Genomic DNA, 57671 nt, shown 5'->3' with positions numbered 1-57671 from the left:
AATTCAAACATGAATTAATTTTTGGACTTTCGTGCTGTTATAGAAATCACATCACAAAACAAAGGCTCAGACTCATCAAATCTGAACCTGAAAACCTGTCAGGACATTTCCTGCTCAACAATGACGGCCAATGATTCCGCATGCTTACGCACTTCCTCAGCATGTTCACCTTCGACCATAACCCGAATCACCGGCTCGGTACCGGACGGACGCAACAACACACGACCACGACCAGCCAACTCTTCTTCCGATTGTTTAACCGCAGAAACAATACCTTCAACCTTGTCGGTATCCTTCTTTTCCTGAACACGAACGTTGATCATGGTCTGAGGGTATTTGGTCATGCCGCCACGAAGTTCTGACAACTTCTTACCGGAACGAACCATCGCCTTGATCACCTGGAGACCCGCTACGATACCGTCGCCTGTTGTCGAAACATCCCGACAGATGATGTGACCGGAAGACTCACCACCGATGACCCAGTCTTTGGCTGTCATCACTTCATTAACGTAACGATCACCCACTTTGGCTCGGGAAAATGGAATGCCAGCGTCTTCCAATGCCTTTTCCATACCCAGGTTTGTCATCAAGGTACCAACGATACCGCCTTTCAGTTCACCATGAAGCTTTCGATCCATGGCAATGATAAACAGCAACTCGTCACCATCAACGATCTCACCCTTGTCATCCACCATGATGACGCGGTCACCGTCGCCATCGAAGGCAATACCGAAATCAGCACCGCGCTCTTTTACCACTTCAGCCATAAAATCAGGCTTGGTAGAGCCACAATCCTTGTTGATATTGACACCGTTCGGCTCAATACCAATCGCATGCACATTAGCCCCTAACTCACGGAACACAGCAGGACCAACCTGATAAGTTGCACCGTGACCGGCATCAACGACAATATTCATACCACGCAGATCGAGCGGGTAAGCGGTACTCGCTTTACAGTATTCGATGTAACGACCTGCAGCATCATTCAGACGCTTAACCTTGCCAAGCTCTGATGATTCCACCACCTCAATCTCGCCCTCCATCAGGGCTTCGATTTTAGCCTCCACGTCGTCGGACAGCTTGGTACCGGCACCGGAAAAAAACTTAATACCGTTGTCGTAGAAAGGGTTATGGGACGCACTGATAACAATACCGGCCTGACCATTAAAAGTTCGGGTCAGATAAGCAATAGCCGGTGTAGGCATTGGGCCTGTAAGGCAAACATCAATACCCGCTGCAGACAGACCTGCCTCCAGGGCAGATTCAAACATGTAACCCGAGATACGGGTATCCTTACCGATCACAACCTTGCCTTCGCCTTCTGCAGCTAGCACCTTACCGGCCGCCCAACCCAGCTTCAGAACAAAATCAGGGGTAATTGGGAATTCGCCGACTTTGCCACGAATACCGTCTGTGCCAAAAAATTTTCGGCTCATAGTATTATCCTTAAAAACTATTGAATCAGGCTCGCCCTGAAATAAAGCATCTAGACGCAAATGAAATACCGACTCTCAAAACAAAGAGCCGAAAGCGAACCTGTAAAAACTGCAATCAAACATTGTCACATGACTTGCCACAGGGTTTAAGCCTGTTAATTGTCTTATTTATGACAAAAACGTGACAAAAAAAGGACCTTTAATCTGCCATGCAAACCGCATTAACCATTCTGATAGCATCTACCGTTTCAGCCACATCATGCACTCGGATAATCGCTACACCGGACTGCGCAGCCATAACCGCTACAGCAAGACTGGCACTCAATCGCTCGGCATCAGGCTTATCCAGCACAGCACCTATGAAGGATTTTCGAGACATTCCAGCCAATACAGGATAGCCAAGATCACAGAGTCGCTTGAGATGCTTGAGCAGACTCAGGTCATAAGCAGGTGTTTTACCAAACATACCGCCACCAAACCCCGGATCCAGCACGATTCGATCCTGATCAATACCATTAAGCTCGCAGGTTTGAATACGGCTCAGCAGATAATCACTGACATCACGAGTCACGTCATCATAGTGCGGCACAAAACCAGGTTCCGGCTGATCAACCAGAGAATGCATCAGAACCACCGGTAGGTCCGTAGCAGCCATTGCTGCCATCGCACCTTCTCGCTGCAGAGCACGAACATCATTAATCAGACCAGCACCCGCTTTTGCCGTTTCAGTAATAACCAATGCTGAACTGGTATCCACGGAAATGATGTTGTCGAAGTTCTTTTTCAGCGCCTCTACCACCGGAAGCACTCTTTCCAGCTCCTGGTCACAGCTGACCGCACCATTGGCACCAGGACGAGTGGACTCACCGCCCACATCGAGAATATCAACACCTGCGGCAATCATTTCTTCCGCTTTCGCCAGAACCGCATCCAGATTCTGATAGCGACTGCCTGAATAAAAGGAGTCCGGCGTAATATTAAGAATACCCATCACTTTGGGCTGATCAAAAGTCAGAATCGTTCCAGCGCAGTCCAGCTTTTTCATGGTTATACAGCCAAGCTATTGGTTATTAATTGTGCAAACACACGTAATAGAATAAATAAGTCGCTGCATCTCCGTCGATGGAGGGGATGCAGCTTTTACGTTCATATATTCGGGGATTTATGAACGAGAGAAGAGTGTAGCTATAAAAATTAAGATATAAAAAAGGCAGGATATAAATCCTGCCTTTTTGTTTGCTAGATCGACGAATCAGACTTCGCTGGCTGGACCGCCAACAGAACCTTCATCCTTTTTCTCTTCCGGCTTTTCGTCAGACTTCTCTTCAGATTTCTCTTCAGAAGAGCTATCAGCCTTGATTCCGGCATCGCCGTCACCTTTTGAAGAAGAGTCAGAAGACTCTTTCGGAGGACGCGGAGCCTTGCCTTCCATGATGTCATCAATCTGATCAGCATCGATGGTTTCGTACTGAATCAGTGCATCAGCCATCACGTCCAGCTTGGTGCGATTCTCTTCCAGAATACGCTCTGCAGTGCCGTAGCATTCATCAATGATGGCACGAACTTCCTGATCAATCAGTTTGGCAGTTTCACCGGAAACACTCATGCTTCCGCCACCATTACCGTAGTTCTTGCCGAGGAATACTTCACCCTCTTCATCATCGTACTGCAGCGGACCCAGCTTCTCGGAAAGACCCCACTTGGTCACCATACTACGAGCAATCTGGGTTGCACGTTGAATGTCGTTGGAAGCACCAGTGGTTACACCTGCTTTACCCAACGTCATTTCTTCCGCGATACGACCACCGAACAGAGAACAGATCTGGCTCATCAAAGCTTCTTTACTCTGACTGTAGCGATCTTCTTCCGGCAGGAACATGGTGACACCCAGGGCACGTCCGCGAGGAATAATACTCACTTTGTAGACCGGGTCGTGATCGGGAACCATACGACCCACGATAGCGTGACCTGCTTCATGGTAAGCCGTGTTGCTCTTTTCCTTATCACTCATCACCATGGACTTACGCTCGGCGCCCATCATGATTTTATCTTTCGCAAGGTCAAACTCATGCATACCTACGGTACGCTTGCCTGCACGAGCACAGAACAATGCCGCTTCGTTGACCAGATTGGACAAGTCCGCACCAGAGAAGCCTGGAGTACCACGAGCAATTACTTCCGGCTCAACGTCGTCTGCTATTGGCACCTTACGCATATGCACTTTCAGTATCTGTGCACGACCACGGATATCGGGTAAGCCGACAACAACCTGACGGTCAAAACGACCAGGGCGCAGTAGTGCAGGATCAAGAACGTCCGGACGGTTGGTTGCCGCAATTACAATAACGCCGTCGTTTCCTTCAAAGCCATCCATTTCAACCAGCAACTGGTTAAGTGTCTGCTCACGCTCATCGTGACCACCACCCATACCCGCACCACGATGGCGACCTACTGCATCGATCTCATCGATAAAGATAATGCAGGGAGCCTGTTTCTTGGCTTGTTCAAACATATCGCGAACACGGGACGCACCCACACCCACAAACATTTCCACAAAGTCGGAACCGGAGATAGTAAAGAACGGCACCTTAGCTTCACCAGCAATGGCTTTCGCAATCAGTGTTTTACCCGTACCCGGAGGACCTACCATCAGTACGCCACGTGGAATACGACCACCGAGACGCTGAAACTTACCCGGATCTTTCAGGAAGTCTACGAGTTCCTGAACGTCTTCTTTGGCTTCTTCTACACCAGCAACATCAGCAAAGGTGGTTTTGATCTGATCTTCAGACAGTAGTCGTGCTTTCGACTTGCCGAAGCTCATTGGACCACCACGGCCACCGCCGCCGCCCTGCATCTGACGCATAAAGAACATGAAGACAGCAAGAATTACCAGAATCGGGAAACTGGCAACCAGCAACTGTGTCCAGATGCTTTGCTTTTCGATTGGTTTGGACTCGACCTGTACGTTGGCACGCAACAGCTCATCCATCAGTTGATTATCGGGCACAGCCGGCGGCAGGTTGGTTTCAAAGCGTTCGTTGTTACTCATGTAACCATTGATAGTGAAACCATCAATAACGACTTTACTCACCTGACGATTTTCCACACTGCTAACAAACTCGGAATAACTGAGTCTTTGTGTGGATGACTGCATGCCATCGAAGTTTTTAAATACGGTCAGCAGCACAAGGGCAATGATGACCCACAAAATCAAATTTTTCGCCATATCATTCATAGGGCCACCCTCACGTGAGCGTACTCAAGCCTGTAGCGAACATTGGTAAAGGGCATAATTACCGGCTCTGCTCTCTCTTTTATGGTTAATCCGCATCTTCTACCATACACGATTGAAGATACAGGTGACAGTCGTCGATGGTTGTATGGAGTCGCAGGAAATCCCTATTACTCCATGCTTACATTACGTCGGAAAGACTGAATCAGATTCCAGCGTAAAGTTTGTTTTTTTAAATCACAATGTCATTCAGCCGGTAAAATTTCTGGCCAGCAGAAAAACCTCACGGGAACGTGCTCTGGAAGAATCCGGTTTGCGGGTAATCACTTTCTGAAACGATGTTTTCATATCCTTGTGATACTCCTGATAACCTTCCCCCTGAAACGTCTTGGTCAGAAAACTGCCGTTTTTCTTTAGCACTTGTCTTGCCAGATCCAGAGCCAGCTCAGCCAGATACATCGCATTGGGCTGATCTACTGCCAGTGATCCACTCATATTGGGGGCCATATCGGAAATTACAAGGTCTACCTTGTCACTACCGATGGTTTCGAGGATTTTTTCCAGCACAGCGTCTTCCGTGAAGTCACCCTGAACAAAATCAACACCCGCTAACGGATCCATTGGAAGAATATCGGACGCGACAAGGCGACCATTATCTCCCACCAGTTCTGCAGCAATCTGAGACCAGCCGCCAGGAGCTGCACCAAGGTCCACAACCCTCATGCCCGGCTTGATCAGCTTGTCCTTTTCCTGAATCTCTTTCAGCTTGTAGCTGGCCCGGGAACGGTAACCGTCTTCCTGGGACTGTTTGACGTATTTGTCATCAAAATGCTCCTTAAGCCAGGATGCACTGCTTTTGGATCGCGCCATTAAATCTGTTACCTGATATACCTGATATTGCTAGGCATGAAGAATAAAGTAGAATACTGGACTTTTGAGCAGCAGTTTCCAAGACGGTACTAACCAAAAATACGTACCGGCCATCGCGAATCCATAATTACCAGACTGAATAACTGGTAAAATTACACTTCGCTTACATACTGCTACCCGGTTGCCATGGCTGTATGCAACCGGCAGTCATAACTTTCAGCCTCAGGATTTTACATCATGAGCATTAGTTCCGAGAAGAAAAGACACTTTCGTTCCCTGGGTCACAATCTGAAGCCAGTAGTTATGGTAGCCGGAAAAGGCCTGAGCGACAGTGTTGTTGAAGAAGCTCAGCGCGCTCTGCACGACCATGAGCTGATCAAGGTTAAGTTTGCAGTCGGTGATCGCGAAGCGAAGAAAGCGGCCATTGATGAGCTGGTAAAAGAAACAAAGTGCGAGCTGATTCAGACCATTGGCAACATTGCTCTGATTTATAAAGAGAACAAGGAAGCCAAACCAAATCTGTCTAACGTAAAATCGTTCTGACACTTTCTATCTCATAAATCACCGCTCCATAAATCACTGACATATAAAAAAACCGCAACGAGTGCGGTTTTTTTATGACTTATGAACGCCTGAAAATCAGATGTGCTTCACTTCATCAATCTCATATTCAACACTACCGGAAGGCGTGTTAACGACAACAACATCACCTTCTTCCTTACCTACCAAGGCTCGGGCGATTGGAGAATTGACAGAGATCTTGTTGACCTTGATGCTGGCTTCATCATCACCAACAATTTTGTAAGTCACTTCTTCATCACTGTCCAGATTGATCAGAACAACAGTCACACCAAAGATCACTTTTCCGCTTTTAGCAATGCTATTGATGTCAATCACCATAGCATTAGATAGCTTACCTTCGATGTCGTTAACACGACCCTCAGTAAAGCTCTGCTGTTCACGGGCTGCATGGTATTCAGCGTTTTCTTTCAGATCACCCAGCTCTCGCGCTTCAGCGATAGCCTGAGAAATCTGTGGGCGAACCACAGACTTCAAATGGGTCAATTCATCACGGAGGGCTTTTTCGCCCTCCACAGTCATTGGATATCGAGTCATCCAGTTCTACCTTCGTGTAAATCCTGAAGCCGTCTGACTACTTTTTCCGAGCCAAAGGCAATGGCCCGGGCAATAGCTTCAGCACCCGCCATGGTGGTGGTGTAAAGCACTTTATTGGTCAGAGAAGAACGGCGAATTGTGTAGGAGTCGGCTATGGCCTGACGACCTTCGGTCGTGTTAACCACGAAGGCTATATCACCATTGACGATGCTGTCCACCAAATTCGGTCTTCCTTCCTTCACCTTCCTGACCCGGGTCACAGGTAAGCCTGCGTCTTCGATCACCTGAGCCGAACCTGCTGTGGCCACCAGTTCAAAACCGGTATCCATCAACAACTGGGCTATTCCCGGCAGCTGCGGTTTATCCTGCTCACGAACACTCAGGATCACCTTGCCACCTTTCGGCAGTGTCAGGTTTTCAGCCAACTGGGCTTTATAGTATGCCTCAGGGAAGGACTCACCTACCCCCATAACTTCACCGGTGGACTTCATCTCTGGGCCGAGAATCGGATCAACACCCGGGAATTTGTTGAATGGGAATATAGCCTCTTTTACGCAGTAGTAGGGAGGAATTATCTCTTTAGTGAATTCCAGTTCTTCCAGAGTCTTGCCCATCATCACGCGTGCAGCGATCTTTGCCAGTGAATGACCAATGCATTTGGAGACGAATGGAACCGTACGGGAAGCACGAGGGTTCACCTCGATAACGTAGAGTTCACCGTCCTGCAGTGCCAGCTGAACGTTCATCAAACCAACAACACCCAGTTCCATGGCCATGGCTTTCACCTGCTCACGAATCTGGTCCTGAATGCGCGGACTCAGGCTGTACGGAGGCAGTGAGCAACCGGAGTCACCGGAGTGAATACCGGCTTGCTCGATATGCTGCATGATGGCGCCAATCACCACCTGCTTACCGTCGCAGACTGCATCAACGTCCACTTCAATAGCACGGTTCAGGAAGTGATCCAGCAATACAGGACTATCGTTAGACACCTGTACCGCTTCTTTCATGTACTTCTGCAGCTCGGATTCGGCTGCAACAATTTCCATCGCACGACCACCCAGAACATAGGACGGACGAACCACCAGCGGATAACCAATCTCACTGGCCTTTTCTACAGCGGCTTCAGCACTCCGAACTGTCGCATTAGGTGGCTGCAGCAGACCCAGTTTCTGGATCATGCCCTGAAAACGTTCACGGTCTTCTGCCAGATCGATCGCGTCTGGTGAAGTACCAATGATGGAAACGCCTTCTGCTTCCAGATCACGAGCCAGCTTCAGAGGTGTCTGACCACCGTACTGTACGATGACGCCTTTAGGGTTCTCAACATCAATGATCGCCAGAACATCTTCCAGTGTTACCGGCTCAAAGTAGAGACGGTCGGAAGTGTCATAATCGGTTGAAACCGTCTCGGGGTTACAGTTAACCATGATGGTTTCGTAACCGTCTTCACGGGCTGCCATGGCTGCGTGTACGCAGCAGTAATCAAACTCGATACCCTGACCGATACGGTTCGGGCCACCACCAATAACCATGATTTTTTCGTTATTGGTTGGCAGTGCTTCACACTCTTCCTCGTAAGTAGAGTAGAGGTAAGCGGTGTCAGACGAAAATTCTGCCGCACAAGTGTCCACACGTTTAAAGACTGGCTTGATACCCAGTCCACGACGATGGTCACGCAATGCTTTTTCTTCAATACCCATAACTTCAGACATACGGGCATCACTGAAGCCTTTGCGCTTCAGGCGGAACAGACGATCAGCATCCAGATCAACGAGAGACTGGCCTACCAGCTTTTGTTCTTCCTTAACAATATCTTCAATCTGAACCAGGAACCACGGGTCGATCATGCAGCTGTCGAAAACGTCCTCAATAGTCAGTCCGGCACGGAAAGCGTCAGCCACATAATAAGGACGATCGGTCTTGGGTGTCGCCAGCTCAGCCCTGATCTTATCGATGGCATTCTCTTCAGCCACATCAATCACAGGATTGAAACCGGTAGCGCCGGTTTCCAGACCACGCAGTGCTTTCTGCATGGACTCCTGGAAAGTACGACCAATGGCCATTACCTCACCGACAGATTTCATCTGGGTGGTCAGTCGGTCGTCAGCCTGAGGGAATTTCTCAAAGGCAAAACGTGGGATCTTGGTAACGACGTAATCGATGGTTGGTTCAAACGACGCCGGAACGATACCACCGGTAATTTCGTTACGCAGTTCGTCCAGCGTGTAACCCACAGCCAGCTTGGCAGCGACCTTGGCAATCGGGAAACCGGTTGCTTTAGAGGCCAGAGCAGAGGAACGGGAAACCCGAGGATTCATCTCGATCACCACCATACGACCGGTATCCGGACAGATACCGAACTGTACGTTGGAACCGCCTGTCTCTACGCCAATTTCACGCAGTACCGCCACCGAGGCGTTACGCATGATCTGATATTCTTTATCGGTCAGCGTCTGGGCTGGTGCAACGGTGATGGAGTCACCGGTGTGAACACCCATTGGGTCGAAATTTTCAATGGAGCAGACGATGATGCAGTTGTCGTTACGGTCACGAACTACCTCCATCTCGTACTCTTTCCAGCCGATCAGAGATTCGTCGATCAACAGCTCACTGGTAGGCGACAGATCGATACCACGCTTACAGATCTCTTCAAACTCATCCTTATTGTAAGCAATACCACCACCGGAACCGCCCATGGTAAACGACGGACGGATAATACAAGGGAAACCAACTTCAGCCTGCACGCCCCATGCTTCATCCAGGGTATGCGCAATACCGGAACGCGGTGTTTCCAGACCTATATTCTTCATCGCTGTATCAAACAGCTGACGGTCTTCTGCTTTATCAATCGCTGTACGACTGGCACCAATCATCTGAACATTATGTTTCGCCAGCACGCCTTTATGGAACAGATCCAGTGCACAGTTCAGAGCTGTCTGACCACCCATGGTTGGCAGAACCGCATCCGGCTTTTCTTTTTCAATGATCTTTTCAACGGTTTCCCAGCGAATTGGCTCGATGTAGGTCGCATCCGCCATGGTCGGGTCAGTCATGATAGTGGCTGGATTCGAGTTCACCAGAACTACACGGTAACCTTCTTCGCGCAAAGCCTTGCAAGCCTGGGCACCGGAGTAGTCAAACTCACAAGCCTGACCGATGATGATTGGGCCCGCCCCAATGATCAGAATTGTTTCGATATCAGTACGTTTTGGCATCTTTATTCTCTAAAACTGTTCGCAAAGATTCAGGCAGCATCAAACCACCCAAACCTTATTATTCAACTGATGGTCGAATCAGGCTGCTGTATGTGTTTCAAGCAGACTGATAAAGCGGTCAAACAGTCCGGCCACATCGTGTGGACCAGGGCTTGCTTCCGGGTGTCCCTGGAAGCTGAATGCTGGTCGGTCGGTCAGTTCAATACCCTGTAAACTGCCATCGAACAGCGACTTGTGAGTCACTTTAATATTGGCTGGCAAGCCTTCTTCAGACACTGCGAAACCGTGGTTCTGGCTGGTAATCATGACATTACCGACATCCAGATCCTGAACCGGGTGATTGGCACCATGATGACCAAACTTCATCTTGATGGTGCTGGCACCACTGGCCAGACCCAGCAACTGATGACCCAGGCAGATACCGAAGACAGGAATCCTTGTTTCCAGGATCTCCTGAATCGCTTCAATGGCATACGTACATGGCTCTGGATCGCCAGGACCATTGGACAGGAAGATACCGTCCGGATTCATGGCCAGCACATCCTTTGCAGGCGTTTCTGCAGGAACAACGGTCAGGCGGCAACCGCGTTGAACCAACATCCGGAGGATGTTGCGTTTAACACCGAAATCATAGGCCACAACGTGGAAAGGCTGATCTTCAAGCGTCTGATGATCGTCAGTTTCCAATGCCCAGACACTTTCTTTCCACTCATAGGCATCAGCTGTCGTAACTTCTTTCGCCAGATCCATTCCTTTCAGACCGGGAAAAGCTTTGGCCTTTTCCAGCGCTGCGGATTCATCAATCTTGCCGTTCTCATCGGCCACCATAATGCAGCCGTTCTGAGCACCTTTGTCACGAAGGATGCGGGTCAGACGACGAGTATCGATCTCGGCAATGGCGATGATGTTGTTCTCTCTCAGGTACTCATCCAGTGGCATCTTATTCCGCCAGTTGCTGCTCAGCAGCGGCAGATCACGAATCACCAGGCCGGCAGCATGTACTTCGGAGGATTCTTCATCCATCGGAGTAATGCCGGTGTTACCAATATGGGGATAAGTAAGAGTGACGATTTGTCGTGAATAGGATGGATCGGTGAGTATTTCCTGATAGCCGGTCATCGCGGTATTGAAAACGACTTCACCACTAGTTTCACCATCTGCTCCAATGGCAATGCCCCGAAAGATGCTTCCGTCTTCCAGAGCCAATACGGCTGACTTACTCAATGATTCCTCCCACATATAACCTATAAAAATGCAGCCATCATTTACTGTGTAAACCAAGCTGCATTTTCAGTCCTTACCGGCGTTCTGCTTATTATCACCGGTTAAGACAACTTAATTACTGAACATTCTGTGCAAAAAAACGCCAAAAAAAAGCGAGAAAGTGGAAATTCCACCATCTCGCTTTTTAAAATACTGTCTTAGTCGGTATATCAGGCACTTCTGTTCGCCTCAGAAATATCATGCAAATTTTTCGCATTTAAACACAAAATTTTTGAACCGTCCAGATAAATACCTACACGAACACAAGATTACGAAAGCCTGAAGAGTTAACTACCTATCAGTGGATGGTGTCCACAAATCGATAATACCCTCTCCCCATAATAAATAAAACACCAATAAATACGAATAAATATTCACATAGCTTCAAGCTCGAGCAAGCCCTGAAATATTGTCATAAAACCTTAACCAACCTTTTCCCGATCTAGGTATACACTTTTTCCCCTTAACCTGTTCATCAACAGCCCTGATCGGGAATACCAAACTTATGACTACCGATCCATACCTGCTCACACCAGGTCCGATTACGACCTCTATGTCAGTCAAGAAAGCCATGCTTCATGACTGGGGTTCCTGGGATGAAGATTTCAAGAGTATTACTCTATCGGTTCGCCAGCGTCTGCTGAGTATCGCCAATGCTGAAAACAGCCATACCTGCATTCCCATTCAGGGCAGTGGTACCTTTGCTGTAGAAGCAACGATTGCAACCGTTGTTCCACCCAGCGGCAAAATCCTGATTCTCATGAATGGCGCTTATGGCCAGCGCATGGCAAAGATCTGCCAGTACATGGGAAGAAGCCATGCATCTCTTGATAAAGGAGATTATGCCCCGCCAAGAGCAGAAGAACTCACTTCACTGTTGCAGGCCGATCCTGAGATCACTCATGTGGCTGTCGTTCACTGTGAAACCAGCTCCGGTATTCTCAACCCTGTTGAAGAGATCGCCGAAGCCGTTGCTCAAGCTGGTCGCGGGCTGATTATTGATTCAATGAGTGCCTTTGGCGCTCTGCCTGTCGACGCACAACAACTGCCTTTTGATGCCCTTATTTCATCGGCTAACAAGTGCTTCGAAGGTGTTCCCGGCTTTGGCTACGCACTGATTCGAAAGAGTGTGATCGAACAAAGTAGCGGTAATGCTCATTCACTGAGTCTCGACTTGTACGACCAGTGGCAATACATGGAGAAAACCGGTCAGTGGCGCTATACACCGCCTACTCACACGGTTGTCGCCTTTCTAAATGCGCTCGACGAACATCAGGCAGAAGGCGGCGTTGAAGGCAGACTGGCTCGATACAGTCGCAACCGTGACCGACTGGTCAGTGGGATGAGGGACATGGGCTTCCGCACCCTGCTCGAAGATCAGTGGCTATCACCTATTATCGTTACCTTCTTCTCACCGACGCACCCTTCATTCAGTTTCAATCATTTTTATGCATTGCTGAAACAGCGCGGTTTTATCATTTATCCGGGCAAGCTGACCGAAGCAGAAAGTTTCCGTGTTGGCTGTATTGGCCGCTTGTTTGACGAACAAATCGATGAACTTTTGCACGTCATTGCCAACGTAATGCAGGAAATGGGCATAGAGCAAATTTCCGTCCCAGCCTGACATATCTACAAACAAAAGAGACTTGTCTAAAAAATGAACTTCAGATTCAAGCGCAGCTACTCCGGCCCAGTACAAGCCGTTATTTTTGATTGGGCTGGCACTGTCGTGGATTATGGGTCACTGGCTCCCATTGATGGTTTTTGTATGCTGTTTGAACAGAACAGCGTACCTATCAGCCATGCAGAAGCCAGAGTTCCCATGGGGACCGAGAAATACGAGCACATCTGCCAGCTATTAGCCATGCCAAGAATACAGCAAGCCTGGATAAACGTTCATGGCAAAGCACCGGAAAAAGCCGATACTGATCGACTTTATAAGCAATTTGTGCCGATCCAGATCGAAGCGATTAATAAAAGAGCAGAATTGATCCCCGGAGCCAAAGAAACCTTTGATTACCTGCAACTGCGAAATATCAGGGTTGGCAGTAATACCGGATACAGTCAGGCCATGATTGAAGGTTTAATTGCCAAAGCTTCAGCGAAAGGCTTCAGTCCTGAAAGCATTGTTGCTGCCACCGATGTTCCAAGAGGTCGACCATACCCTCACATGACATTAAAGAACCTGATTGAGCTGGAAGTTGAAAACCTGCAAGCCTGCATAAAAGTCGATGACACCATTCCGGGTATTTATGAAGGTTTGAACGCAGGGTTATGGACAGTGGGTGTTTCTGTTTCCGGAAATGAAGCGGGTATAGAGCTGTTTGAATGGCAGACACTTTCAACCGACGAACAGAATGCTATTCGACAGAAAGGCGAGGAACGTCTTTATCAGGCCGGCGCCCACTATGTGATCGACTCTGTTGCAGATTTGCCTGATGTGATTGATGACATTGAAAGAAGGTTGCTGGCTGGCGAACAGCCCTAAGTCTTTTTATTGGCAGCTCTACTATAAAGCGGCTGAAATACTGACATCTCATGGTATTCAGCTGCCACAATTTCACGACCGTATTTTAGCTGACAGCTTGATTACTTCAGAGGTACTGCAGCCATGTGGACGTTCTCGAACCCGGTCTCTATTTATTCCGGCTCAGGCTCTCTGTCTGTTTTAAAAGACCTTATTGGCAGAAGACGTTATGGAGTTTTGACCTACCGTTCGGATTACTTTAAGCAACTCACTCTTCGCATTTCCGGAATCATTGGCAGAGAACCTGACTGCATTATTGACGGTGTTGAAGAGAACCCTTCAATCCCTCATTTAAAGCATCTTTGCAGCAGGCTGCAGGCAACAGAGCCTTCCCCCGAGATTATTATTGCCCTTGGCGGCGGTTCAGTCATCGACGCCTGTAAAGCAATAGCCGCCTGCTCGGGAGAAGCCAGAGAGCTGGAAGAGCTTGTTTTGGAAGCAAGCCCGATTATTAATCCCATACCTTTTATCTGCATTCCAACAACAGCAGGCACTGGCAGTGAAGTCACTTGCTGGGCAACGGTATGGAACCCTGAGAACAACAAAAAACACTCTTTATCAGCGCCCTCCCTTTATTCAGAAGCCGCTATTCTTGATCCTGACTTAACCCGAACATTACCCAAACGTGTAGCCATCAGTTCTGCGCTTGATGCTCTGTCACACGCTCTGGAAAGTTTGTGGAATATTCATAGAAACCCAATCAGTACGAACTATGCACTTGAGGCTATAAAAAGGATTTATCAATATCTGCCTCAGCTTAACCTCGAAACCAATGCCGATGTTGCCAGAGAAGAGTTACAACTGGCTTCAACCCTGGCCGGACTGGCTTTTTCCAATACCCGTACTGCTATTGCTCATAATCTGTCGTATGCAATCACTTTGGAAAAAGGTACTGCTCATGGCATTGCCTGCAGCTTTACGCTGCCAACCATTCTCAGGGCAAACTCTGAAGACAGATTTATGCAGAGTTGTACTCAACAGATATTCAACAGCTCCTGCACTGATGCAGCCGACCTGCTTGAGACGTTTCTGACAGAACTGGATGTTTCCTACGACCCTAATCACTATGGCTACAGTGAAACAGAGTGGATGCTCCTCATTGATTCAGCATCAAAGGGACAACGCGGCAGAAATTACAGTGGTGATATTGCCAAGTTAAAGCTGGCTTTTAGACATTTTTATAGCACTCACAACAAAAAGCCCCGGCCGGCAAATCATCATGTCCCAGTAATCTGAAGGCATAGCTCTGTGGGCTTCTTCAGGAACCATCAATGGCGTAAAGGCGACTTCTTGAAAACCATTTTCTTCAAGAATATTTCTAATGGTTGAATAAGAGAAATAGCTCAACTCCAGTTCTACCAGACTCTTATCAACGTCAATATAGAGTTTGAATCGGTCCTCATCCTTCATCCGACCTTCAGGCAGTGAGAATCTATAACCATAAGACGAGTGATCAACACCTTGTAGCCTGTCCGGTATATCCAGAACCAGTGCCAGTTTTCCCTTCACTTTCAAATTTCTGTGAAAAGCTCGAACAAACAATCCAAGCTGCTCCACAGTTTCCGCTTCATTCACTATAAAACTGCTTACAGCAATATCGTGGGGCGACGCCGCCTGATAATCAGAAAAGTCACAATTGATGTAGTTAATCACTGGTGCGGTACTATCCAGCTTTGCCCTGTCGATCATTGCTGAAGAAATATCTACGCCGGTCACTGAACCTGCGCCAAGATCTGCCATCATCAAACTGACAACACCAACACCGCAGGCTGCATCAAGAATATCTTTCCCTGCTATATCACCTAGCACTTGATGATAAGTCCAGGGTTCTGCCCACCGCCTCCAGGGCAACAAACTAACACCTGTCTTATAGGCTGAAGCTACTCTCGCATCATAAAGGGACATGACAAAACTCAACGGCTGAATATTCTGTAGATAGCCTAGTCCATTACTTGAAAGTAAAAATGTGGCGGTGGCTTTTATATTTATGGCAGCTGTTTCTGTCTCTATGACAGCAATAAAAAACAATTGTCATATTTTCGTCTTATTTCAGACATTTTCTATTCATGTTCTCTGTTTAACCTGAACTCCGCATTATTTCTTCAGGTTAAGCAGAGCACTGATGAGCAACAAAGTCATACTGATTATTCTGGACGGACTTAAATATGAGTCTGCCAGAGATTGCATGGGTTATATGCAGGCTCTCTGCCAGGGGCAGCAGGCCACACTGTACCAACTTGAATGTGAACTGCCTTCTCTGTCCCGCCCTCTGTATGAAGCAGTGCTTACCGGTACCCCACCCGTTCAGAGCGGAATTCTGCATAATCATGTATCACGTAACTCTACCCAGACCAGCATCTTCAGTCTGGCACGCGACGCTGGCCTGACAACAGCTGCAGCGGCTTATCACTGGGTCAGTGAACTCTATAACCGAACTCCCTATAACCCTGTTCGGGATCGTCACACCTCTGATAAGGAACAGTTGATTCAACACGGCTGCTTCTACCATCTTGATCACTACCCTGATGACCACCTGTTTCTTGACGCTGAATACCTTCGCCAAACATACGACCCTGACTTTCTGCTAATCCATCCCATGAATATTGACGACGCCGGCCATAAAGCGGGTGGCGACAGTTCACATTACCGCAACAAGGTTCGCCATACAGACGGGATTCTTTCTGACTTTATTCCTCAATGGCTAGAACAGGGATATCAGATTCTGGTTACGGCTGATCATGGAATGAACGGAGATAACAGTCATGGTGGCAACCTGCCAGAAGAGCGACAGATTCCACTGTTTGTTATGGGGCAGCACTTCAGCCACCAGCAACAGTGTCAGCCAAAGCAGACCGAACTTTGCGGAATCGCCTGCGAATTGCTGGGCATTAATAACCACGGAAAACCCGTCAGCGAAAAATTGCTGGCAACAAGTAAAAGCTAAAGCGCAGTTACTACTGGAATTTAATTAAAACAAAAAGGAACGCACCTATGTTTAGGCCTATGTCTTTATCTTCCCTGAAATACCTTGGCGCCATGACGCTGCTGGCAACAGCGGTATCGGCTCAAGCTTCCTGCCCTGCTGTTGCAGGCCCCGAAGCTGGCAGCAGTTTTCCTCACCTGTTTGAAAAAGCAGAACTGGAAGCCACCCATAACTGCTCCATGAAGTTCAGCGAAAACCCTGCTATTCAATCATTGAACAAACGTATTGCCGGCAACCCTGCACTGCCATCACTGAGCCAGCGTCTGCCAAGTGAACCGCTAGTGATTGCACCTTACCAGACCATTGGCCAATACGGCGGTGTACTGGATGGTATCTCCAAAGCAACAGAGTCCGGCACTTCAGACCTGCTATCTGTACGACACGTTAACCTGACTCGTTTCAGCGATGACCTGACCACTGTCGTACCTAACGTCGCCAAGTCCTGGGCATGGAATGAAGACTTTACTCAACTGACTATGACTCTGCGTAAAGGCCACAAGTGGTCCGACGGCGACGACTTCACCGCTGAAGACATTGCCTTCTGGTACAACCACCTGCTGATGGACAAGAACATCATCGAAAAACCAAAGGATCGTTTCCTGTCCGCTGGCAAGCCGATGAAAGTTGAAGCGCTGAATGACACCACTGTTCGCTTCTCTCTTAATGCGCCCATGCCAGCACTGGCGTCAATGTTTGCTCAGGATTACGCTCAGCCATTCCAGCCAAAACACCTGCTGGAGAAGTTCCACCCAAAGCTGAACAAGAACGCTGACAAGCTGGCTCAATCACTGGGCTTTGACAATGGTTATGCGGTTATCAACTTCTATTACGGCCAGTCTGACTGGAAGGACGTTCCTAGCCCTCTGCTGAAAGACAAGGCGGCATCCGACCGTCTGGTTAAGGCTGGATTCACCGCTATTGCTCCAACGCTTGAATCACACATTGTTGTAGAAGAAACACTGGAAGGTCGTCGCCTGGTTGCCAACCCTTACTTCTTCCAGACCGATACCGCGGGTAACCAGCTTCCTTATATCAACGAGATCAGTGAAGTCTTTATCGGCGATGAAGATATTCAGACCGCACGACTGATTTCCGGCGAGATTGATTACAAGACTCAGGCCGTCAACCTGCCTTCAGCGCCAGTACTGCTAGAGAACCGTAAAACAGGTAACTACCAGATCTCCCTGCGCCCAACAGTAGGCATGGCGACTTTTGCATTCAATATGACTGCCAAAGACAAGGAAAAAAGTGCACTGTTCAACAAGCACGACTTCCGTAAGGCCATGTCTGTAGCTATCGATCGTGACCGTATCAACGAAGTTGCTTACTTCAAGCTGGGTAAACCCACTCAATACACCGCATTTGATGGCGACACCACACCCTTTGTTACCAAACAGCAGAAGCAGAGCAACATCTCTTTTGACGCTGGTAAAGCTAAGAAACTGCTGGCACAGGCGGGCCTGAAAGACAGTGATGGTAACGGAACTCTCGAACTACCTTCAGGCAAGGAACTGAAGCTGACCATTCACTACACAACCCAGGGTATTCCTACCGAAGTGGCCGAGATTGTTTCAGCCAACTGGACCGACGTTGGTGTTAAAACCACCATCAAGGAAGTGACCAGTGATGAATACCGTAACGCTCAGTCAGCCAATGAGCTGGAAGTGCATAACTGGACCGCTGGCCGCCCACTGTCGAACATTGCCACCAATACCGAAACCCTGCTGCCACCGTACGACAGTTTCTTCGGCCTGCGTACCGGCCTGCTCTGGGCTCAGTATCGCGATTCCAATGGTGCAGAAGGCGTTAAGCCACCAGCCACCGTTGAAATGATGGAAAAACTGGCCAGCGAGTTTGTTCAGCTGCAGCCAGGCAGTTCCGAGTCCAACAAGGTGGGTCAGAAGATTGCCCAGCGCATGGTCGACGACCTGTTCATGATCGGTACTGTAAAAGCAGTAGCTCCGGTTTATCGCAGTAACAAGCTGGCTAACTTTGAAACACCAAAAACCAATTCCTACGAGTACTACCGTGCCTACCCTTATATGCCGACACAGTGGTTCCTAAAGGAAGACGGAAAACTGGCCAGTAACTGATCGCCAGCCACTCAAGAGCGGAGAGTTGAATGGCTCGCCGCTCTCTCTTTACAAGCTGATAAAGGAATGACTGGCTGACCATGCTGCTCGATACTCTTACTTCATTTTTAACCGATACCTGGCTGTTCTGGGTGCTGTTGAGCGTCGGAGGTCTTTTATTCTGGAAGGCCCGCAGCAGCCAGTATTTCCACTATATTCTTAACCGCTATATTCTTGCCCTGATCACCTTGTTACTGGTCAGTGGTATTGTTTTTTCCTTGATGGAAGTGCTTCCCGGTGATTGTGCCGAGAAGATCATGGCTTATAAAAATACTCAGGGCGAAAGCATCAGTCAGGCAGATATTGATGCCGAACGGGTACGACTTGGCCTTGATCAGCCCATGCCCGTGCGCTGGTTGAGCTGGGTCTCTGAGCTGACACTAAATGGCGATCTGGGCTATTCCTGCGCAAAACGCCAGTCAGTAAACCTGGCACTGGGTGATCGTTTCTGGATGAGTTTCTGGTTTTGTATCGCCGGACTCTTTTTTGCTTATCTGATTGCAGTGCCTTTTGGCATTCTTTCCGCTTTTGTTATCAACCAACCATGGCGTGACCACAATCCTCATAACAGCAAACTTCAGCGTGGTGTTAATACTCTGGGTCTGACCAGCAACAAACTGCTCGATTTATTGCTAAGAATGGTCAGCTATCTTGGTCTGGCTCTGCCCAACTTTCTTTTAGCTCTGACCATCATTCTTCTCTTTGTTTTCGCCGGTGAATCTGCCCCCGTTGGGCTTTTCTCTGACCAGTGGAAAAGCGAACCCTGGTTTGGTGATGCAGGCTTTCAAACAGGAAAGTTGACTGATTTTCTGGCTCACATCTGGCTGCCTATTTTTGTTATTGGCTGGGCTGCGACTGCTCTGCAACAACAAACGGTTCGTGCTCTGGTGGTTGATGAGTCCAACAAGCTTTATGTGGAAGCGGCGAGGGCTCGTGGTGTCTCCGGTGTTGCACTCTGGGTTAAATACCCGGTTCGTCACTCAATCAGCCCGCTCTTTAACAGTGTCGGATTTGATTTTCAGCGAGTCTTCAACGACCTCCCCATTGTCGCTGTTGTTATCGGCTTGACCGATGCCGCAGCACTCCTGATAGAAGCTCTGGCACTGACCAATGATCAGGAGCTTGCGGCTGCCATTCTGTTTCTGGTGGCTCTGGTTGTTATCAGCATGAACTTTATTACCGACAGTGTTCTCGCTGCCATAGATCCAAGAGTACGCAAAAGTGTACTGGCAGGAGGACAATAAGATGACCAGTTTGATTGCACGACTGAGAACGACCAAACAGCCAACAAACGACGATGCTTATTATACTGCTGGGCAGTTTGTTCTTATTAAAAACCGTTTTGCGCGTAAAACCAGTGGTGTTATTGCTGGCTGGCTGCTTTTTTCATTCCTTCTTCTTGGGTTTTTTGCACCTTTCTTTGCGCCCGTTGACCCAAGCATTCGCGGTGCCGATGCGAGCTATCAGCGAGGCGCCCCACAGGCCATAAAGTTCTGGGATGAAAATGGTTTTTCATTGCGACCGTTCGCTTATACCTACAACAAGCCAGAAGCCAAGCTGGATTTCTCGGCATTATTGTCTGCTGGAGGTGGACTGGATGCTCTTGATGCCATGACCGAAAGTGGTGCTCTGGATTCTTCAGAACAGAATCGATATGAAATACGCAGAGACCAGCGCCGCTACTTGCAGTTTCTCGTAAAAGGCTGGGAGTATCAGGTTATTGAAATCGAAGCATTAGGCATTGAGCTGCGCTGGAATCGCCACCTTTTTGGCATCGATAATGGCCAGATACATATCATGGGTACCGATGAAGATGGCAAGGATATCTTCAGCCGAACACTGCATGCTATCTGGGTTACTGTCAGCATTGCCATTGTTGCCCTGATCGTAAAACTGATGGTGTCACTGCTGATCGGTGGTACCAGTGGTTATTTTGGCGGTCGGGTTGATTCGATATTGATGAGCTTTACTGAAGCCGTTCGGGTTATTCCAGCCATTCCGGTCTATCTGGCTTGTGCAGTGATGTTGTCGAGTCTGGAAATTACGCCAACCCAGAGGTACTTCGCCATTGCCGTTATTATTGGCGCCCTTGATTTTGCCGCTCTGGGAAGACGACTAAGAACACATATTCTCACCGAGCGAAACCAGGACTATATACTTGCTGCACAACTCAGTGGCGCCAGCAGCGGTCGTATTATCTGGCGACATCTGGTGCCCAGTTTTTCCAGCTATATCATAGTCGATACCCTGATTAACTTTCCCTACGTCATTCTGGCTGAAACCAGTCTCAGTTTTCTGGGTCTCGGATTGACCGACCCAACCAACAGTCTTGGCGTATTGCTGCAAAAAGCGCAAGACCCCGATATTCAACAGAACATGGTCTGGCAGTTTTTTCCGGTACTGATCTTTGTGGTGTTGATTATGGCCTTTGTTTTTGTCGGTGACGCTCTTCGTGATGCTGCTGACCCTTATTCGGATCAGAAAAAATGACCATTAAAAACAACCAGCCTCTGTTAGCTATCAACAATCTGGGCATCGACTTTCATACCGATGAAGGGCAAGTCAGTGCCGTCAGGAACCTTAGTCTTGAACTTCAGCCCGGTGAGGTAATGGGGTTAGTCGGTGAGAGTGGCTCGGGTAAGTCCCTGACTGCCAAGAGCATTATGCGACTGACACCCGGTAATGCACTGACTCACAAGGACAGCAGCATTATTCTGAACCATGAGCAACATAATCTGGACATCCTGAAACTTCGCAATCGAGACCTTCACCTCGTTCGTGGCGGGCTGGTCTCCATGATATTTCAGGAGCCAATGGCGAGTTTTGCACCCGCTATTCGCCTGGGTGACCAGATCGTAGAAACCATGCAGATCCACCTTGGCTACAGTCGGCAGGAAGCACGAAGAAAAGGCATCGAACTGTTTGAAAGAGTGGGTATTCCTTTCGCAGAACAGCGTTTTGATCAATACGTTTTTGAACTGTCCGGCGGTATGCGACAGAGAGCCATGATTGCCGTAGCTTTGTCGACAAAACCTAAGCTGCTGATTGCTGATGAACCCACCACAGCACTTGATGTCACCATTCAGGCTCAGGTTCTTGATTTAATGCTGGAGTTGCGAGAACAGCTGGGAATGGCGATGATTTTTATCACCCATGACCTGGGCGTTGTTTCGAAGATTGCTGACCGGGTTACGGTTATGAAGCAGGGGGAATCTGTTGAATCCGGCACTGCAGATCGTGTTCTCTTTCAGCCTCAGCACAATTATACAAAGAAGCTGCTTGATGCGCTTCCACACCTTGATCAGTTGCCACCGACGCCTAAAGAAACACCTGAAGCACTTGTTAAAATAGACAAGCTCTCGATTCGCTACCCACTTTCTGGCGGAGGGCTTGGCAAATCAGAACACTTTACCGCTGTGGATAACATTTCCCTGAATCTGCCTGAAGGACAGATCATTGGCCTTGTCGGTGAAAGCGGCTCCGGTAAAACCTCTTTGGGCAAAGCCATTCTTGGAGCAGCTCCTGTCAGCAGTGGTCAGGTCAGTTTTACCGGTGATCAGCCTTTCAGCTTCAGTCACCCGAAACAGATAAAACGGAAAGAGTTTGCCAGGATTGCCCAACTGGTATTTCAGGACCCTTATTCCTCTCTGAACCCTCGTATGACTATCAGGGATATTCTTGCTGAACCCCTTGAAGCTTTGAAGCTAACCAGCAGCAAGGAAGAAACCAATCAAAAGGTTATAGAAATAGCCAAACGCTGCCACATCGAAGTTAATCATCTTCGACGTTTCCCCCATGCATTTTCTGGAGGTCAACGACAGAGAATCAGCATTGCCCGAGCACTGATCAGTAAGCCTAAATTTCTGGTAGCTGATGAGGCGGTGGCTGCACTGGATGTATCAATTCAGGCTGAAATTCTAACTCTATTGAAAGAACTCAGAGATGAGCTAGGCATAACCATACTGTTTATATCCCATGATCTCAGCGTTGTGGCTAATCTTTGTGATCATGTCTGTGTCATGAAACAGGGAAGGTTAATTGAACAGGGAAGCGTTCAGCAGATATTTAATCATCCACAACAGAGTTATACACAGAAGTTGATCAGAGCTATCCCTCTTCTGGAAAAGCCTGTTGATCGTTCAGTGACAACAACGGAAGAAGTTATGATTGCCTGAACCTTGATGAATGCTCAATCAGAGGAATCTGCAATTAAGAGGAGAGACGAACTTGACCAGCAACTGAAAATCAAAGCTCGTCATGAACAGGAGGGAGGTCGTTTGCACCGAAAATCTTACAAGCAAACTCTTTAATTTCACGCTCATTTGACATTTTAGTTGTCACATCCAGAATAACAGGAACCTCTGCATCTGCATGTCTTTGAAGGTTCCTGCCTGAACAAGGCATACTGAGCCCACTAAAGTTGGTTATATCAAATCGGAAAGCTTCACCTGTCCCCCAGTTACTGGTGAGCATCAACAGAGTTCTGCCACTCATTTTCGCTCTTGAATCAAGGTAATAAAGATTGTCTGTTTCAATAACTTTCTCTGATGCAATTTTCTCTGATGAAGCTTTCTCGGCGCCTGCCACTGGTTTTACCTGATTGACCAAGGTTATATTCATAAATTCTTCCCCTCCACATAGATAGGCGAAGTTCAGCAAACCAATTTCATTTTCAATTTTAGACACTGCTGAAGGAGTCTCGACTCTCTTTCTGACACTCACATTCGGAATAAACATGGCACAGTCATGTCTGGATTTTGAACAGGAACCTTTTTTTTCCTGTAAGTTAATAAACCCTATCTCTTTCTCCTTTTGAGACGGATTTGTTATCACTTCATTTCTGACAAAAAATACGGGAAAAGATAACTGTTCCTGTTCATCCAGAAACAGCTGATCAGGCTTAAGCAAGAGTTCAAACGTCCTGATATGCGTATCAACCCAATAGACACAGGTGACATGGTTAACAAGCTTTCCATCCTCCTGCGTTCTTTCCAGTAGTACTTCACGAAAGCTGATCCTCTTTCGTTCTGCTGCTGACCGCAAAACTGCAAAGGCACTGCTGAATGAAGCTGACATGCCTTGCCAGTGCTTAGGCATCCCCGGTAACAATTGAGTGCGGTAGGCTACAGCATCCTTATCAAATCGCAGCATTCCTTCAGGTGGGCATTGAAACTCCATCCCATAAGAAGCAATTGATGTAATGACAAGAGCAGTGAGTAAGCAGATTTTATTTATTAGCTTCACTAGCCAGCAACTCCAGAACAAAGCGAGTTAGGAGTTAGAAAGCTAGATCAGAACCGATAAATAGCAAGTTACTGATCTTCAATGACTGGAGGCACCCGCAGTATAAAAAGCTACGAGTACCCTTTGGTTAATATGATTTAAATCAGGCTTTATGGCGTGGCGGGGATATACAGATCAACCCAGACCAGACGGTGGTCTGAGGAAACACCTTTCCCCTGTCCTAGCTTTGGATCATCTACCAAATCCCGACCAGGCTCTCCTGTTGCTGGCCAGAACACACCACTTCTCATAACTGTTAAATTAGCTGAAGGGATAACATGATCGAGCCTCAAACCACTGGTTGAAGTGATTGTGTCACCATTGTTGCGTTGACAATTACGCTTACATACCGATGAACTTAAATACTCTTGGGCACCCTTGCTGGTTGGAATCAGTGATCCTGTTGTTACAGCTGTATTTACCTGCGGATTTTCAAGTAAGCCGAGAATGGTTTGCCTGTCACCATCTCCTTCATAAGGGTCTGCATTTAAATCACCAGCAACTACAAAATAGTCACCCTGTTTTAAACCTCCCTTCTCATCTGTCGTCGAGCCATTTGTTCCCTTAGGATCAGGAGCAAAGTAGTCTTTTGCCTTAATGTAATCATCCCAGAATTTAATTTCTGCACTGTTCCGTTTGTAGTTTCTCCTTGCACTTTCATCAAATACAGGCGGTGTTGGGTGAGAAACAAGCATGTGAATTTTTTTGAGAGTACTACTGCCCTGAGCTGGCACTTCTATAGCTAGGTCAATATGATTCTTTGACGACACCCTGAACTGCTCCCAGGCGCTATCAGAATACCAGGGGTCTCCACAATTTTTTCCTTCGGGTATTCTTTCAGGGCCATTACATAGGTCAATTACCGGATTTTCTGCACCAGGCATTGCTAGCCACTTAAAGGTCTGAAAGCTTTTGTAATCCGTAAAGGAGTAATTTGATGCGACTGCAAAAGCATATTGCCCATGATAGAAACCAAAGCCCCAACCATCACCTGGCAATGCCGGGGTTCCACCTTTGTTATCAAGATCAAAGGGCGAAAGTAAGCCAGTGTTTGTAGATACATTTTTGATGTGAGTGTAAGAAAAACTACCTACATCACTATTCTGAGTAAGGCTTAGGTAGTTATCTCGAAAATTAGTGAGCGCATCATTGTTACTGCCAGTACCTTTGTTATTAAACTCAGCCATCACCAGTATATCTGGTCTAGTGCGCTGAATAATTTCAGCTACATTCTGTATCTGAACTATGTTTTTTGCTTCCTGAATTTTAGTATCATCTGTCAGTTTGCCGTCTCTCCAGTCTTTAATCTTTCTATCCTGAGTCGTTCTGTTGTAGCCCATTTGCGTATTTAAATCAGAAAAGTTTTTTCTATCAAAGGAAAGATTAAATGTTGCTACTCGTAAAGCGGAAACATAAGGACCATGGAATGTTTCATACAATCCATCCGCCGCTTTGACCGTCACAGAGACCTCACCAAATTGTGTGACAGTCAAAGTTAGATCACAGGTTCCACCTGCAGGGATACTTCCAGTACACCCTGAAGCAGTGGCTCTTTCAGGAGTAATAGTCAGTGTATGTGCAATAGGTGCATTATTTTTTACTTGCAAAGTAATCAGATCTTTTGGCTTAAAACGATCTGGCTGAGTTGCAGGACTCAACGACACTTCCAGAACATCGGCACTCGCACTGAGTGATAGAGCAGCCAGCGAGCCCGTCAGTAATTTTCTTAACAACATGGGTCAGCACCTAAAATCGATAGTTCAGGCTAAACATAAGATTGTGAGCGGTTAAATCATCAGTCTCATACTTCTGCGAAAACGGAGCATTTTCTGCCTTACTTTCAGCCTTACCGTTATTCACGTACAGATAGTAAACAGATGCCGAGAGTTCCGGGGTAAACTCATACTCCACACCCCCACCTAACTGCCAGGCAAACGCCGTTTTGGTTTCATTTTTGAAGTCAGGTTTGGGCGAGCGCTCTGAAGGGCTGATTCGACTGTACTCATAGCTGCTGAATTTATTCCAGGCGGCACCCACACCACCTGTCACGAAGCCTTTAAATTGTTCCTGAATGGGAATCTCAAAGCTGCCTTCCAACATGAGTCGATAGCTCATAATGCTGAATTTATAGTTAAAGTCTCTCAGACTCCCTTTTCCGTACTGGTCTATATAGCCTTTATAGTCATGCTCAGACTGGCCATAAAAACCAATACCGATGCCCAGTGCACCATCCTCCACAGGCAACTTTATTCCGGCACTGACACCATATTGAAAACCATTCTCGTCTCTTGAGCTGGCACTGAACCGGTCAAAGTTTCCATTACCATAACTAAGAGTTTTATCCTTCCCCTCAGAATACCAACCCACGCCTCCATGGAGTTTCAGGTATTTCTCACCGGCCAGAATATCCGACGCCGGAAGCTTACTCGTATAAAAACCAACTACTGACAATAGTGCTGCCGTGTAGACAGCATTCCGCTTGGTTGGGGTGATCAACTTCATGAAACACCTGTAGACTGTCTTGTAATAGAGCTCTGAATTGAGCGAGGGATGTGAGAGTGACTTCTGATCAATCTATTGAAATGTATACCAGCAAATCAAGGTCTGCTGATTTTATTTTTAATAAACGACATCAGGAGTTCTAGTTTTTGAAGCAGAATTCAGGCAGGTATATTTTAAAAATGGAATTCAGGAAAGAAGTGTAAGGCTGGTGAACATATAATCTCTCATGCTCCAAATACGATTGAAGCATGAGAGGAAGAACGATTAGCTGGCCATATCGTCAAAGAACTTCTTTACACCTTCAAAGAAGGAACTCTTCTTTGGAGACTGCTTGTGCTCACCTTCTTCAGCGAAAGTGTCTTTCAGTTCCTGCATCAGCTCTCTCTGACGCTCTGTCAGCTTAACCGGAGTTTCAACAACCACACGACACATCAGGTCACCACGACTGCCGCCACGAACAGGCGTTACACCCTTATCGCGCAGACGGAACAGCTTGCCGGTCTGGGTTTCCTTTGGAATTTTCAGCTTAACGCGGCCGTCCAGAGTCGGAACTTCCAGCTCGCCACCAATAGCCGCATCAACGAAAGTAATCGGAACTTCACAGTACAGGTGCTTGCCGTCACGCTGGAAGATCGGGTGATCCGCAACACTGACCTGAACGTACAGATCGCCAGCTGGGCCACCGTTCACGCCTGCTTCACCTTCGCCACCCAGACGAATGCGATCGCCTGTATCAACTCCAGTCGGAATCTTGACGGACAGCGTCTTATATTCCTGGATACGACCTTCACCGTGACAGTCACGGCAAGGGTCTTTAATCATCTTGCCGGTACCGCGACATTCAGGACAAGCCTGCTGCACAGAGAAGAAGCCCTGCTGCATACGCACCTGACCATGGCCGGCACAGGTTGTACACGTGGTTGCGGAAGTACCTTTCTTGGCACCGGAACCGTCACAAGGCTTACAAGCCACCAGCGTAGGAATCTTGATCTTTTTGGTCGTGCCTTTAACGGCTTCTTCCAGACTCAGTTCCAGCTGATAGCGCAGGTCTGCACCACGCTGAACAGAACTGTGGGAGCGACCACCGCCGCCCTGACCACCAAAAATGTCTCCGAAGACATCACCAAAGATATCGCCAAAACCACCTTGCTGACCACCGAAACCACCGTGTCCGCCGCCCATGTTCGGATCAACACCGGCATGGCCGTATTGGTCATAAGCACCGCGTTTCTGGTCGTCAGACAGGACTTCAAAAGCTTCGTTCACTTCCTTGAACTTTTCTTCGGTGTCCTCACCGTCAGTATTACGATCAGGGTGATACTTCATAGCCATACGACGATAGGCTTTTTTGATTTCCTTGTCCGAGGCGCCTTTGCTGACACCAAGTACTTCGTAATAGTCACGTTTTGACATGAGTAACACCCTGTGAGCCAGCGCACTGCGCCCAACCCAAAAAAATTCTTAACCGCTTTTACACACCGGGAAAACTCCCGAGCAGGTTCTTTTATCTCTTACACGACAACGCGGGACCAATGCCCCGCGCTGTAAGAACTTAAAACTTATCCGCTATGGGGAGCAGTTTTACTTCTTCTCTTCTTTAACTTCTTCGAACTCGGCGTCTACAGCGTCGTCGGCTGCAGAAGAACCTGCGTCCTGAGCCTGAGCACCTTCAGCACCTGGCTGTTGCTGCTGGGCTTCAGCGTACATTTTCTCAACCAGACCCTGAGAAGCTTCGGACAGCGCCTTGGACTTCTCTTCAATAGCGTCCTTGTCGTCGCCCTTCAGAACTTCTTCCAGAGCAGCGATAGCGGCATTGATAGAAGTCTTCTCTTCTTCAGTGGCCTTGTCGCCTGCTTCTTCCAGAGTCTTCTTGGTAGCGTGTACCAGCTGGTCACCGGCGTTACGGGCAGCAGCAAGTTCTTCGAACTTCTTGTCTTCCGCAGCGTTGGCTTCGGCGTCCTGTACCATTTGATCGATTTCGTCGTCAGACAGACCGGAAGAGGCCTTGATCACGATGGACTGTTCTTTGCCGGTTGCCTTGTCTTTAGCAGACACGTTCAGGATACCGTTGGCGTCCAGGTCGAAGGATACTTCGATCTGAGGCATGCCACGTGGTGCAGGAGGAATGTCCGCCAGGTCAAAACGACCCAGAGATTTGTTCGCTGCAGCCTGCTTACGCTCACCCTGACATACGTGGATGGTTACCGCAGTCTGGTTGTCGTCAGCTGTAGAGAAAGTCTGGGACTTCTTGGTTGGGATAGTGGTGTTCTTCTCGATCAGAGAAGTCATCACGCCGCCCATGGTTTCGATACCCAGAGTCAGAGGTGTTACGTCCAGCAGCAGTACGTCTTTAACGTCGCCGGCCAGTACACCACCCTGGATGGAAGCACCCATGGCAACCGCTTCGTCAGGGTTAACGTCCTTACGAGCTTCCTTACCAAAGAATTCAGCAACTTTTTCCTGAACCATTGGCATACGAGTCTGACCACCTACCAGGATGATCTCGTCGATTTCAGACAGGTCCAGATCGGAATCCTTAACCGCCATACGGCAAGGTTCCAGAGAGCGGGCAACCAGGTCTTCAACCAGAGATTCCAGCTTGGCACGGGTTACTTTAACGTTCAGGTGCTTAGGACCGGTCGCATCTGCAGTGATGTACGGCAGGTTAACGTCGGTCTGCTGAGCAGAAGACAGTTCGATCTTGGCTTTTTCAGCAGCTTCTTTCAGACGCTGCATGGCCAGTGCGTCACCTTTAAGGTCGATGCCCTGGTCCTTTTTGAATTCTTCAGCCAGGTAGTCGATCATGCGCATGTCGAAATCTTCACCACCCAGGAAAGTATCACCGTTGGTAGCCAGTACTTCGAACTGGTGCTCGCCGTCTACGTCAGCGATTTCAATGATGGAGATATCGAAAGTACCACCACCCAGGTCATAAACAGCGATGGTCTGGTCGCCCTGCTTCTTGTCCATGCCGTAGGCCAGAGCAGCAGCAGTTGGCTCGTTGATGATACGCTTAACGTCCAGACCGGCAATACGGCCAGCGTCTTTGGTCGCCTGACGCTGAGCGTCGTTGAAGTAAGCCGGAACAGTTACAACTGCTTCGGTTACAGACTCGCCGAGGTAGTCTTCAGCGGTCTTCTTCATCTTCTTCAGGATTTCAGCAGAGATCTGTGGTGGCGCTTTTTTCTCGCCCTTGATCTCAACCCATGCGTCGCCGTTGTCGGCTTCAGCAATCTTGTATGGAACCATCTCAATGTCTTTCTGAACGACATTGTCTTTAAAACGACGACCGATCAGACGCTTGATGGCAAACAGGGTGTTGTCCGGGTTAGTAACTGCCTGACGCTTGGCTGGCTGACCTACCAGAATCTCGCCATCATCAGTAAATGCAACGATGGAAGGAGTTGTACGACCGCCTTCTGCGTTTTCCAGGACCTTGCTTTCTTCGCCGTCCCGAATAGCCACACAGCTGTTGGTTGTACCCAGGTCAATACCGATTACTTTACCCATTTTATGTCTCTCCGTTGCTCTGCCATGCAGAGCGATAATCTTGTTAGCGCGTCCGGAGTCTGTTGTTCTTTCCGGACTTTTTCAGCCTTTGACTGCTATATGGGATCGCCCATTTTTGTTTTCAAGGCTGCTCTGCAAAAAAAATCTTAGTTTCTGATTGATGGTTACTTGGAAACCACAACCATCGCTGGACGTACCAGACGGCCGTTCAGCTTGTAACCTTTCTGGAATACGTTCAGAACGGTGTTTGGCTCTACGTCCGGATTAGGAATCATGGACATGGCCTGATGGAAGTTAGGGTCAAATGGCTGACCTTCAGGGTTTTCCTGCTCCACCTTGAAACGACCCAGAGCATCCAGGAACTGCTTCAAAGTCAGGTTCATGCCTTCAACCAGTGCTTCGTGAGCACCTTCTGCCTGCTCAGCAGATTCGATCCCTTTTTCCAGGCTATCTACGACCGGAACAAGGGCATCAACAAACTTTTCCAGCGCGAACTTGTGGGCTTTTTCCACATCCTGCTCGGCACGGCGTTTGATGTTCTGGGCTTCAGCCACTGCACGCAGAGCCTGGTCCTTCACCTTCGCCATCTCTTCGGTCATGGCTTCCAGCTGTTGGGCCAGATCATCGCCAGTTTCCACCGTACCTTCTAAAGCGTCTACTACTGCTTCTTCTACCTGTTCAGCCTGCTGTTCTTCTGCAACGGCTTCTTGAGCCGCAGTTTCAACAGTCACGTCTTCAACCTGCTCTTCAGGTTTGTTGTTCTCAACGGTCATTCCGGAGTCTCCGTCTGGGAGCAAAAATTCTTTGATGACCGTTATATGGGGATAGTTGACAGGGATTCAAGCCGGAGAAAGCATTTTTCTGGAAGATTTTCGAGATTAGGGAGTAAGTCTGTCAGATTCGATTCGGAAACTTATAAGAAACTTTTTATATGAATGTGTGTCTATGAAGTATTCATCTATCCAGAGGCCTTACCTGATGCTCAGGTTCAAGCACACTCTTCTTATATTGGCACTATCTAGCCAAAACATTGTTCTGGCAGATAGTAGCCTGACTGATACTTCTGACAGTAATACATATGAAGAAAAAAGCTCTTTTTTTAGCGAAATTGAAAGTCGAAAACGGGCTGGTGAGCTCATTAAAGCTTTCGTGGATATCTTGGAGATAACAAGTACTTTTCTCTCCCCATTTAACGAGGATAAGTATAAGGAAGAACCACTTTACTCTGACCAATTTGTCTCTGAACAACCAGAGCTAGCTGAGGAAGAACGTTTATCTCCAGATGCGGATATCGACGAGAAAATGTCACAGTTTTTTGAAACGGCCAGACAAGAGATAGAAAGTGAACGTCATTTATTACTACTGAATTTATGGCCAGCGGCGAAAGGTCTGGCCGAATATTTACCTTCTGAGAGAATACAAACACTATTCCCCTTCAATCATGAATACGATTATTTAAAGCCATATGGTTTTTCATCGATTGTTGGCGAGGTTCCAGTCTTCGCAAAGCGAAGCATAGCTCCATCTTCCCTACGTAAAATCATTCCCCCATTAATTCGACTTAACTTATTTCTGAAAGATCCTTTTATTGCCGTACACCTGAAGAAAGACTACCCGGACCTGCTGCACGAGATATTTGGTGATGAGCAACCAGTTATAATCGATCTATTAGTCTCTGTTCTGCCTGTTATCTTGAGTGGCGATACATACTCTTTTGGTGATACGGAGCTAGAACAAATTGCGACCGTAAATAAGCGTATCCATGAATACCTGCTTCCCAAGGGTTCTGGTATCACGATTATCAAGCCGGATTCTCATATCGATTCTTATATCAAATACAGGGATCTGATTTCTCCCGAGAGAAATGCTCAACTGGTCAGTCGTAAGCTGCCAATCTTCGGTTCAAAAACAACACCACAACTGGAAAATCACCTCATCGTTATCAGTGAGGGAGCCATTGATAGCCAGTATTTCTCATATATTTCCACTGATGCAGGCACCCAAAAAATGCTGCCTCCCGACTTTTTTATAAGCAAAAAGTGAAACAACAATCAGGAAAACCAAACCATCGAAAGGTGAAAAAATGAAAAAGCAAAGTAAGCAAGCTCTGGTCTACGCAATAGTTATCTTATTCCTGCTTCCAGGCTTATCTTTCTCCAGAGTGTACGAAAAAAAATACGGAAGTGACGGTATTAATCTGAAGCAAATGCAGGAGCAGCTCAAAGGTATCGCTGCACAAGCTAAAGATCTGGCAGAACACGCCTCCTCATCTAAAGTCGGGGATACAACTCAATTGTCAAAGTCACTCGCACGTGCAGAAAGGAAGCTTAAACGGGCTGAAGGCATCCCTCCTTCTCCTGAAGAAAAACTGGAAGAGCTGCAATGGAAATACGATATACAGCTGAAACAGTGCAGTCAAAAAGCTATTTTTAATATTTTGCAATTCAACAGTATCGCAATGCTTGAGTCAGGAAAGAACGAAAATCATTCCGAAAACATGCTCAAAAAGCACTGCCCAATGGACCAGTTGCATGACACCCTTGCACTAATTTCTCTCTACCAGGCAAAGGAGGATATGATCGATGGTGTTGATGAAACAGGTAACAACATAGTTCACAACGCTGTTGAGCTCTGTAATTCAAATCTTCTTCGGTTGATTCTAATTGCCCCCCAAAACAGAGCTCTGGCACGTGCGAAGAATCACTATCAAAATACCCCGTACCAGTTAGCAGAAAAGTGCCCTGCTCCTGAAAGACAGTCTATTGAGGATCTGTTCTGGAAACATAACGAGCTGTAGAGTCGAGCTACGATCGAACATTGATCATTCAGGTAACGGAATACCCTTGCTTTTTTTCTTCTTTGAGCTTTTATCTCCAGACTTACCTGAGACCTTTCCTGCCCTCTGAGCGTACTCTTCTATGGTTTCACCAACCTTGTAGCCATCAAGGATAAAAGGTGCGTTGTCGTCACAAACTTCCAGCATTCTGAGTTTGCCCTGAAACATCAGCCGCATCAGTGATTTTTCATCATTAAATTCTTTGGCATGGTCATGGTAGCCACCTCCTAACAGGTGACGAAATTCATGCTGAGCAACGATGGCATCCAGTCCTTTCAGGTCACGAGTGAATTTTTTCCCCTGCGGATCAAGTGCTTCTATAGTAATCGTGTTCCAGCTGGCGACCTTTCCAAATTTCTCACCGTCCGAACTAAGACAACCATGCCAAAAACAGCTTCGACCTTTAGATGCTTTGGTAATTCTGGGGTTAATAAAGACATCCGAAGGCGCTCTGGAGTTGATCATGGGAGGAGGACCAATAAGAAAAATCTGTAATGATTTACCAATCTGATTAGCAGAAATACCACCACCTACATTTGATGCCATGGCTTCGTGCATGGCTTTAAGTAACTCATCAATGTCCTTATTCGGCAGTGTTTTAACCGCTTTGGTTGAGTTGTTCAGCATCGCTTGATGCGCCGGGTTGCTGAACTGGTATATCTCAGGACGTTTTTTATTTATTGCCCCCTGCTTCTTGTTTTTCTCTGCAGGCTTTTCCACAAACTTCAAGCTACTGTTTTTTGCATCGGAAGACTCGGATGCTGTTTTTCCCCAACCTACAGAGAAAAATAAACTGGTAACAAGCAGGGCTACTATTTTTAAATTCACTATCCATCAACCTTCTGGCATTTTTTGTCCCAGAGAATAGACCAGCCAAAACGCTTCCGGTTCCTATAAAATTTACCTGACTTTCCTCTTCTCAGTCTTTTTCATTACTTATGCGACTCAGCATGCAATTTGAAGCAAAGTTGCTTAATTCTTTTATGCCCATTGGTTAAATTACGATCAAATCCAATTGCAGGCTAATTAAGTGAAAGGTCAACTCTTCTTATTACTCTGTGCCATCTGGTTAATGACGTGGTGGCAGAAAGATCAGTTACCAGCCCAGCTTCCTCATATTCCAGAGCTTCGAAATGAGCCTGTTCAGGAAAAAGTAGACCTGGACCCTTTTCTTGCCAGCGTTGCTAATGAAAACTATTCAATCTTCCCTAAATACCATTACGAACTCTGGGGGCTGGTAGTTTCCGTCCATCACAGTGATGTCTGGTGGGACCGAATGCATAAGAGAGCGTCAGACTACCTGAACATCAAGGATATCTGTGTTGTCTGGGGGGACCAGAACACGTTGCCGGAGTTTTATCGTAATGTGGAGTTCTCCAGCGGCCAGTGGACCTGTTATTACTCCACCAGAGATATGCAGGCTCACAACCTGTTTCAGGGGGACAGGTTTGCCAACAACCATATTCTGGCTGACGATCCGTTTATCGCCGAGCAAATCATGGCTTCAGAAATTGGCGATATCATTCATTTCAAAGGTTATCTGTCAGACTACAAAGGCAGACTCACTCAAAGACAAACAAGCACGACCAGAACTGACACGGGTAATGGTGCCTGTGAAACTGTTTATATTACTGACTTTAATTTGCTGCATCGCTCAAACGCGGGCTGGAAAAAAGTTCACCTTCTTTCTGGCTGGATAATATCACTCTGGGTAATGATAGCGCTGACCATCTTCTTCTGGCCTATTGTGCAAGAGTTTGCGGGAGCTCCGTCAAAGAGAGGCAGGTTAAGAGAGTAACTGTCGCTGACATTTCCAGGAAGAAAACAGCAACTATACTGATTGGACGCCTTAACATCAGGGATGACCAATATGTTAAACCGTCTGCTTGCATGCCTATTTGTCTTTACTTCCAATTCTGCCACTGCGCTCTTCTGGAACGAGGACAATTCACCGGATATAGGTCCGTTAATCAAACCAGCCATCGCATATGGCGTCAGTTTCACTGCCTGGAACCGTCATCCGGTTGGCCGTGCTGCTATGGGCTACCGCTATATGGCAAGAGAGTACTTCCTCCAGTGGCTGGCTGAAAAGTCTGGTAATGATACAAGCCAGTACCCAGGACTGAAGAGTGTTGTTGTTCAAGCGGTTACAACTCGTGCGGACACTCAATTAAAAGACTCAACAAGAAACCTGAAGCCAAACCTTGCCAAAGAACTGGAAGGCAAACTAAGTGAGTGGTCTGAGAAAAAGGCCAGTAAAAAGTTTTATGGAAGCCAAAAAACATCTTTTCCCAGTGCTGTTCAGCAATGCTCTAAAAACTCAACACTTTCGGAGAAGTGCCAATCTGCTATTGATCATCTGAGTAAATGGCAGCCGGATTCAGTAGCATCGGAGCCGCTTTTTGAACAGCTGCTGGATTCACTGATTAATTTTCTCAGATTTACCAATAAGAGCGACGCATACCCGATTTATGAGGCATTAGTAGACAGTCGTGATCAATTTCATAAAGAGCTTAATATACTTTTTTATAAGGAAGTCAGCCCTGAAGACATTGCTTCCGAACTACTGAACAGAGGTATTTACTTTGATGTTATCCACAACAAGGTTCGTTACTTCAAAGCTCGGAAGCTAAATAACACTCAGCGTTGAAGCAATATTGTCCGGTTCGACAATGCATTGCCAAACCGGATTCATATTAAAAGCTGTTCACAGTCTTCTAAGGTGAAGCCTTTGTCTTGGCTCTCTGGCAAGCGGGACGAAGATACATACGATCCCGGTAATCCAGATACTGTTGTGGAATATCAAACTGAAAACGATCTGCCCAATTAATGGTCTGAGCCAGAAGAATATCAGCACAGGTAAAGTTATCACCTACTGCAAACTCCCGACCCTCCATAATCTTATCAAGCGCTGAAAGGGAACGCTGCCATTCCCACTTAACAGTAGAAAGCATCTGTTCAATACGATGTTCTTCAGGCAGGACAAATGAATGCTTCCCCTTGCTCCACAGTGACTGTTCAAGATCTGTCAGAATGAAATAGCAGAACTCGTCATATTCAGCCTTTGCTGCAGCAGAGTCAGCTGGCATAAGCTGCTTCCCGGGAGCAAGGGCTGCAATGTAATTCACGATAGCGGCACTTTCAGTAAGTGTAAGATTACCATCTACCAGCGTAGGAACTTTACCCTGCCGGTTAATAGCCTGATAAGACGGATGACGACTGCCGTCTTCTTCAGGACTGCCAATTTTCACATGCTGATATTCGTAATCCAGACCAGCTTCTTCAAGAGCCCAAACCGCTCTGAATGAACGTGACTGACCAGAGCCGTATAGTTTTATCATTGTGATGCCTCTGAATTTGCAGGTACTCAGTCTTGCAAAAATAGGCTTACGGAGCAATAAAACTCATAACCAGCCAAGCCATGCCAGTGTCGCCAGAACACTGCAAATCAACAATACACCCAGTGGACTGATGATTTTAGCCGTACGAATAAAGTCTTTTGTTTCCACCAATCCTGTCGCATGTGCCAAAGCATTAGGCGGTGTACTGATAGGCAAGCCCATACCCAATGAAGAAGACAATGCAACAATAGCAGCTATAACAATCAAGCCTCCCCATTCTGCAATCCCGGCGATGGATACAGACATGGAAACCGCAATAGGCATCAGCAGATTTGCAGTGGCTGTATTGGAGAGAAACGTTGCCATCAGCATGCAAATAAAACCAATCACGAAGAAAACCAGCAACACAGGCAGCTGTTCAAAAGGCAGACAGTTCACGATCAACTCTGCCAAACCGGAACTGCTCATGGCGGCACCGATGGCAATACCACCAGCCAGCAACCAGAGCACATCCCAACTGATCTCTTTCAAATCCTTCTGCCCAATAACTCCGGTCAAACTGAACACGGCTACTGGAATAATGGCTACAGCGTAAGCATTCACACCGTGTAAACCTGAAGTCATCCAGAGCAAAACCGTCAGCAACACGGTGACGTAAACAATGTAAGGCTTACAGCCGTGAGCAAAGGTGGATTCAATATTGAGTTCTACGGTTTTACTTTTGGTCGGATACATTCGCAGTAAAAGCCACCAGCTGAAAGCAATTAAGACGACAGTGATTGGCACAGCAAACATCATCCAGTCGCCAAAGGTGATGCTATTTTCACCAACAAAATAACGAAAAGCTATGGCATTCGGCGGTGTACCAATGGGTGTTCCCATACCACCAAGGTTTGCGGCTACTGGAATGGCCAGCACCATAGCTCTGCCGCCCGGATCATCAGGGTCCATATCAGACAACAGTGGCGTCATAATCGTCAGCATCATGACACTGGTCGTCGTATTACTCATAAACATTGAGAAAACTGCAGTGATTACCATCAGACCAAGCATCACCACTGCATAGCGCTGACCAAAAGGTTTCAGCAGGACCCGGGCAAGATTGAGGTCAAGGCTGTATTTGGCACTGGCTAAAGCGATATAAAAGCCACCAAGGAAAAGAATAATGATTGGTGAAGCAAAGCTGCTGAACACTTCAACATAGCTGAGCGCTGAGTCCCCCAGGCCTTCTTTTAAAAAGTGTGGTGCACTGTCTGATGCAGTCAGTACCAGCAGTGTAATAATCAACAGTGAGGTAGAAAACGCCGGTACAGATTCTGTAACCCATAGAAAGGTCGCCAACAGAAAAATGGACAGTATTCTTTGTTGAACCGGATTCAACATTCCTTCAGGAAAGAAAAGTTCTGGCACAAGGAAAGCGCCTGCCATAGCCAGACAGCAGGGAATCAGTGTTTTGAATTGCATGGTACAGCTCTGCGAAAAGAGGACTTTCTAATCAGAAGAATGCACTTTTTCTGTTTATAAAGTGATGAGCCAAATCATTATTTAACTTATTAATTATTAATCTATATATTTCTCGCTCAATGTCATTATCTGATAGAATTTGTGATTGAACAGACTGCTCATAAATAGCCATTGAAGGCCAATAAGAGAATAAAGTGGAAAGCAGTATTCCCACCCTTAACGTCACTCAAAACCAGAGCATTCGATTCTGGGAAAACAGTATTGTCCGTCGATATTTTTTCCTGTCCCTGCTGGTTACCTTTATTCCACTGGTTCTTACCATCTTTCTCTACGACCGTTTAACCGGTGAGCTGCAACAGAATATTGATCAGCAGCGTAATCAGTTACAGTTGAAGCAAGTGAAATCAGAAATGGACAGTATGTTGCAGCGACATCAGACCGCTTTAAAAGCGATTGCATCGCTGCCAGACATTGAAAAACTGCTGCGGAAAGATACGCACCTCTCCGCCTCTACATTGAACCTGATCTATTTTGATATAGACCGTCCGGAAATATACGGCGCACTTTTCTTCAATCACCAGTGGCAACTCAAAAAAGCTCTACCCGGCCAGAGTGCCAGTGGTTCTCCTTACTGGAAAGGCGACAGTTTCTCCATAGATCATTTACCAAAAACCCAAATCAGCAATGGGTGGCTGATTGGCCCACAAACGCCTGTAAGAGGAAAATCCGGCTGGTATCTGATCGCACGACAGATTGATGATGTTGAACAGGGAGGTGAATCGCCTGGCTATATAGCCTTTCAGGTTCGTCTTGCCAGTCTTACCAAGGCTCTGGCGACACTGGATAGTGATCAGGGCTATGGCTGTCTGAACATAGTATCCAGTATATGTTTTGATGTTCTCGGTCAACTCAATGACTCAACCGAGCCTCCAGTCTCTACGACCGACTTTTTGGCACACTGGCAGATTCAGCTGAACTCAAAGACTACTGACACAGCAAGCAACCTCACCACCCAGCGGGGGCTTTATTTGGCAGTAGCCATTATTACTCTTCTTCTTGTTAGCCTGTTCTTTACTGCATTGGTTGCCCGAACCAGACATCGTATCAAACCATTGATTCATGGCGCTGAAGCGATAGCTGATGGCGACTGGAATCATGTTATCCCATCTTCCGGAAATGATGAGGTGACTCAACTGACCAGCAGTCTGAACAGGATGGCCGAGCAACTGAAAAACCTTATGGCAGTGAGAATACAGATGGAGAAAAAGGCCACACAGGGTGACTTTGCTACCGGTGTTGCCCATGAAATCAGAAATCCACTGGCAACGATAAAAATTTGTCTGCAAAGCCTTCCACTATCGTCTAATAATCCTCAGGCGACAGAACTGAAACAATTGATGCTGGAAGAGATCGACCGGATAAATCAGTTAATCCAGAATCTGCTGGACTATTCCAAACCTCTCAGGCCATCCACTGATCTAATCGATTCCAGCGCTCTGCTGCAGAGAATCATCAACCTTGTTGGCCCAATGGCGAAGGAACAGTCTATCGCTCTGACTCTTGAAATAGAGGATCAGATACAGTTCAAAGCAGATACTGAGCAGCTGCATCAAGTCATTATGAACCTGATTCTGAATGCCATTGAAGCAATTGAGAGTCATAAAGATGGTCAGATACATATTCACTGCTATCAGAAAAGTGGCAAGGCCGTCATCACCGTTACCGATAATGGCCCGGGCATAAGCCTGACTGATCAGAAGAAAGTCATGGAACCTTTCTTTACCACTAAAACTTCCGGAACAGGACTTGGGCTGGCTATTTCAGCCCGACTTGTTGAACTCAATGGCGGACAACTATCACTGTCCAGCAGTGCTGCAAGCCAATCGGGAAGCGGTACCACTGCGACCCTGACCTTTGATGTATGAAACCAAAAAAACAACAACTGACTGTCAAACGCGATAAAAAGAGGCTGGCATGAACAGCAAGCCCACATTACTGATTACCGACGACGAAGTGCGTCTGGCCCGATCTCTTGAAATAGCTCTGTTCAGTAATAGCTATCGAATTATCACGGCTCATACGGCAGCTGACGCTATTGAACTGGCCATCAGTGAGCATCCTGAAGTGGTGCTGCTTGACCTGAAGCTGCCCGACAGTGATCAGCTTGAACCTCTGAATAAGCTCAAGGTGATTCTTCCGGAAAGCAAAATCATCATGATGTCAGCTCACGGCGATATTCAGATTGCTGTCGAAGCGGTAAAACAAGGCGCTTATGACTTTATCACCAAGCCTTTTGACGTTGATGCAATCCGTTCCAGAATAACTCCCTGGCTTGAAAGCTGCAGTGAACAGGTACCGGAACCCAGAAAATTTGTAGGTCAGAGCTTTGTTCTGAAAAGTCTGCTGGAACAAATCAAGCTCATCGCTCAAAGCCCTGCCAGAAACATTCTGCTTAAGGGTGAATCCGGAACTGGCAAAACCGCTATTGCCCATGAAATTCATTGCCAGAGTGATCAGGCAGAAGCGCCCTTTATTGAAGTGAACTGCGCTGCATTACCTGAAACCCTGCTGGAAGCCGAGCTCTTTGGTGCAGAAAAAGGCGCTTACACCGGTGCTCATAAACGACGAAAAGGCCTTATTGAACAGGCTGACGGCGGCACACTGTTTCTGGATGAAATAGGTGAACTCAGCCTGGCGACTCAAGCCAAATTACTGACTTTTCTCGAAAGCTATCGCTACCGCCCTGTAGGCAGTGAAGTGGAGAAAGAAGCCAATATTCGTGTGATCGCTGCAACCAATCGCGATCTTAAGCAGGCATCCGAATCCGGTGAATTCAGGTCTGACCTCTATTTTCGCCTGAATATCATGCCGATTACCCTACCACCACTGAAACAGAGACTTGAGGATGTTCCTGAACTGCTGAAACACTTTGCAGAACTGATGGCCAAGCGCCAGTCAACGACTCCGATTCAGTTTGATAATGAAACACTGAGTGTACTGACCCTGTTTCCATGGCCGGGTAATATTCGAGAGCTTAGGAATATTGTTGAACGTTTGTCAGTACTCTATCCAGGCACTTTGATCACTGAAAGCAGGCTGCCTGCAGAAGTCTTTAATAGCGCACAATCCATAGAAAGCAAAACACCTGTTGTTCAATCAGACACCAACGATGATAGTGAGCTGCCTGAGTCTATGGATGAGTATCTGGCCACGGCCGAACGTGAAATTATTCTAAAAGCACTCAGACAAACCAGTGGTCATAAAACCAAAGCCGCAGAACTGTTGAATATTTCCCGGCATGCTTTTAAACGACGTCTGCAAAAACTGGGCATTAAAGCATGAGCAGACTCTTCCAAGGGATTGTCTGCAGCCTGACATTGCTGCTCAGCAGCGTCAGTTTTGCCGAAGAAGTGATGATTGGTGCTGATCCGGCAGAGGCCGATTTAAAGCTGGGCTGTATGTACCCTCTCTCAGGTTCTTCTGCTCTCTGGGGGCGGGATGCCGTAGCCGGTATGGAACTGGCACTGGCTGATATAGCCATTACCAACGAAAAAGCCCCGAAAATTACCGCCTATATCTCCGACACCATGGGTAAAGCCTACCGCTCTCGGGAAATCACTCAACAGTTGCTGACCAATAAAAAGGTTGACGCTCTTTGCGGTGTCGTTAACTCGGCCATTGCTCTGGAAACCTCCCGGATAGCAAAACAGCAGCAGATTCTCTTTCTTGGTGCAGGTCACAGTACTTCTCGTACGACAGAGGAAGAACTTCATCCCTGGTATTTCCACCTGAATAACGACGCCAGTCAGTCAATGATGGCGGGGGCCCGTTACCTCAAGGAACTACAGCAGTTTGAAGATTGGAAAACCCTGTCGTACATAGGACCCGATTATGAATACGGCCACCAGCTCTGGCAGAAACTGACGGACAGCCTGGATCAACTCGGGGTCAAATACCGGATAAAAAACGAGTTCTACAGTCTGCATAATGAAAACAGCTATGAAACTTACATCAAAGCTATTGCCAGTAACCCGCCGGATATTCTAATCAATGGCCACTGGACACAGGATCTGGTTCGCTTTGTTGAGCAGGCAAATAATGCAGGCTTGCTTGAACAAACCCGCTTTGCCAACTTTGATACTGGCGGTGGATACTTTGCCCTTTCCCGTTTACAGGACAACTTACCTGATGGTTTGATTCTTTCTGCCCGCCATCATATTAACTGGCCTGAAACCGAAGAGAACCAGCAGTTTGTGGATCGTTTTTATCAACAGAACCATCGCCTGCCGACGTTCGTGGCTCAGGATGCCTATACCGTGATTATCGCTTTGGCTGAAGCCTGGCAGCAGACCCCTGACAAAAATATGGCCAGTATTCGCTACACTCTTGAAGGGCTGCAACTTTCACTGCCTGAAGACCCTAAAGGCTTTCAATCATGGATTGACCCTCTGAGCCATAAGATCATGCAGGTTCAGGCAATAGGCGTTACTGCACGTTCCAAGGATCAGGAGTCACTTGCCGTACAACTGAAGAACTGGAAGCTTTATTATCCCGAGCGAAAACCGCTCAACGATCGCTAACCGCTCATTACTGCGAGCGATAGCCGCTCGCAGCACTTCCCTGACAAACCACTCTCCAGCAACGTTTATTGCCCAACCCCTATAACTGCGCCCCTTTTCCTTTCTGGCACACCATTTGCCATATAGATGCTGACTATTGGAAGAAAGAGCCGTCCTTTCCTGACAATAAAAACGACGGTGATTCCATAACAACAAAAATAAAACTTAAGATTCCGGAGAACGCATGTCAGTAATCAAGCGTGCCCATGGTGAAGAACAACCCTACTGGAAAATGGGGCCTTTCCACGTTCGACTGCCTTTTATTCATTATCGCTGGGAATGGGCTGAAGCCATTCAGGGCATGATCATGTTCGTGGTCGGTATGGCCATGATTCCCCTGTTAGAAAAGTATCTCGGCCTTCCTTACGACGTAGCTCTGGCTTATGTCGTGGTCTGCGGCGTTGGCTTTATGTTGCCTAACCTGCTCGGTGTTCCGCTGGTGCCAGGTTGGATAACTCCGGCTATTCCCGTTGTTGTACTTTTCCTAGGCCAGTTTGAAGCCGGTCCTGAAGCCATACGTGCTTTGGTTGGCCTGCAACTGCTGGTTACCTTTATCTTCTTCTTTCTTGGCGTTACCCGCCTCGGCAGCAAGATGGTTGATCTGTTTCCGGACTCCATGAAAGCGGGCATCTTGATTGGTGCCGGTATCGCGGCACTGAGCGGTGAAATCAGCGAAGGTGGTCGTCTGGCGGCTACACCTATTTCTCTGGTAATCGGCTTTCTGGTAACGGCTTACTTCCTCTTTTCACTGTCGTTTAAAGACGTGATCGAAAGAAGCAAAATCCTGAAGATTATCTCTGGTTACGGCATGGTTCCGGGCACGCTGGTTGCCATGGGTATCGGCTGGGCCGTCAGCGAGTATCCACTGCCAGATATTCAGTGGGGCTTCTCTGCTCCGGCTTTCGGCGAAATGATTAACTACCTGCCGTTTACTCTGGGTATGCCTTCCATGGAAATGCTGCTGGCAGCAATTCCTACGGCCATCATCGCCTACATCATTGCCTTTGGTGACATCGTTGTGGGCAAGAGTCTGCTGGATCGTGTTGACCACCTCCGCCCTGACGAGAAGATTGACCTCGACGTTGACCGCCTGCACCTGGTAACCGGTATCCGTAACCTCATTCACTCCTTCCTGGCTCCTTACCCGGGCCTGGCGGGGCCAATGTTTACCGGTGCCATGGCTACTATCGCTGAACGCTACCGTCAGGGCCGTTCCGCCATGGACAGCATCTACAGTGGTGCCGGTATCTTCTGGATTGTTGGCTTTATCGCCCTGTTCATGCTGCCGCTGATCACTCTGTTCAAGCCGGTTCTGCCAATCGCTCTGTCCATCACTCTGCTGATCACCGGCTACCTCTGCATCAGCGTAGGTGTTGAGCAGATTCACAACGCTACCCAGATGGGTGTTGCCGGAACCATGGGCGTTGTTCTGGCTGTATACGGTGCTGGTTACGGTCTCGCGGCAGGCGTCGTGCTTTATCTGCTGATTGAGTATCGTGGAAAGGCGGCAAAGGAAAGCAACTTTGCAGAAGAAGAGCCTATCGAAGTGGTTGAAGACCAGGCCGCTCGAAGCTGACGCTTCTGATTTCAAAGCCTGAAACCTTAACGCACCTGATGTACCTGAAGCTGTGCTGGAGCTGAATAGCCCACCGCTTCAGGTTGCTGACCAAAGGATAAGAATAATGCAGAAACACAATATCTATAACATTGGTCTGGACAAAAACGACGCCAACTTCACCAGCCTGACACCTATCTCTTTTCTTCACCGTGCTGCCCAGGTTTACCCTGATCGCACGGCTACCATTCACGGTAATCTTCACCGAAGCTGGAAAGAGACTCAGACTCGCTGCATCAAGCTGGCTTCAGCCCTGAGAAAACACAGTCTGGGTCAAGGCTGCACAGTTTCTGTAGTAGCACCCAACCTGCCCGAGATGTTTGAGTGTCACTTTGGCGTGCCTATGTCAGGCGCGGTGCTCAATGCCATTAATACCCGTCTGGATGCTGAAGCTATTGCCTTTATTTTTCAGCATGCAGAAAGCAAGGTCGTCATTGTCGACCGAGAGTTTACCGGTCTGGTTAAGAAAGCTCTGAAGATGATTGACCATCGCCCAATGGTTATCGCTATAGACGACCCTTTCTATCAGGAAGGCGAGCTGATCAGTGATCTGACCTTTGAGCAATTTCTGGAACAGGGCGACGAAAACGAACCACTGGCAATGCCCGCTGATGAATGGGACGCCATCTCCCTGAACTACACCTCAGGCACTACCGGTAACCCTAAAGGTGTTGTTTATCATCACCGTGGTGCGCACCTGAACGCCATCAGCAATGTTATGTCCTGGGATATGGGCAAACATCCGGTCTATCTCTGGACACTGCCCATGTTCCACTGCAATGGCTGGTGCTTCCCATGGAGTATTGCTGCCACTGCCGGTGTCAGTGTCAGCCTGCGCCATGTCCGTGCTGATGCCATTTTCTCATCGATCAAGGAGCATAAGGTTGATCACTTCTGTGGTGCGCCTATCGTGCTGAATATGCTGAACAATGCCGACGATTCCATTAAGAGCGGTATTGAACATCAGGTTAAAGCCATGACTGCTGGCGCTGCGCCTCCTGTTTCCGTCATCGAAGGTATGGAAGCTATGGGCTTTGAAGTCACTCATACCTATGGTCTGACCGAAACCTATGGACCTTGTGTCGTCTGTGAACCTCAGGCTTCATGGAAAGAGCTGAAACTGGAAGACAGAGCCCGTTTGAAAGCACGACAGGGCGTTCAGGCTCCGATGCAGGCCGATATGATGGTGGCTGATGCTGAAACTATGGAACCTATGCCACAGGATGGTAAGTCCATGGGCGAGATCTTCCTGCGCGGCAATCTTGTCATGAAGGGTTATCTGAAGAATCCAAGCACCACCGACGACTCTTTGGCAGACGGCTGGTTCCGTACTGGCGATCTGGCTGTATGGCATCCCGACAGCTATGTAGAGATCAAGGATCGTTCCAAAGACATCATTATTTCCGGTGGCGAAAACATCTCCAGTATCGAAGTAGAAGATGTGCTTTACCGTCATCACGATGTTGAAGAAGTGGCTGTTATCGCCATGCCCGATGAGAAATGGGGTGAAGTGCCTTGTGCCTTTATCAAACTGAAAGACTGTGCTGAGGGCGATGAAGCAGCAACCATTGAATTCTGCCGTGATCAGATGGCGCACTTCAAGGCACCGAAGAAGGTGGTGTTTACCGACTTGCCCAAGACTTCAACAGGAAAGATTCAGAAGTATGTGCTGAGAAAGCACTTCGATTAAAAAGCCCCTTTTACCGGTGGGCAGTTCCGGAGCTACGCTGCCCACCGGCTTTTTATTTTTTCCTTTACGATTTTTCGTTTATCGAATATTAAGTTGCTGTTTGCCCGCCTGCGGCGGGCAAACAGTTTATGAATTCGGGTACTTACCCGAGCTACTTCAGAAACTGAATAATCCACTTCCCTAGTAAATCGCTATCAGGTTTCTGAATCAACGACTCCATCCCCATGTTTAACACTTTTTCAGGAATTGAATCACGACGACTGTCCATCAATGCAGCAGAATACTCTTTACTGAATTCAGGATGACCCTGAACGCTCATAAAGTTCTCGCCATACTGCAACATGTAATAAGGGCAGAAATCACTGGCTGCCAGTATTTCGGTAGACTCGGGCAGTTCAACCACCTGATCCTTATGGCTGACCAGCAGATTAAACTCTCCAATACCTTTATCCATCCAGGCTTTATAGCGAAGCAGGCTGTTTTCTGACATACCGACTCCCCAGCCTTTATCCGACTCAACGACTTTTCCGCCCAGAGCCTGAGCCATGACCTGATGACCAAAGCAGATGCCTACCAGTTTTCGGCCTTCTTTATGAAGCTGTCTGATAAAGTCTTCCAGTGCGGATATCCACTCGAAGTCATCATTGGCGCCATGGCGACTGCCTGAAATTAACCAGCCGTCGCATTCATCCGTTTTGGCAGGCAGCTTGTTATCAAGCACGCGATAGATCACCAGTTCGAGATCAGGCTGCTGTTTTTTCAACAGTGCTGCAAACATCTCCGGATAGTTTTTATGCTCTTTCTGAAGTTCCGATCGAACATCGTCACAGAGTAATAATCCAATCTTCATTCAAAGGTTCCCCCTCACCGCATTCGTACAGATCGTCTGATACTCATCGGCGGTGAAAAGAATGGGGTTAGTTCCTGAAGAAGGATCATCAAAGGCCATCTGCCCTATTTTCTGAACCTGACTGTCATCAATGCCTATCTCAGACAGGCTGTGTGGAATACCAAGCTCTGATCTCAGTTTCACTACCCAGTTCAGGAATGAATCAAAACCAGGTTCAGGCAGATCAAGATAGCGACTCAGTTCAGTCACTTTGTTTTCAATGGCGGATTGATTCGCTTTCAGCACATAAGGCATCAGGATTGCATTCAGCAAACCATGGTGAGCATCATATAAAGCACCCAGAGGATGAGCCAACGCATGCATGGCACCAAGCCCTTTCTGGAATGCTGTTGCGCCCATAGTTGAAGCTACCAGCATCTGAGCTCTGGCTTGCAGATTACTGCCATCAGCCACAGCAGCTGGTAACCAGTCTTTCACCAGTTTGATACCTTCAATGGCGATACCATGTGCCATTGGGTGATAGAAAGGTGAGCAGAAAGCTTCCAGATTATGGGACAAGGCATCCATACCAGTAGCTGCAGTTATCTTTGCTGGCAGACCGCAGGTCAGCTCCGGATCAAGAATGACTATTTCCGGCAACATACGAGCATGGAAGATTATTTTTTTAACCTTTTCCTGCTGATGAGTAATAACGGATGCACGGCCTACCTCTGAACCAGTGCCTGAGGTAGTAGGCACAGCCACCACTGGCAGCATGCCTTCAACATTGACTCGAAGATAATTGTCACCAACATCTTCAAAGTCCCAGATAGGGCGATCCTGCCCTACCATCAATGCAATAGCTTTCCCGGCATCCAGTGCAGAACCACCACCAAAGGCAATTACACCATCGTGGTTTCCTGCTTTGCAGGCAGCAACACCTGCTTCGACATTTTCACCGGTAGGGTTGCCTTTGATATCAGCAAAAAGGCCGCAGCCTTTTAATTCTGTCTGACAGTGCTTTAGAGCCTGCAGCACCATTGGCAACTCCGCCAGTCCCGGGTCAGTTACTATCAGAGGATTCTGCATACCCAGCTCTGAACAGGCTGCAGGAAGATCATTAATTCGGCCAATACCGGAGCGAATCGTCGTCGGGTAGTTCCAGTTAGCTGTAAACTGTTCGATATTCATTGAGTTCACCCACCCGACTACTGTTGTTGATGTTTTATATGGAAAGACTTGGGGCGGGTTAGAGCATCAAAGCCCAGTACGGATAGCGTACATCCCTTGCCGGTATTCTTGACGCCAGTCCATGCTAGAGCAGGGTCAAGGTAGTCACAGCGGTTTATAAAGAAGGTGCCGGTTTGAACCTGTTCTCCAAGACTAATGCCTGTTTCGATATCACCGGTAAAAATAGTAGCGGTCAGTCCAAACTCACTGTCGTTCATCAAACCAACCGCTTCTGCATCCGAAGACACTCGCTGCACACCTACGACAGGACCAAAACTTTCTTCTGTCATCACGCGCATACTGTGATCCACATTGGTCAACAGCTGTGGTGCCAGATAAGGCGTTCCTGACTCATTCATAGGAAACAAGGTGGGATCAATATGAGCTTTTGCTCCCTGTAATATGGCTTCATCAATCTGCCCACGAACAAAATCTGCAGCGCCGGCTTTCACCAGAGGTCCCAGTGTGGTTTCCGGATTATCAGATCGTCCCAACTTGTATTGCTTTACCAACTCAACCGCTTTACTCACAAACTGGTCGTAAACCGCTTCATGAACATAAATTCTCTCGATACCACAGCAAGATTGGCCTGAATTAAAGAAAGCACCATCAATGGCTGTTTCAACGGCATAATCAATATCAGCGTCTTCACGAACATAAGCAGGATCTTTCCCACCCAATTCCAGACCCATACCGATAAAACGGCCCGCTGCTGCTTTTTCAACCGTTGCTCCTGCTGGAACAGAACCAGTGAAAGCCACATGTTGAACCGCTTCACGTTGAATCAGGTATTCTGTGTCTTGATGAGACATGTGCAGATACTGAAACAGACCTTTTGGGATGCCTGCTGCTTCAAATGCCTGGACCATTCGCTCAGCACATAAAGGTGTCTGGGCTGAATGCTTAAGGAGTACAGCATTACCCGCCAATAGTGCTGGCATAATACTGTTAATAGCCGTCAGCAACGGGAAGTTCCACGGAGCAATCACGAGAACGACTCCCACAGGTTCTTTGCTGATATAACGAGTGAAACCTTTTTTTTCTGGCACCTTAACCGGAGCAAGAGCCTCTTCAGCGACAGAGAGCATATGTCTCGCACGCTCTTCAAACCCGGCAACTTCACCTGCGGCGTAACGAATAGGCCGCCCCATCTGCCAGGTTATTTCCTGCGCAATGTCGTCTTTCTGAGCAATAAAGTTATCCACAGCTTTGCTGCAGACTGTCTGACGCTCGGTTACTGACACGCCCTGCCATTGACGCTGAGCTGCAAGCGCCATAACCAGAGCCATGTCGATCTGTTCTTTATTCGCCAGTGGTCGTTCAACGTAGACGGAGCCATCTATCGGCGAAATGGTTTGCTGGATTTTATTCATTGTTCTTACCACTCAAACTATGAGATGAGAATTTTTCGCACAATTATCTTATATTCGTATCGCCACTGTAGGTTGGCGCTGAACGCAGTGAAGCCCAACATCTCTGGAATTGTTGGGCTTCGTGCCTTAGCCCAACCTACGCAATCTACCAAGTCATCGATATCAGGCTGTACGTATCAGATAATTTCGAAGTACCGATCCATTTCCCAATCAGTAATATGCTTGCGGAATTCCCGCTCTTCCCACTCTCTTGAAGCCGCATAATGTTCTACAAACTGCTCGCCAAACATGGCTTTTGCCGCATCAGACTGTTTGTATCTTTGCGCCGCATCCCAGAGTGTTGATGGCAGTGCCAGTTCAGGGGAATGGCTTTGGTCATAAGCATTGCCTTTTACCTGATCTTCCGGCTCCCATTCATTGATAATGCCCTGCAGACCTGCGGCCAGTGCAGCTGCCAGAGACAGATAAGGATTAGCGTCTGCAGAGCCCAAGCGATATTCAACCCGTTGTGATTTTTCTGAACCGGGAATGACTCGCAATGCAGTCGTACGGTTTTCAACGCCCCAGGTTGCATCTGTCGGTGCCCAGAAACCAGGAATCAGTCGTGTATAACTGTTCACAGTAGGGGCAATCATTGGCAGGAATTCCGGCATCAGTCGTTGCTGACCAGCAATAAAGTGTCGTTGAATCTTGCTGATATTGTGTTTCTGTTCAGGATCGTGGAAGGCTGATGTGCCATCCTTATTAAACAACGACAGATGAATATGTCCGCTTTGTCCCGGATAATCTCCGGACCACTTGGCCATGAAAGTCGCCATTAACTCATTACGTTGAGCCAACACTTTCATAAAGGTTTTAAACAGAGCTGCTTTGTCAGCAGCGTTCTCTGCAGAATCTACGGCGATAGCCGCTTCCAGTACACCCGGGCCTGTCTCTGTGTGAATACCTTCAATAGGGAAATCCATGGTTTCACTCATTTCCAGAATCTGCTTGTACAGATCAGAGTGAACCGAATTCCTGATCATGGAGTAACCAAACCAGTCAGGTGTGAATGGCTTGAGGTTTCTGTAACCTTTTTCACGAACGGATTCAGGCGTTTCCTGAAACAGAAAGAATTCATATTCCAGTGCCGCTTTCACATCAAAGCCAAGCTCGTCGGCTTTTTCGATAACTCGTCTTAAGGTGCCACGTGGACAAACTGCTTCAGCATGATCTTTGAACTCTCCCATAAACAGCAGCATGCCGTCTTCAAAGGGAATATCACGACAGCTTTCCGGCAGGATTCGAACCGGTGCATCCGGATAGCCAGTATGCCACCCGGTGTATTTAACATTGTCATAAAGCTGGTCTTTACTGTCCCAGCCTAAAACCACATCGCAAAAAGCAAAACCGCCTTCCAGTGAAGAGAAGAACTTGGATTTACTCATGTACTTGCCTAGCATCACACCGTCGTTATCAAACAATCCGACCTTGACGTGTGTCAGCCCCCTCTCCTCCACAATCCTTTTGGCATCGGCAATGGTTTTTACATCTCTGGGGTTCATCATGCTTCGCTTCCGTTATTGTTATCAGGTGGAAGTATTTCATTGAGAGTGAGCCCGAAGGCTCACTAGCACTAATAATTGCAAGCCATCAGCTTAGTTCAGATTCGGCCTGAGCAATCGCTTCAAACTCTTCTTCAGGCGCTCGTGCAACAAGGTGGTGTCTGCTGTAGAGAGCGAAGTAAGCTACCAGAATGGCATAGAATACAGCAGCCCAGAATGCAGCTTCCTTATTTACTACAAAAGTAGAAATAAATGCCACTACGGCCAACACCATTGCAATACCGGAAGTCAGTGTGCCACCTGGAGTTTTGTATGGACGCTCCAGTGAAGGCTCTTTAACGCGCAGAATGATGTGGGACAACATCATCAGAGCATAAGAGATAGTGGCACCAAAGACCGCCATGGTAATCATCAGATCGCCCTCTCCCGTCAGGGATAGCAGGAAGCCGATAATGCCCGGCACAATCAGTGCCAGCGTTGGTACTTTTCTGTCTCCGGTTCTGGAAAGCACTCTTGGCAAATAGCCAGCACGGGACAGAGCAAATACCTGACGTGAGTAGGCATAGATGATAGAAAAGAATGAAGCGATCAGACCCGCAAGTCCCACCAGATTCACAAACGTTGCCATCCATGAATTCTCACCGTAGACATGCTGAAGCGCACCTACCAGAGGAGCGGCATGATCTTTCATGTAATCAGCACCTGCACCACCTGGAGCAAGGAAGAGCACCGCACCACCGAATATAAGCAGTACGATCATCGCGGTGATAATACCTTTAGGCATATCTTTCTTTGGGTCGGTCGCTTCTTCTGCAGCCAGAGGAACACCTTCAACCGCCAGGAACAACCAGATAGCAAAAGGAATCGCTGCCCAGATACCGACATAACCCTCAGGCAGGAAGCTGGATGCTCCGGCTGCTTCTGTATTTACGGCAATATCGAACAGGTTGCTGCTATCAAAGGCTGGAATCATTCCCAGAATGAAAACGACAATGGCTAAAGATGCCAGAGCAGTAATCACCATCATGATTTTCAATGCTTCACCCGCGCCCCATAAATGCAGTCCAACAAAGGCTGCATAAAACACGGCATAAACCAGAGGACCATCCAGTCCCATCAGTTCATTAACATAACCACCGATAAATACGGCAATGGCCGCCGGTGCAATGGCATACTCCAGCAAAATAGCCGTACCGGTCAGATAACCACCCCAGGGGCCCATAGCACGACGGGCATAGGAGTAACCACCACCGGCCGTTGGTAAGGACGAAGACAACTCAGCCAGTGACAAGACCATGAACATATACATGATGGCCATAGCAATAGTGGCCAGCAGCATGCCACCAAACCCGCCATTTTGAAGGCCAAAGTTCCAGCCGGCAAAGTCACCGGAGATTACATAGGAAACCCCCAAACCGGCCAATACCAGCCAACCGGCCGCACCTTTTTTCAACTGTCGCTGTTTTAGATAATCGTCAGAAACCTGTTCGTACTCTACCGAGCCTGTAGAGGGGGGCGTGCTTGTTTCAAGCATATGAGGGTACCTTTTTATTATTGTTGTTATGAGCCAGTTTGCAGCTTGAAGTCAGTCTATAGAGGCAAAAAGAGCTGAACAAATACCTTCATAATTCATGAAACTACAGTATTAGCAGATCTAATAGTAGGGATCACTGATACATGCCTTTCAACCAGGGGAGCCATGTTTCCAGATTGACCAGAGCCTTTTCCCTGATAATTCCTCGACTGTAACCTGCGATTTCTTCCGGCAGGTGCCAGAGGTCTGAACGACGGCTGACAACTGTCAGTTCTCTGTAGTCAGAGTTAGGCAGCGGATGGACAGCCAGTTTTGACCGAACTTCATCACTGCACTGATAAAGACACAGCGGAGTTGTTACTGCCCAAGAGTTCCCGGTCGCTACCATATTGGCAATGGCGTAGGTGTTATCCAGAAATAGTCGTTTATCAGATTCCAGTTGAAGCTTCTTTAACTGTTCTTCAACGGTTTTGCCAATAATAGTGTGAACCGGATATCTGGCCAGTGTCAGTGTTTTTGAAAGGTTATCTAATTGCCCTTGCTGATAGTTATATCCGGCAGGAACAATCAGCACCATGGGTTCCCTGAGAATCGGGAAGCGCACCAGCTCATCACTGCCCAACACAGCATCATCGGAAATAATGATATCCACTTCATTGGTCAGCAGGCTTTTAGCATGGGAGTGAGAGAGGCCACTGAGTATTGCCCAGTCATCAGCCTGTTCCGACAGAATGCCCATCAGAGGGTTACCCAAAGGAACGGCTAGTGAATCAACAAGGGCAACCCGTACATTCTGAAGCTGCTCTACTCTGCCCGACTTAAGATTCTGACTGGTCTGTCTGGCTTCAGTTAGTATTTTTATACTTCGATCATAAAAATAGCGACCATTGGCCGTCACCTGCATGGGTCTGACAGAACGATCGATCAATTGGGTTTCAAGAGATTTCTCAAGGTTGGAAAGGCATTGTGAAATAGACGACTGAGTAACATTCAGTCGCTGAGCGGCAAGGGTCATATTACCGGACTTGATAACCTCTACAAACACTTCCAGTGCTTTCAGGTCAAAGCCAAAGGGAAAGGACATCTCGTAAATCCATCACTGCATTATTTTTATTTAGTGTGTAGACACACGCAATCGAATATTAAAGTGCTGTTTGCCTGAATACTCAGGTTCAATATCACTGTAATAGAGGAATCAGGTCAAGAAGAAAGCGCAGCACCTATTGAAGTACTGCGCAGAGGCTAGTTAGAAAAACAGATAAGCCATTTAGAAAAACAGGTGAGCCATGCCTGCAATCACTGGCAGGGTCACCAGGGTACGCAGAATAAAGATAATAAACAGCTCAATAATAGTGACAGGTACCTTACTTCCTAGCAGCAGAGCTCCCACTTCAGACAAATAGATCAGCTGTGTCAGAGACAGTGCAGCGATAACAAAGCGGGTCATTTCACTTTCAATGGAAGCAGCCAGAATCGATGGCACAAACATATCCGCAAAGCCAACAACCATGGTCGTAGATGCAAGCTCTGCTTCAGGAATTCTCAACAACTCAAGTAAAGGTACAAAAGGTGCACCCAGAATATTAAATATCGGGGTGTATTCAGCAATAATCAGAGCAATGGTTCCGATACCCATGACGACTGGCAGAACACCAAACACCATTTCAATAGCATTCTTAATTCCGTCAACCGCTACCTGCAAAGGAGAGCCTGCTTTTGACGCCTTATGCAGAGCCATTCTCAGTCCCCAGGACAAGGAGCCATGACCTTCCGGAATCACTTCATCATCTTCTGCACGCTTCTCACCCGTAATAAACAGGTCTTTCTTGTTCGACAGCGGAGGCAGCTTCGGCACAATAATCGCCGCGATAATACCGGCGATACACACTGTCAGATAGAAGGGCACAAACATATGCTCCAGACCTACCTGAGCAATAACCACCAGAGAGAAGGTTATGGAAACAGCAGAGAAGGTTGTACCGATAACGGCTGCTTCGCGCTGAGTGTAATGACCTGTTTCGTACTGTTTGCTGGTCAGCAGAATACCGACACTGCCATCACCCAACCATGAAGCGATACAATCGATAGCTCCACGACCAGGAAGACCAAATACCGGACGCATAACTTTGGTTAGCAAAGTGCCAAATAATTCCAGCAGACCAAAGTTCATCAATAGTGGCAGCAATAAGCCAGCAAAAATAAAGACTGCAAACAACGTTGGCATCAAGTCATTCAGAACCAGGCCACCCGTTGCCCCGGAATAAATCATTTCAGGCCCGGCTTTGAAGAAACTAAACAGCACAAACGCCATACCAGCCATTCGAACCATGAACCATACTGGCGTAACGTCAAAAAGCCCGGAGAGAAAAGTATTGTTATAAATAAGTTTTGGTGCAAAGAGCTTGGTAACAATAGTCATCAAACCGGTAAAGACAACAACTGACGTAATAATAGCGGTCATGTCACCCGCTAGAACAGATTTCAGCATGCCCGCAAGAATAGCGACCGGAATGGTTAAACCATCTTCAGAAACAACCGGTGTGACAAAGAGAAGAATGCCTGCCAACGACGGCAAAAGAAACGCAAGCCAGTTTGAAAGGCTTGGCGGTTGATTGGAATTTAAGGCTTCAAACTGCTTCATAATAAGCCTCTTTCTCCCTTGGTAATGTGGAATAAACGAAGGCTAAACAGCTCAAATTGACCGATAGGTTGCCCTCAAGATTGAATCAGGGAGCAGACTCAAGTTTGAGAGTACTCCATCTTTTTTCTTTTGTCGTGACAGTGTGTCATAACAACGATAAAAATTGATGGACTAATTATGCGTTAATTTCGAATAATAACTCAACTTATTATGCTTTGTAGAAATACCTATTAGTTCAATTATTCTTCTTAAGACGTATTTCTTTAAGCATTCCAAATAATAATTTCTTATCCTCTGTCGTTAGATTCTCAACATTCAGTGTCCGTTCAAATACTGGAAATAGAGCATCTGAGAACTCTTTTCCACTCTTAAGATAATCAGCCACTTTTTTGGTTATTTGCGTTCCCAAATTCAGAATGGCTGGTCTAATTTCTGTTTTGAGATCTTTTTCTGGTGATGTTAGAGGCGGCCTGGACATCCACTCAGCCATATAACGATACTGAATGGCTTTAGCGGCATTCATCTGTGCTGCGACAAAACCTTCTATAGAGACAGAGCTAAGACCCTCTTCCCTTGCCCTCATCATGGCTTTTTCCAAAACCACTTTCTCTCTGGTTTCATCTAGCAAAGGCTGCTTTGCATCCAGTTTATAGAGTGCTACGTCCTTCATATACGAGAGACGTTGGTGCATCAAACTGAATATGTCCTCGGCTTCCGTAGCCCAGCAGCCTGCTGAGAATACTAAGGATGCTATCAATAAAAATGCATATTTCACTATATTAAATCCATATTTATTCATAATAAGGATTCATATTAGCTGGTTTTTGGAGGTTTGCTTGAGTGGGGGATTAAAGGGGGAGAACCTGTTCAGCGAGAAGTAGTCAGAATTAATAAAGAAACTTTTATATGAATTCTCACTCTAATGTACTGAAAACATTTATTTTGGCCTCGAAGCACTCATAAATCGAGGGTAACCACTTAAAGGAGAAGTACGATGAAAAGGGGTTTTCCTGAACCCTACTACCGTAGTTTTAAGCGCGCTCTGCAAATTGTAGCGCTACTAACCTTAGCCCTTACGTGTTCAGGACACTCTGCTGCTGACTATTTTGAGGGCACCTCAGCGCCTTCCAGCTGGGATGACTTTCCAACCCCTAATAGCGGCTTTATTCCATCTATAGATCCTGCTTTCAAGAATATTTTTCAAAATGGCCAGAAGGGACTTGATTGGTACGGAGAAAAAAGAGCAGAACGCAAGCGACTGATAGATCTGGGTAAGGGCGAGGAGTTTTCCATACCTGAACTCAGAACCACTTTAATTAATATTGCTAACTTTATTGAAGTTATCCTGAATGATCGGCAGTTCTCTACCCCTTTAAGCTACCAGGAAAAAAAAGCAATTCAACTTTTGAAAAAGGATGTGTATGAACTTATTAAAAGCCCCAAGCCTCCCTACCTGAGAACAATAAGAGTCACGACAACCTTCACGGTAATGTATGACACTCTCGTCTATTCCAAAGTCACTAAAAATTTCTATGCTGAAAAATTCAATCTAAGGGAGCGATTTACCGAATTTAATACTATTTCTCTCAGTACAGCTGACGACAACCATTTCATATTTTACGAGTATGACAGCAGCATAAACTTAGACACTCTCTATCGTCATTTTATGAAACTGGAAGAAGTTGATGGTTATAATAACTCCTCAGGAAGATATTATTCTATACATGCCCTGACGCCTCTTCAGAGCGCTTTTGCCGATGAGAGAGCCATTCTATACCCGAGTTTCAACCCCTTTGATATTGATGACTTCGCAAGACTTGCACCGGTACCGGTTTACCCGCTTGGGTTAATGAGTCAATACGCTCTTAATGCCGATGGTTATCTAATGTCACCACTGAAATTTATGCTTCATGATGCTGCCCACATTGTTCGGCATGCCGGATATAAACACATTGATGGCAATGGGCCACTGGAAAGCATGGCCAGTCGTTTGGCTTTTGTTCAAAGCGCGCTTGACTCAGGCAGTGAACACCTTGATCACCATAATGATGCAAAAAAAGCAGTTGAGCTGGCACTGTTCAATATCTTTCATGAACGTTGTTTTATTTCCGAACACTCACGTAGGGTATGCACAAGAGAACGACTAGAAAGTGAATCATACGATTATCTATACAGCGTTATGGTATACCAACAAACCAAAAATACTTATCATTTTTCATCAACTTACAGGGAGCTGACAAGAGAAGGCATATTAGCTGGCGCTGTCTGGGTACATGAATTATATAAGTTCTGGAAAACAGGAAAAGATAAAGCTGACGAAGTCACAAGCTCGGAAGTAATGCCCAATGCAGTCTGGGCGTATAACCAACGGTATAAACATTCGAACCCCATTGAGGAAGCCCGGAGCCTTGAGGAGAAAGCTCTTAGCCCGGAGGAAATGGCAATCTTTTATGAACAGTATTTCAAACCAGCACTGATTCAGGCTGAAGAGCTTTAAGGAATAGCCAGGTTGAAACCATGGAGAGCGGGTGGGACCGGATGGCTCCAACACTTCATGGGAGCATAAAAAACCAGAGTTATTCTTTGTCAGTCATTTTTCTGCACAAAAAGAAAAAGCCCAGTTGATTTCTCAACTGGGCTTCTCTAATTCAATGCCTGGCGATGACCTACTCTCACATGGGACTCTCTCCTCTGAGCCCACACTACCATCGGCGATGTATCGTTTCACTTTCGTGCGCCGCGGCCATGGAAAGTGGAAGAGGTCGGACGGTTCCTATATCTTATTTTTCTGCACAAAAAGAAAAACCCCAGAAGATTGCTCTTCTGGGGTTTTCTAATTCAATGCCTGGCGATGACCTACTCTCACATGGGGAAACCCCA

The 57671-nt window shown here is 47.2% G+C and carries 45 protein-coding genes; 20 read left to right on the top strand and 25 right to left on the bottom strand.

What is annotated here, in order from left to right:
* Positions 1-98: 98 nt before the first annotated feature.
* The 4 genes from glmM to rlmE form a co-directional block, all read right to left on the bottom strand.
* Positions 99-1436 (bottom strand): phosphoglucosamine mutase, encoded by a 1338-nt coding sequence (gene glmM / locus EOPP23_RS02145; RefSeq protein ID WP_153764347.1) that lies wholly within the window; start codon positions 1434-1436, stop codon positions 99-101.
* Positions 1437-1635: 199 nt separating this feature from the next.
* Positions 1636-2481: a dihydropteroate synthase gene (gene folP, locus EOPP23_RS02140; protein ID WP_153764346.1), complete on the bottom strand. Its 846-nt coding sequence runs from the start codon at positions 2479-2481 to the stop codon at positions 1636-1638.
* Positions 2482-2688: 207 nt separating this feature from the next.
* On the bottom strand, positions 2689-4674 hold the full coding sequence (gene ftsH, locus EOPP23_RS02135) for an ATP-dependent zinc metalloprotease FtsH (RefSeq protein ID WP_228550536.1): 1986 nt from the start codon (positions 4672-4674) through the stop codon (positions 2689-2691).
* 246 nt (positions 4675-4920) lie between these two features.
* Entirely contained in the window at positions 4921-5541 is a 621-nt protein-coding gene (rlmE, locus tag EOPP23_RS02130) for a 23S rRNA (uridine(2552)-2'-O)-methyltransferase RlmE (protein WP_153764345.1), read from the bottom strand.
* A 237-nt stretch (positions 5542-5778) separates the two neighbouring features.
* Here rlmE and yhbY point away from each other — a divergent pair, with 237 nt between their 5' ends.
* Positions 5779-6084 carry a ribosome assembly RNA-binding protein YhbY gene (yhbY, locus tag EOPP23_RS02125; RefSeq protein WP_153764344.1) on the top strand — a complete coding sequence of 102 codons (306 nt, stop codon included), beginning with the start codon at positions 5779-5781 and terminating at the stop codon, positions 6082-6084.
* 96 nt (positions 6085-6180) lie between these two features.
* On the opposite strand, the gene greA is transcribed toward yhbY, so the two are convergent.
* The 3 genes from greA to carA form a co-directional block, all read right to left on the bottom strand.
* Positions 6181-6657: a transcription elongation factor GreA gene (gene greA, locus EOPP23_RS02120; protein WP_153764343.1), complete on the bottom strand. Its 477-nt coding sequence runs from the start codon at positions 6655-6657 to the stop codon at positions 6181-6183.
* Positions 6654-9875, bottom strand: a complete 3222-nt coding sequence (gene carB / locus EOPP23_RS02115) for a carbamoyl-phosphate synthase large subunit (protein ID WP_153764342.1) — start codon at positions 9873-9875, stop codon at positions 6654-6656. Before carB ends, greA begins: the two co-directional genes overlap by 4 nt.
* 78 nt (positions 9876-9953) lie before the next feature.
* A complete protein-coding gene (gene carA / locus EOPP23_RS02110) occupies positions 9954-11099 on the bottom strand; it encodes a glutamine-hydrolyzing carbamoyl-phosphate synthase small subunit (RefSeq protein ID WP_153764341.1) in 1146 nt (381 codons plus the stop codon).
* Positions 11100-11643: 544 nt separating this feature from the next.
* Here carA and EOPP23_RS02105 point away from each other — a divergent pair.
* From EOPP23_RS02105 to EOPP23_RS02095, 3 genes are all read left to right on the top strand, one after another.
* Positions 11644-12762: a 2-aminoethylphosphonate--pyruvate transaminase gene (locus EOPP23_RS02105; protein WP_153764340.1), complete on the top strand. Its 1119-nt coding sequence runs from the start codon at positions 11644-11646 to the stop codon at positions 12760-12762.
* 33 nt (positions 12763-12795) lie between these two features.
* Positions 12796-13626, top strand: a complete 831-nt coding sequence (gene phnX / locus EOPP23_RS02100; protein ID WP_153764339.1) for a phosphonoacetaldehyde hydrolase — start codon at positions 12796-12798, stop codon at positions 13624-13626.
* A 123-nt stretch (positions 13627-13749) separates the two neighbouring features.
* Positions 13750-14901, top strand: a complete 1152-nt coding sequence (locus tag EOPP23_RS02095) for a phosphonoacetaldehyde reductase (RefSeq protein WP_153764338.1) — start codon at positions 13750-13752, stop codon at positions 14899-14901.
* Here EOPP23_RS02095 and EOPP23_RS02090 read toward each other — a convergent pair.
* On the bottom strand, positions 14821-15570 hold the full coding sequence (locus EOPP23_RS02090) for a bifunctional 2-polyprenyl-6-hydroxyphenol methylase/3-demethylubiquinol 3-O-methyltransferase UbiG (RefSeq protein WP_153764337.1): 750 nt from the start codon (positions 15568-15570) through the stop codon (positions 14821-14823). The genes EOPP23_RS02095 and EOPP23_RS02090 overlap by 81 nt on opposite strands.
* Before the next feature lie 217 nt (positions 15571-15787).
* Between EOPP23_RS02090 and EOPP23_RS02085 the strand changes: the two genes are divergently transcribed.
* The 5 genes from EOPP23_RS02085 to EOPP23_RS21680 all read left to right on the top strand — a co-directional run bounded on the left by EOPP23_RS02085 (position 15788) and on the right by EOPP23_RS21680 (position 22955).
* Entirely contained in the window at positions 15788-16609 is an 822-nt protein-coding gene (locus EOPP23_RS02085; protein WP_153764336.1) for an alkaline phosphatase family protein, read from the top strand.
* 47 nt (positions 16610-16656) lie between these two features.
* A complete protein-coding gene (locus EOPP23_RS02080) occupies positions 16657-18741 on the top strand; it encodes an ABC transporter substrate-binding protein (RefSeq protein ID WP_228550535.1) in 2085 nt (694 codons plus the stop codon).
* 80 nt (positions 18742-18821) lie between these two features.
* Complete coding sequence (locus tag EOPP23_RS02075; RefSeq protein ID WP_153764335.1) at positions 18822-20024, top strand: ABC transporter permease; 1203 nt, start codon at positions 18822-18824, stop codon at positions 20022-20024.
* Position 20025: 1 nt separating this feature from the next.
* Positions 20026-21270, top strand: coding sequence for an ABC transporter permease (locus tag EOPP23_RS02070; protein ID WP_153764334.1), 1245 nt, complete (start codon positions 20026-20028; stop codon positions 21268-21270).
* Positions 21267-22955 (top strand): ABC transporter ATP-binding protein, encoded by a 1689-nt coding sequence (locus EOPP23_RS21680; protein ID WP_153764333.1) that lies wholly within the window; start codon positions 21267-21269, stop codon positions 22953-22955. The genes EOPP23_RS02070 and EOPP23_RS21680 overlap by 4 nt, the downstream gene beginning before the upstream one ends.
* A 70-nt stretch (positions 22956-23025) precedes the next feature.
* Here EOPP23_RS21680 and EOPP23_RS02060 read toward each other — a convergent pair whose 3' ends face one another.
* The 6 genes from EOPP23_RS02060 to grpE form a co-directional block, all read right to left on the bottom strand.
* Positions 23026-23466, bottom strand: coding sequence for a hypothetical protein (locus EOPP23_RS02060; RefSeq protein WP_153764332.1), 441 nt, complete (start codon positions 23464-23466; stop codon positions 23026-23028).
* A gap of 707 nt (positions 23467-24173) precedes the next feature.
* The gene (locus EOPP23_RS02055) at positions 24174-25799 is read right to left on the bottom strand and encodes an endonuclease/exonuclease/phosphatase family protein (RefSeq protein ID WP_194842460.1); all 1626 of its coding nucleotides are present in this window, start codon (positions 25797-25799) and stop codon (positions 24174-24176) included.
* A gap of 10 nt (positions 25800-25809) precedes the next feature.
* Complete coding sequence (locus EOPP23_RS02050; RefSeq protein ID WP_153764331.1) at positions 25810-26565, bottom strand: outer membrane protein; 756 nt, start codon at positions 26563-26565, stop codon at positions 25810-25812.
* A 264-nt stretch (positions 26566-26829) separates the two neighbouring features.
* A complete protein-coding gene (gene dnaJ, locus EOPP23_RS02045; RefSeq protein ID WP_153764330.1) occupies positions 26830-27978 on the bottom strand; it encodes a molecular chaperone DnaJ in 1149 nt (382 codons plus the stop codon).
* Between the two features lie 168 nt (positions 27979-28146).
* The gene (gene dnaK, locus EOPP23_RS02040) at positions 28147-30105 is read right to left on the bottom strand and encodes a molecular chaperone DnaK (protein ID WP_228550576.1); all 1959 of its coding nucleotides are present in this window, start codon (positions 30103-30105) and stop codon (positions 28147-28149) included.
* Positions 30106-30239: 134 nt separating this feature from the next.
* Entirely contained in the window at positions 30240-30848 is a 609-nt protein-coding gene (gene grpE, locus EOPP23_RS02035; RefSeq protein WP_153764328.1) for a nucleotide exchange factor GrpE, read from the bottom strand.
* 172 nt (positions 30849-31020) lie between these two features.
* On the opposite strand from grpE, the gene EOPP23_RS02030 reads away from it, so the two are divergent.
* Both EOPP23_RS02030 and EOPP23_RS02025 read left to right on the top strand, forming a co-directional pair.
* Positions 31021-32118 (top strand): hypothetical protein, encoded by a 1098-nt coding sequence (locus tag EOPP23_RS02030; RefSeq protein WP_194842459.1) that lies wholly within the window; start codon positions 31021-31023, stop codon positions 32116-32118.
* A gap of 40 nt (positions 32119-32158) precedes the next feature.
* Positions 32159-32872, top strand: a complete 714-nt coding sequence (locus EOPP23_RS02025; protein WP_153764326.1) for a hypothetical protein — start codon at positions 32159-32161, stop codon at positions 32870-32872.
* A 24-nt stretch (positions 32873-32896) separates the two neighbouring features.
* Here EOPP23_RS02025 and EOPP23_RS02020 read toward each other — a convergent pair whose 3' ends face one another.
* Positions 32897-33739, bottom strand: coding sequence for a peptide deformylase (locus tag EOPP23_RS02020; protein ID WP_153764325.1), 843 nt, complete (start codon positions 33737-33739; stop codon positions 32897-32899).
* 202 nt (positions 33740-33941) lie between these two features.
* Between EOPP23_RS02020 and EOPP23_RS02015 the strand changes: the two genes are divergently transcribed.
* Positions 33942-34709, top strand: coding sequence for a hypothetical protein (locus EOPP23_RS02015; protein WP_153764324.1), 768 nt, complete (start codon positions 33942-33944; stop codon positions 34707-34709).
* Positions 34710-34781: 72 nt separating this feature from the next.
* Positions 34782-35561 carry a hypothetical protein gene (locus EOPP23_RS02010; protein WP_153764323.1) on the top strand — a complete coding sequence of 260 codons (780 nt, stop codon included), beginning with the start codon at positions 34782-34784 and terminating at the stop codon, positions 35559-35561.
* Between the two features lie 67 nt (positions 35562-35628).
* On the opposite strand, the gene EOPP23_RS02005 is transcribed toward EOPP23_RS02010, so the two are convergent.
* Positions 35629-36252, bottom strand: coding sequence for a glutathione S-transferase family protein (locus EOPP23_RS02005; protein WP_153764322.1), 624 nt, complete (start codon positions 36250-36252; stop codon positions 35629-35631).
* 63 nt (positions 36253-36315) lie between these two features.
* Positions 36316-37716, bottom strand: coding sequence for a DASS family sodium-coupled anion symporter (locus EOPP23_RS02000; protein WP_153764321.1), 1401 nt, complete (start codon positions 37714-37716; stop codon positions 36316-36318).
* Positions 37717-37910: 194 nt separating this feature from the next.
* Here EOPP23_RS02000 and EOPP23_RS01995 point away from each other — a divergent pair, with 194 nt between their 5' ends.
* The 5 genes from EOPP23_RS01995 (at position 37911) to EOPP23_RS01975 (ending at position 45640) form a co-directional block, all read left to right on the top strand.
* Positions 37911-39641 carry a HAMP domain-containing sensor histidine kinase gene (locus EOPP23_RS01995; protein WP_153764320.1) on the top strand — a complete coding sequence of 577 codons (1731 nt, stop codon included), beginning with the start codon at positions 37911-37913 and terminating at the stop codon, positions 39639-39641.
* Between the two features lie 49 nt (positions 39642-39690).
* Complete coding sequence (locus tag EOPP23_RS01990; RefSeq protein WP_153764319.1) at positions 39691-41058, top strand: sigma-54 dependent transcriptional regulator; 1368 nt, start codon at positions 39691-39693, stop codon at positions 41056-41058.
* On the top strand, positions 41055-42296 hold the full coding sequence (locus EOPP23_RS01985; RefSeq protein WP_153764318.1) for an ABC transporter substrate-binding protein: 1242 nt from the start codon (positions 41055-41057) through the stop codon (positions 42294-42296). Before EOPP23_RS01990 ends, EOPP23_RS01985 begins: the two co-directional genes overlap by 4 nt.
* A 223-nt stretch (positions 42297-42519) precedes the next feature.
* On the top strand, positions 42520-43911 hold the full coding sequence (locus EOPP23_RS01980) for a solute carrier family 23 protein (protein WP_153764317.1): 1392 nt from the start codon (positions 42520-42522) through the stop codon (positions 43909-43911).
* Between the two features lie 106 nt (positions 43912-44017).
* Positions 44018-45640, top strand: a complete 1623-nt coding sequence (locus EOPP23_RS01975; RefSeq protein WP_153764316.1) for an acyl-CoA synthetase — start codon at positions 44018-44020, stop codon at positions 45638-45640.
* Positions 45641-45791: 151 nt separating this feature from the next.
* Here EOPP23_RS01975 and EOPP23_RS01970 read toward each other — a convergent pair whose 3' ends face one another.
* From EOPP23_RS01970 to aroQ, 8 genes are all read right to left on the bottom strand, one after another.
* Positions 45792-46490, bottom strand: a complete 699-nt coding sequence (locus tag EOPP23_RS01970; protein WP_153764315.1) for a GMP synthase — start codon at positions 46488-46490, stop codon at positions 45792-45794.
* Entirely contained in the window at positions 46491-47660 is a 1170-nt protein-coding gene (locus EOPP23_RS01965) for an iron-containing alcohol dehydrogenase (protein WP_153764314.1), read from the bottom strand.
* Positions 47661-47677: 17 nt separating this feature from the next.
* Positions 47678-49072, bottom strand: a complete 1395-nt coding sequence (locus EOPP23_RS01960; RefSeq protein WP_153764313.1) for an aldehyde dehydrogenase family protein — start codon at positions 49070-49072, stop codon at positions 47678-47680.
* A gap of 176 nt (positions 49073-49248) precedes the next feature.
* Complete coding sequence (locus EOPP23_RS01955; protein WP_153764312.1) at positions 49249-50619, bottom strand: glutamine synthetase family protein; 1371 nt, start codon at positions 50617-50619, stop codon at positions 49249-49251.
* A gap of 85 nt (positions 50620-50704) precedes the next feature.
* Complete coding sequence (eat, locus tag EOPP23_RS01950; RefSeq protein WP_153764311.1) at positions 50705-52150, bottom strand: ethanolamine permease; 1446 nt, start codon at positions 52148-52150, stop codon at positions 50705-50707.
* Positions 52151-52283: 133 nt separating this feature from the next.
* Positions 52284-53234, bottom strand: a complete 951-nt coding sequence (locus EOPP23_RS01945; RefSeq protein WP_153764310.1) for a LysR family transcriptional regulator — start codon at positions 53232-53234, stop codon at positions 52284-52286.
* Positions 53235-53417: 183 nt separating this feature from the next.
* On the bottom strand, positions 53418-54791 hold the full coding sequence (locus tag EOPP23_RS01940; protein ID WP_153764309.1) for a YjiH family protein: 1374 nt from the start codon (positions 54789-54791) through the stop codon (positions 53418-53420).
* 235 nt (positions 54792-55026) lie between these two features.
* Positions 55027-55590, bottom strand: coding sequence for a gamma subclass chorismate mutase AroQ (aroQ, locus tag EOPP23_RS01935; RefSeq protein WP_153764308.1), 564 nt, complete (start codon positions 55588-55590; stop codon positions 55027-55029).
* A 195-nt stretch (positions 55591-55785) separates the two neighbouring features.
* Here aroQ and EOPP23_RS01930 point away from each other — a divergent pair, with 195 nt between their 5' ends.
* Both EOPP23_RS01930 and EOPP23_RS01925 read left to right on the top strand, forming a co-directional pair.
* A complete protein-coding gene (locus EOPP23_RS01930) occupies positions 55786-57288 on the top strand; it encodes a hypothetical protein (protein ID WP_153764307.1) in 1503 nt (500 codons plus the stop codon).
* Positions 57289-57319: 31 nt separating this feature from the next.
* The gene (locus EOPP23_RS01925) at positions 57320-57628 is read left to right on the top strand and encodes a hypothetical protein (protein WP_153764306.1); all 309 of its coding nucleotides are present in this window, start codon (positions 57320-57322) and stop codon (positions 57626-57628) included.
* Positions 57629-57671: the final 43 nt, after the last annotated feature.

Source organism: Endozoicomonas sp. OPT23 (genome assembly GCF_009653635.1).
In the GTDB taxonomy this organism is placed as follows: domain Bacteria; phylum Pseudomonadota; class Gammaproteobacteria; order Pseudomonadales; family Endozoicomonadaceae; genus Endozoicomonas_A.
The sequence above is the reverse complement of the archived record's forward strand: the minus strand, read 5'-3'. Positions and strand labels throughout refer to the sequence as shown.

What these genes read in the sequence shown, in the direction of transcription:
- glmM (WP_153764347.1), bottom strand. Translation starts at nt 1,436, where the DNA reads ATGAGCCGAAAATTTTTTGGCACAGACGGTATTCGTGGCAAAGTCGGC.
- folP (WP_153764346.1), bottom strand. Translation starts at nt 2,481, where the DNA reads ATGAAAAAGCTGGACTGCGCTGGAACGATTCTGACTTTTGATCAGCCC.
- ftsH (WP_228550536.1), bottom strand. Translation starts at nt 4,674, where the DNA reads ATGAATGATATGGCGAAAAATTTGATTTTGTGGGTCATCATTGCCCTT.
- rlmE (WP_153764345.1), bottom strand. Translation starts at nt 5,541, where the DNA reads ATGGCGCGATCCAAAAGCAGTGCATCCTGGCTTAAGGAGCATTTTGAT.
- yhbY (WP_153764344.1), top strand. Translation starts at nt 5,779, where the DNA reads ATGAGCATTAGTTCCGAGAAGAAAAGACACTTTCGTTCCCTGGGTCAC.
- greA (WP_153764343.1), bottom strand. Translation starts at nt 6,657, where the DNA reads ATGACTCGATATCCAATGACTGTGGAGGGCGAAAAAGCCCTCCGTGAT.
- carB (WP_153764342.1), bottom strand. Translation starts at nt 9,875, where the DNA reads ATGCCAAAACGTACTGATATCGAAACAATTCTGATCATTGGGGCGGGC.
- EOPP23_RS02105 (WP_153764340.1), top strand. Translation starts at nt 11,644, where the DNA reads ATGACTACCGATCCATACCTGCTCACACCAGGTCCGATTACGACCTCT.
- phnX (WP_153764339.1), top strand. Translation starts at nt 12,796, where the DNA reads ATGAACTTCAGATTCAAGCGCAGCTACTCCGGCCCAGTACAAGCCGTT.
- EOPP23_RS02095 (WP_153764338.1), top strand. Translation starts at nt 13,750, where the DNA reads ATGTGGACGTTCTCGAACCCGGTCTCTATTTATTCCGGCTCAGGCTCT.
- EOPP23_RS02090 (WP_153764337.1), bottom strand. Translation starts at nt 15,570, where the DNA reads ATGTCCCTTTATGATGCGAGAGTAGCTTCAGCCTATAAGACAGGTGTT.
- EOPP23_RS02085 (WP_153764336.1), top strand. Translation starts at nt 15,788, where the DNA reads ATGAGCAACAAAGTCATACTGATTATTCTGGACGGACTTAAATATGAG.
- EOPP23_RS02080 (WP_228550535.1), top strand. Translation starts at nt 16,657, where the DNA reads ATGTTTAGGCCTATGTCTTTATCTTCCCTGAAATACCTTGGCGCCATG.
- EOPP23_RS02075 (WP_153764335.1), top strand. Translation starts at nt 18,822, where the DNA reads ATGCTGCTCGATACTCTTACTTCATTTTTAACCGATACCTGGCTGTTC.
- EOPP23_RS02070 (WP_153764334.1), top strand. Translation starts at nt 20,026, where the DNA reads ATGACCAGTTTGATTGCACGACTGAGAACGACCAAACAGCCAACAAAC.
- EOPP23_RS21680 (WP_153764333.1), top strand. Translation starts at nt 21,267, where the DNA reads ATGACCATTAAAAACAACCAGCCTCTGTTAGCTATCAACAATCTGGGC.
- EOPP23_RS02055 (WP_194842460.1), bottom strand. Translation starts at nt 25,799, where the DNA reads ATGTTGTTAAGAAAATTACTGACGGGCTCGCTGGCTGCTCTATCACTC.
- EOPP23_RS02050 (WP_153764331.1), bottom strand. Translation starts at nt 26,565, where the DNA reads ATGAAGTTGATCACCCCAACCAAGCGGAATGCTGTCTACACGGCAGCA.
- dnaJ (WP_153764330.1), bottom strand. Translation starts at nt 27,978, where the DNA reads ATGTCAAAACGTGACTATTACGAAGTACTTGGTGTCAGCAAAGGCGCC.
- grpE (WP_153764328.1), bottom strand. Translation starts at nt 30,848, where the DNA reads ATGACCGTTGAGAACAACAAACCTGAAGAGCAGGTTGAAGACGTGACT.
- EOPP23_RS02030 (WP_194842459.1), top strand. Translation starts at nt 31,021, where the DNA reads ATGAAGTATTCATCTATCCAGAGGCCTTACCTGATGCTCAGGTTCAAG.
- EOPP23_RS02025 (WP_153764326.1), top strand. Translation starts at nt 32,159, where the DNA reads ATGAAAAAGCAAAGTAAGCAAGCTCTGGTCTACGCAATAGTTATCTTA.
- EOPP23_RS02010 (WP_153764323.1), top strand. Translation starts at nt 34,782, where the DNA reads ATGTTAAACCGTCTGCTTGCATGCCTATTTGTCTTTACTTCCAATTCT.
- EOPP23_RS02005 (WP_153764322.1), bottom strand. Translation starts at nt 36,252, where the DNA reads ATGATAAAACTATACGGCTCTGGTCAGTCACGTTCATTCAGAGCGGTT.
- EOPP23_RS02000 (WP_153764321.1), bottom strand. Translation starts at nt 37,716, where the DNA reads ATGCAATTCAAAACACTGATTCCCTGCTGTCTGGCTATGGCAGGCGCT.
- EOPP23_RS01990 (WP_153764319.1), top strand. Translation starts at nt 39,691, where the DNA reads ATGAACAGCAAGCCCACATTACTGATTACCGACGACGAAGTGCGTCTG.
- EOPP23_RS01985 (WP_153764318.1), top strand. Translation starts at nt 41,055, where the DNA reads ATGAGCAGACTCTTCCAAGGGATTGTCTGCAGCCTGACATTGCTGCTC.
- EOPP23_RS01980 (WP_153764317.1), top strand. Translation starts at nt 42,520, where the DNA reads ATGTCAGTAATCAAGCGTGCCCATGGTGAAGAACAACCCTACTGGAAA.
- EOPP23_RS01975 (WP_153764316.1), top strand. Translation starts at nt 44,018, where the DNA reads ATGCAGAAACACAATATCTATAACATTGGTCTGGACAAAAACGACGCC.
- EOPP23_RS01970 (WP_153764315.1), bottom strand. Translation starts at nt 46,490, where the DNA reads ATGAAGATTGGATTATTACTCTGTGACGATGTTCGATCGGAACTTCAG.
- EOPP23_RS01965 (WP_153764314.1), bottom strand. Translation starts at nt 47,660, where the DNA reads ATGAATATCGAACAGTTTACAGCTAACTGGAACTACCCGACGACGATT.
- EOPP23_RS01960 (WP_153764313.1), bottom strand. Translation starts at nt 49,072, where the DNA reads ATGAATAAAATCCAGCAAACCATTTCGCCGATAGATGGCTCCGTCTAC.
- EOPP23_RS01955 (WP_153764312.1), bottom strand. Translation starts at nt 50,619, where the DNA reads ATGATGAACCCCAGAGATGTAAAAACCATTGCCGATGCCAAAAGGATT.
- eat (WP_153764311.1), bottom strand. Translation starts at nt 52,150, where the DNA reads ATGCTTGAAACAAGCACGCCCCCCTCTACAGGCTCGGTAGAGTACGAA.
- EOPP23_RS01945 (WP_153764310.1), bottom strand. Translation starts at nt 53,234, where the DNA reads ATGTCCTTTCCCTTTGGCTTTGACCTGAAAGCACTGGAAGTGTTTGTA.
- EOPP23_RS01940 (WP_153764309.1), bottom strand. Translation starts at nt 54,791, where the DNA reads ATGAAGCAGTTTGAAGCCTTAAATTCCAATCAACCGCCAAGCCTTTCA.
- aroQ (WP_153764308.1), bottom strand. Translation starts at nt 55,590, where the DNA reads ATGAATAAATATGGATTTAATATAGTGAAATATGCATTTTTATTGATA.
- EOPP23_RS01930 (WP_153764307.1), top strand. Translation starts at nt 55,786, where the DNA reads ATGAAAAGGGGTTTTCCTGAACCCTACTACCGTAGTTTTAAGCGCGCT.